The sequence below is a fragment of the Thalassotalea piscium genome (genome assembly GCF_030295935.1).
In the GTDB taxonomy this organism is placed as follows: Bacteria; Pseudomonadota; Gammaproteobacteria; order Enterobacterales; family Alteromonadaceae; genus Thalassotalea_B; species Thalassotalea_B piscium.
Genome location: NZ_AP027362.1, coordinates 865,071 through 922,741, shown reverse-complemented (window position 1 = coordinate 922,741; position 57,671 = coordinate 865,071). Strand labels below are relative to the sequence as shown.

The 57,671-nt window shown below is 37.5% G+C and carries 51 protein-coding genes (2 of these 51 cut by a window edge); 18 read left to right on the top strand and 33 right to left on the bottom strand.

Annotated features, from left to right (window positions below; translation table 11 throughout):
• Together QUD79_RS03865 and QUD79_RS03860 are read right to left on the bottom strand one after the other, a co-directional pair.
• Window positions 1-200, bottom strand: partial view of a protein YgfX gene (locus tag QUD79_RS03865; RefSeq protein ID WP_184423521.1) — the 5' portion only. The gene continues 220 nt to the left of window position 1, outside the view; 200 of the gene's 420 nt are visible here — the first part of the coding sequence; it begins with the start codon at window positions 198-200; its stop codon lies off the left edge, out of view.
• Window positions 201-252: 52 nt separating this feature from the next.
• A complete protein-coding gene (locus QUD79_RS03860; protein WP_184423522.1) occupies window positions 253-504 on the bottom strand; it encodes an FAD assembly factor SdhE in 252 nt (83 codons plus the stop codon).
• 222 nt (window positions 505-726) lie between these two features.
• Here QUD79_RS03860 and ygfZ point away from each other — a divergent pair, with 222 nt between their 5' ends.
• Window positions 727-1,674: a tRNA-modifying protein YgfZ gene (ygfZ, locus tag QUD79_RS03855; protein WP_184423523.1), complete on the top strand. Its 948-nt coding sequence runs from the start codon at window positions 727-729 to the stop codon at window positions 1,672-1,674.
• Window positions 1,675-1,689: 15 nt separating this feature from the next.
• On the top strand, window positions 1,690-2,178 hold the full coding sequence (locus QUD79_RS03850; protein ID WP_184423524.1) for an FKBP-type peptidyl-prolyl cis-trans isomerase: 489 nt from the start codon (window positions 1,690-1,692) through the stop codon (window positions 2,176-2,178).
• A gap of 80 nt (window positions 2,179-2,258) precedes the next feature.
• On the opposite strand, the gene QUD79_RS03845 is transcribed toward QUD79_RS03850, so the two are convergent.
• The 4 genes from QUD79_RS03845 to guaB all read right to left on the bottom strand — a co-directional run bounded on the left by QUD79_RS03845 (window position 2,259) and on the right by guaB (window position 8,405).
• Window positions 2,259-4,199, bottom strand: a complete 1,941-nt coding sequence (locus QUD79_RS03845; protein ID WP_184423525.1) for a RecQ family ATP-dependent DNA helicase — start codon at window positions 4,197-4,199, stop codon at window positions 2,259-2,261.
• A gap of 374 nt (window positions 4,200-4,573) precedes the next feature.
• Entirely contained in the window at window positions 4,574-4,924 is a 351-nt protein-coding gene (locus QUD79_RS03840) for a RidA family protein (protein WP_184423526.1), read from the bottom strand.
• Window positions 4,925-5,114: 190 nt separating this feature from the next.
• Entirely contained in the window at window positions 5,115-6,692 is a 1,578-nt protein-coding gene (guaA, locus tag QUD79_RS03835) for a glutamine-hydrolyzing GMP synthase (protein ID WP_184423527.1), read from the bottom strand.
• A gap of 240 nt (window positions 6,693-6,932) precedes the next feature.
• Window positions 6,933-8,405 (bottom strand): IMP dehydrogenase, encoded by a 1,473-nt coding sequence (gene guaB / locus QUD79_RS03830; protein ID WP_184423528.1) that lies wholly within the window; start codon window positions 8,403-8,405, stop codon window positions 6,933-6,935.
• 149 nt (window positions 8,406-8,554) lie between these two features.
• Between guaB and xseA the strand changes: the two genes are divergently transcribed.
• Complete coding sequence (gene xseA / locus QUD79_RS03825; RefSeq protein WP_184423529.1) at window positions 8,555-9,904, top strand: exodeoxyribonuclease VII large subunit; 1,350 nt, start codon at window positions 8,555-8,557, stop codon at window positions 9,902-9,904.
• Window positions 9,905-9,923: 19 nt separating this feature from the next.
• Here the strand turns inward: xseA and QUD79_RS03820 are convergent, their stop codons facing one another.
• From QUD79_RS03820 to QUD79_RS03765, 12 genes are all read right to left on the bottom strand, one after another.
• Complete coding sequence (locus QUD79_RS03820) at window positions 9,924-10,610, bottom strand: PilZ domain-containing protein (RefSeq protein ID WP_184423602.1); 687 nt, start codon at window positions 10,608-10,610, stop codon at window positions 9,924-9,926.
• Window positions 10,611-10,813: 203 nt separating this feature from the next.
• Window positions 10,814-12,277 (bottom strand): ribosome biogenesis GTPase Der, encoded by a 1,464-nt coding sequence (gene der / locus QUD79_RS03815; RefSeq protein ID WP_184423530.1) that lies wholly within the window; start codon window positions 12,275-12,277, stop codon window positions 10,814-10,816.
• A gap of 137 nt (window positions 12,278-12,414) precedes the next feature.
• Complete coding sequence (bamB, locus tag QUD79_RS03810; protein ID WP_286289935.1) at window positions 12,415-13,608, bottom strand: outer membrane protein assembly factor BamB; 1,194 nt, start codon at window positions 13,606-13,608, stop codon at window positions 12,415-12,417.
• Between the two features lie 35 nt (window positions 13,609-13,643).
• A complete protein-coding gene (locus QUD79_RS03805; RefSeq protein WP_184423531.1) occupies window positions 13,644-14,285 on the bottom strand; it encodes a YfgM family protein in 642 nt (213 codons plus the stop codon).
• 2 nt (window positions 14,286-14,287) lie between these two features.
• Entirely contained in the window at window positions 14,288-15,568 is a 1,281-nt protein-coding gene (hisS, locus tag QUD79_RS03800) for a histidine--tRNA ligase (protein WP_184423532.1), read from the bottom strand.
• Window positions 15,569-15,811: 243 nt separating this feature from the next.
• Window positions 15,812-16,927: a flavodoxin-dependent (E)-4-hydroxy-3-methylbut-2-enyl-diphosphate synthase gene (gene ispG / locus QUD79_RS03795; protein WP_184423533.1), complete on the bottom strand. Its 1,116-nt coding sequence runs from the start codon at window positions 16,925-16,927 to the stop codon at window positions 15,812-15,814.
• Between the two features lie 36 nt (window positions 16,928-16,963).
• Complete coding sequence (locus QUD79_RS03790) at window positions 16,964-17,926, bottom strand: RodZ domain-containing protein (RefSeq protein ID WP_184423534.1); 963 nt, start codon at window positions 17,924-17,926, stop codon at window positions 16,964-16,966.
• Between the two features lie 2 nt (window positions 17,927-17,928).
• Window positions 17,929-19,224 carry a type IV pilus biogenesis/stability protein PilW gene (gene pilW / locus QUD79_RS03785; protein WP_246454905.1) on the bottom strand — a complete coding sequence of 432 codons (1,296 nt, stop codon included), beginning with the start codon at window positions 19,222-19,224 and terminating at the stop codon, window positions 17,929-17,931.
• Window positions 19,225-19,264: 40 nt separating this feature from the next.
• Window positions 19,265-20,428, bottom strand: a complete 1,164-nt coding sequence (rlmN, locus tag QUD79_RS03780) for a dual-specificity RNA methyltransferase RlmN (protein WP_184423536.1) — start codon at window positions 20,426-20,428, stop codon at window positions 19,265-19,267.
• A gap of 242 nt (window positions 20,429-20,670) precedes the next feature.
• Entirely contained in the window at window positions 20,671-21,102 is a 432-nt protein-coding gene (gene ndk / locus QUD79_RS03775; protein WP_184423537.1) for a nucleoside-diphosphate kinase, read from the bottom strand.
• Between the two features lie 110 nt (window positions 21,103-21,212).
• The gene (locus tag QUD79_RS03770) at window positions 21,213-22,130 is read right to left on the bottom strand and encodes a hypothetical protein (protein ID WP_184423538.1); all 918 of its coding nucleotides are present in this window, start codon (window positions 22,128-22,130) and stop codon (window positions 21,213-21,215) included.
• 164 nt (window positions 22,131-22,294) lie between these two features.
• Window positions 22,295-24,478, bottom strand: a complete 2,184-nt coding sequence (locus QUD79_RS03765) for a TonB-dependent hemoglobin/transferrin/lactoferrin family receptor (protein ID WP_184423539.1) — start codon at window positions 24,476-24,478, stop codon at window positions 22,295-22,297.
• A gap of 271 nt (window positions 24,479-24,749) precedes the next feature.
• Between QUD79_RS03765 and QUD79_RS03760 the strand changes: the two genes are divergently transcribed.
• The 4 genes from QUD79_RS03760 to QUD79_RS03745 all read left to right on the top strand — a co-directional run bounded on the left by QUD79_RS03760 (window position 24,750) and on the right by QUD79_RS03745 (window position 30,265).
• On the top strand, window positions 24,750-25,289 hold the full coding sequence (locus QUD79_RS03760) for a MotA/TolQ/ExbB proton channel family protein (protein ID WP_184423540.1): 540 nt from the start codon (window positions 24,750-24,752) through the stop codon (window positions 25,287-25,289).
• Window positions 25,289-25,633 carry a DUF2149 domain-containing protein gene (locus tag QUD79_RS03755; RefSeq protein WP_184423541.1) on the top strand — a complete coding sequence of 115 codons (345 nt, stop codon included), beginning with the start codon at window positions 25,289-25,291 and terminating at the stop codon, window positions 25,631-25,633. The genes QUD79_RS03760 and QUD79_RS03755 overlap by 1 nt, the downstream gene beginning before the upstream one ends.
• Complete coding sequence (gene cobN / locus QUD79_RS03750; protein WP_184423542.1) at window positions 25,633-29,694, top strand: cobaltochelatase subunit CobN; 4,062 nt, start codon at window positions 25,633-25,635, stop codon at window positions 29,692-29,694. The genes QUD79_RS03755 and cobN overlap by 1 nt, the downstream gene beginning before the upstream one ends.
• Before the next feature lie 202 nt (window positions 29,695-29,896).
• Window positions 29,897-30,265: a PH domain-containing protein gene (locus QUD79_RS03745; RefSeq protein WP_184423543.1), complete on the top strand. Its 369-nt coding sequence runs from the start codon at window positions 29,897-29,899 to the stop codon at window positions 30,263-30,265.
• A gap of 86 nt (window positions 30,266-30,351) precedes the next feature.
• On the opposite strand, the gene QUD79_RS03740 is transcribed toward QUD79_RS03745, so the two are convergent.
• Window positions 30,352-32,043 carry an NAD-dependent malic enzyme gene (locus tag QUD79_RS03740; RefSeq protein ID WP_184423544.1) on the bottom strand — a complete coding sequence of 564 codons (1,692 nt, stop codon included), beginning with the start codon at window positions 32,041-32,043 and terminating at the stop codon, window positions 30,352-30,354.
• Window positions 32,044-32,482: 439 nt separating this feature from the next.
• On the opposite strand from QUD79_RS03740, the gene QUD79_RS03735 reads away from it, so the two are divergent.
• From QUD79_RS03735 to QUD79_RS03720, 4 genes are all read left to right on the top strand, one after another.
• Window positions 32,483-32,716 carry a DUF2164 domain-containing protein gene (locus QUD79_RS03735; RefSeq protein WP_221435150.1) on the top strand — a complete coding sequence of 78 codons (234 nt, stop codon included), beginning with the start codon at window positions 32,483-32,485 and terminating at the stop codon, window positions 32,714-32,716.
• Window positions 32,717-33,617: 901 nt separating this feature from the next.
• Complete coding sequence (locus tag QUD79_RS03730; protein ID WP_246454906.1) at window positions 33,618-34,838, top strand: NnrS family protein; 1,221 nt, start codon at window positions 33,618-33,620, stop codon at window positions 34,836-34,838.
• A gap of 24 nt (window positions 34,839-34,862) precedes the next feature.
• On the top strand, window positions 34,863-35,816 hold the full coding sequence (locus tag QUD79_RS03725) for a D-2-hydroxyacid dehydrogenase (RefSeq protein WP_184423545.1): 954 nt from the start codon (window positions 34,863-34,865) through the stop codon (window positions 35,814-35,816).
• A gap of 106 nt (window positions 35,817-35,922) precedes the next feature.
• Window positions 35,923-38,310 (top strand): Ig-like domain-containing protein, encoded by a 2,388-nt coding sequence (locus QUD79_RS03720; RefSeq protein ID WP_184423546.1) that lies wholly within the window; start codon window positions 35,923-35,925, stop codon window positions 38,308-38,310.
• 158 nt (window positions 38,311-38,468) lie between these two features.
• On the opposite strand, the gene QUD79_RS03715 is transcribed toward QUD79_RS03720, so the two are convergent.
• Window positions 38,469-39,830: an NAD(P)/FAD-dependent oxidoreductase gene (locus QUD79_RS03715; protein WP_184423547.1), complete on the bottom strand. Its 1,362-nt coding sequence runs from the start codon at window positions 39,828-39,830 to the stop codon at window positions 38,469-38,471.
• A 97-nt stretch (window positions 39,831-39,927) separates the two neighbouring features.
• On the opposite strand from QUD79_RS03715, the gene QUD79_RS03710 reads away from it, so the two are divergent.
• The gene (locus QUD79_RS03710) at window positions 39,928-40,527 is read left to right on the top strand and encodes a GNAT family N-acetyltransferase (RefSeq protein WP_246454907.1); all 600 of its coding nucleotides are present in this window, start codon (window positions 39,928-39,930) and stop codon (window positions 40,525-40,527) included.
• Window positions 40,528-40,864: 337 nt separating this feature from the next.
• Here QUD79_RS03710 and QUD79_RS03705 read toward each other — a convergent pair whose 3' ends face one another.
• The 5 genes from QUD79_RS03705 to ribH all read right to left on the bottom strand — a co-directional run bounded on the left by QUD79_RS03705 (window position 40,865) and on the right by ribH (window position 44,604).
• On the bottom strand, window positions 40,865-42,031 hold the full coding sequence (locus tag QUD79_RS03705; RefSeq protein WP_184423548.1) for a nucleotide sugar dehydrogenase: 1,167 nt from the start codon (window positions 42,029-42,031) through the stop codon (window positions 40,865-40,867).
• A gap of 18 nt (window positions 42,032-42,049) precedes the next feature.
• Window positions 42,050-42,559 carry a phosphatidylglycerophosphatase A family protein gene (locus QUD79_RS03700; protein ID WP_184423549.1) on the bottom strand — a complete coding sequence of 170 codons (510 nt, stop codon included), beginning with the start codon at window positions 42,557-42,559 and terminating at the stop codon, window positions 42,050-42,052.
• Window positions 42,552-43,520, bottom strand: a complete 969-nt coding sequence (gene thiL / locus QUD79_RS03695; RefSeq protein ID WP_184423550.1) for a thiamine-phosphate kinase — start codon at window positions 43,518-43,520, stop codon at window positions 42,552-42,554. Before thiL ends, QUD79_RS03700 begins: the two co-directional genes overlap by 8 nt.
• 178 nt (window positions 43,521-43,698) lie before the next feature.
• The gene (nusB, locus tag QUD79_RS03690; RefSeq protein WP_184423551.1) at window positions 43,699-44,115 is read right to left on the bottom strand and encodes a transcription antitermination factor NusB; all 417 of its coding nucleotides are present in this window, start codon (window positions 44,113-44,115) and stop codon (window positions 43,699-43,701) included.
• A 24-nt stretch (window positions 44,116-44,139) separates the two neighbouring features.
• On the bottom strand, window positions 44,140-44,604 hold the full coding sequence (gene ribH, locus QUD79_RS03685; RefSeq protein WP_184423552.1) for a 6,7-dimethyl-8-ribityllumazine synthase: 465 nt from the start codon (window positions 44,602-44,604) through the stop codon (window positions 44,140-44,142).
• Between the two features lie 185 nt (window positions 44,605-44,789).
• Between ribH and QUD79_RS03680 the strand changes: the two genes are divergently transcribed.
• Window positions 44,790-45,074 (top strand): DUF6170 family protein, encoded by a 285-nt coding sequence (locus QUD79_RS03680; RefSeq protein WP_184423553.1) that lies wholly within the window; start codon window positions 44,790-44,792, stop codon window positions 45,072-45,074.
• A gap of 74 nt (window positions 45,075-45,148) precedes the next feature.
• Here QUD79_RS03680 and QUD79_RS03675 read toward each other — a convergent pair whose 3' ends face one another.
• Window positions 45,149-46,066, bottom strand: a complete 918-nt coding sequence (locus QUD79_RS03675; RefSeq protein WP_184423554.1) for a glycerophosphodiester phosphodiesterase family protein — start codon at window positions 46,064-46,066, stop codon at window positions 45,149-45,151.
• A 232-nt stretch (window positions 46,067-46,298) separates the two neighbouring features.
• Between QUD79_RS03675 and QUD79_RS03670 the strand changes: the two genes are divergently transcribed.
• The 5 genes from QUD79_RS03670 to QUD79_RS03650 are packed head-to-tail and all read left to right on the top strand — an operon-like array spanning window position 46,299 to window position 50,903.
• A complete protein-coding gene (locus tag QUD79_RS03670) occupies window positions 46,299-46,688 on the top strand; it encodes an FAD synthase family protein (RefSeq protein ID WP_286289911.1) in 390 nt (129 codons plus the stop codon).
• Window positions 46,685-47,944 (top strand): oligosaccharide flippase family protein, encoded by a 1,260-nt coding sequence (locus QUD79_RS03665; RefSeq protein ID WP_184423555.1) that lies wholly within the window; start codon window positions 46,685-46,687, stop codon window positions 47,942-47,944. The genes QUD79_RS03670 and QUD79_RS03665 overlap by 4 nt, the downstream gene beginning before the upstream one ends.
• Entirely contained in the window at window positions 47,941-49,140 is a 1,200-nt protein-coding gene (locus QUD79_RS03660) for a CDP-glycerol glycerophosphotransferase family protein (RefSeq protein ID WP_184423556.1), read from the top strand. Before QUD79_RS03665 ends, QUD79_RS03660 begins: the two co-directional genes overlap by 4 nt.
• The gene (locus QUD79_RS03655) at window positions 49,140-50,030 is read left to right on the top strand and encodes a glycosyltransferase family 2 protein (protein ID WP_184423557.1); all 891 of its coding nucleotides are present in this window, start codon (window positions 49,140-49,142) and stop codon (window positions 50,028-50,030) included. The genes QUD79_RS03660 and QUD79_RS03655 overlap by 1 nt, the downstream gene beginning before the upstream one ends.
• A 51-nt stretch (window positions 50,031-50,081) precedes the next feature.
• A complete protein-coding gene (locus tag QUD79_RS03650; protein WP_184423558.1) occupies window positions 50,082-50,903 on the top strand; it encodes a glycosyltransferase family 2 protein in 822 nt (273 codons plus the stop codon).
• A 115-nt stretch (window positions 50,904-51,018) separates the two neighbouring features.
• Here QUD79_RS03650 and QUD79_RS03645 read toward each other — a convergent pair whose 3' ends face one another.
• The 7 genes from QUD79_RS03645 to QUD79_RS03615 all read right to left on the bottom strand — a co-directional run.
• Window positions 51,019-52,299, bottom strand: a complete 1,281-nt coding sequence (locus QUD79_RS03645; RefSeq protein WP_184423559.1) for a hypothetical protein — start codon at window positions 52,297-52,299, stop codon at window positions 51,019-51,021.
• A 6-nt stretch (window positions 52,300-52,305) separates the two neighbouring features.
• Window positions 52,306-53,220, bottom strand: coding sequence for a Wzz/FepE/Etk N-terminal domain-containing protein (locus QUD79_RS03640; RefSeq protein WP_184423560.1), 915 nt, complete (start codon window positions 53,218-53,220; stop codon window positions 52,306-52,308).
• A 168-nt stretch (window positions 53,221-53,388) separates the two neighbouring features.
• The gene (locus QUD79_RS03635) at window positions 53,389-54,159 is read right to left on the bottom strand and encodes a glycosyltransferase family 2 protein (protein ID WP_184423561.1); all 771 of its coding nucleotides are present in this window, start codon (window positions 54,157-54,159) and stop codon (window positions 53,389-53,391) included.
• Window positions 54,160-54,178: 19 nt separating this feature from the next.
• A complete protein-coding gene (locus QUD79_RS03630; protein ID WP_184423562.1) occupies window positions 54,179-55,051 on the bottom strand; it encodes a glycosyltransferase in 873 nt (290 codons plus the stop codon).
• 13 nt (window positions 55,052-55,064) lie between these two features.
• Window positions 55,065-56,168, bottom strand: coding sequence for a glycosyltransferase (locus QUD79_RS03625; protein WP_184423563.1), 1,104 nt, complete (start codon window positions 56,166-56,168; stop codon window positions 55,065-55,067).
• Window positions 56,169-56,446: 278 nt separating this feature from the next.
• Entirely contained in the window at window positions 56,447-57,238 is a 792-nt protein-coding gene (locus QUD79_RS03620; RefSeq protein WP_184423564.1) for a hypothetical protein, read from the bottom strand.
• A 356-nt stretch (window positions 57,239-57,594) separates the two neighbouring features.
• A protein-coding gene (locus QUD79_RS03615; RefSeq protein WP_184423565.1) for an MBL fold metallo-hydrolase RNA specificity domain-containing protein crosses the window boundary here: on the bottom strand, window positions 57,595-57,671 show its 3' end. It continues 1,351 nt past the right edge of the window; the window shows 77 of its 1,428 coding nt (coding positions 1,352-1,428); the start codon falls outside the window, past its right edge; it ends in the stop codon at window positions 57,595-57,597.

Here is a 57,671-nt window from a genome sequence, read left to right as displayed (position 1 = left end):
CCTACTTTATTTACCCACCGCCATTGCCCTTGTTCATCCAATTGGTATTGACATAAGGTTTGATGCTTCATGTGGTATTTAAATACCCATAAGCAAGCCAATGATGTGCCAATTATTACGGCAATAACCAATGCGCTGGTTGCATCAAATAGTGAATAAAAACCATTCAACAAGGCTAAAACAAGTAATACGTTAACCAAGGTAAATATTGACCAACAAAAAGCTTTTATTACTGATGCCTGAATTGTTAGTTTATACTTTAACTCGATCGAGTATATGCTTAACCATGGCGTTGAGTTCAATGTCTTCACAAGTTTCATGCCCCATAAACCAAGCAAATAATTCAGGATCTTGGCAAGTTAATAAACGTTCAAATATCAGTTTACCTTCCGGTGATAATTCATCATAGGCTTCATCTACAAAAGGTATGAACAACAAATCAAGTTCTAGCATGCCACGCCGACAAGCCCATTTCAGTCGTGCTTTTACTTTCCCGTCTAACATTACTTACCCTAAACAACTTATTTTTATATATTTTAGCAAAGCTCTCAAATTAAACCTACGCAAATTTGCTTGTTTTTGTTTATCATTAGGGCGTGTTGATCTTTGCTGTACATTTTTGCACTCGGTAGTTCAACACACACTAATTGTTTTATACATAAACTTGCAAATAGGCGATATCGCCCATACGTTAATTTTACCGTCATTAATAAGCTTATTAATACTATGCAACTTTTAAATATTCCCAGTAATTACCTAATCAAGCTCGACAACGTCTCTGCTATTTCATTAGTTGGCGAAGAACAAGTTAAATATTTACAAGGTCAAGTAACTTGCGATGTTAACAAACTTAACGATACCTCTTTAATACACGGCGCTCATTGCAGTGCTAAAGGCAAAGTGTTCAGTTGTTTTCGCTTAATTGAGAAAGATCAGCAGCTATTGTTAATTCAGCCTAAAGAAACTATTGAGGCTTCGTTGGTAGCATTGAAGAAATTTGGTGTATTTGCAAAGGTTGAGATCAGCAAAGTGGACCATTTAGACTTTTATGCCTTAGTAGCAAATAATGCCGCTGAAATACTATCAAAGCACTTCAAAGCAATCCCTGATAGCGATACCCCTGTTATACACCAAAACACAACAACTATAGTGTATTTAGCAGGAGAAACATCAAGATATTTATTAATAGATAAACAAGAAAATTTAGCACCTTTATTAACATCTCTTTCGTTGCCAACTGTTAACAACAATGTATGGACCTACCATGAAATTGCCGAAGGTTTCCCAAGTCTATCCAGTAAACATATTGATCAATACGTACCCCAAATGCTTAATATGCAAGCAATAAATGGTATTAGTTTTACTAAAGGCTGTTATTTAGGTCAGGAAACGGTTGCTCGTATGCAATATTTAGGCAAGAATAAACGTGCGATGTTCTCTTTAAAAGGAGAATCAACTCAGTCTCTTGTCGTAGGTGATATTATTGAAATGCAGTTAGGCGAAAACTGGCGAAAAGCAGGTGAAGTTATTGCTTTTTATCAGGAAGAAAATTCAGTTTGCATACAAGCTGTACTTGCAAGCGATATTGATCCTCAAACTAAATTTAGGGTTAAAGGCCAAGAGCAATCGTCTTTAACCTTAATGTCTTTACCTTACTCTTTAAACCCTGAATAAACGTTAGGAATTATTATGAAAATAGCCCCAAATAAAGTTGTCGTATTACATTATGCCGTATCTGACAGCGAAGGCACGTTAATCGACAGCTCTTATGATCATACTCCGTTAGCCATTATTTATGGCACAGGCTATTTGATCCCGGGGCTTGAAGATGCATTAGTCGACCATGTGGTGGGCGATAAATTTGAAGTTTCAGTAAGTGCCGAAAATGCGTATGGGGAGCGTCATGACGGTTTTGTTCAAACAGTGCCTAAAGCGATGTTTGAAAACATTGAAGATTTAGATGTAGGTACTCAGCTGCGTGCAACAACTGATGAAGGCGAACAAACAGTTATTGTTATTGATGTAACTGATGATGAAATAACCGTTGATGGTAATCATCCACTCGCAGGTATTGATTTACAATTTGATGTTGAAATCCTTGAAATACGAGATGCTACCGAAGACGAGCTTGCCCACGGCCATGTCCATGGTGAAGGTGGTTGTGGACATGAGCATTAACCCTTATATTTAAGCGCCTTAGTTTAACCACAATTTTAGGGCCATAAGGCCCTATAAGCTCCCCCCTACCAAGCACGTTATTAATAGCCCAGTTTAGCTATTTTTTCATAGACTTGTTGAAATGGCATTTTCTCACACAGCGCGAAACCAGATAGTTGTTGAACTTTATGCCTTGCAAACATAGGCGCAGTTATACCTGTTAAAAAGCGACAATAATTTACACTCGTAAGCTTGGCTTTTGTTTTTCCTGCTAATTGCTGTTTCAGCTGCTCAAGCGCATTAGTGATGACCTCATCACTTGGCCAAGAAGGTAATTCATCAACAGCTAACGATATTGGTCTACCATCACAAACAGAGCAATGCCCACACTGTTTTGGCGCACCTTCATCGCCAAAGTATTTCGCTAAGCCATAAGTTAAACAGGTAGAGCTTTGTAAGAAATTAATTAATTGATGAATACGTAATATTTCACTTTGCTCTTTATCTTTAAAGTAACTAAACAACTGCTGAGCAAGGTTGTTATTTGCTAAGGCTAATGCGTTCACCTCAAACACTTCGGTTGATTTTTTAGCCTCTAAAGTGATCAATCCTTGATCAGATAAATACTCTAATGCGATAACTACACGAGCACGATCACTTTGATAATACTGCATTAGTCGGTCAAAATCAGGCTCTGCCCACACCTTCTTTTTATTGCTAGTTGCAAAAACAGCCTTTAAAAAGGCTTGTCTTTCGCCTGTAAACCGCTCAATAACATCCTCTTCACTAACGTTAAATTTATATTTAAAATCCGCAAAATAGGTAAACTTAGGCTTAACTACATTAAGGAGCTCTAGTTGTACTAATAAGGTTTTTAACGGAAGTTGTCTAATGTTACTTTCAGTTGATAATGATAGCCCTTGTAACTGCCATTGTTGATTTTGCTGCTCGGCATTAATACTATGAAGCACATACTCAATTCCTGATAGCTCAGGTGTATCACCATAAATAAAATTTTCTAGGGTATTTAATCCCGCAGTAGAGGCCAACGTAATGCAGTGAGAAACTAGCCCGTCACGCCCTGCCCTACCTATTTCTTGACTATAGTTTTCAATCGATTTGGGCAAATCATAATGCACCACAGTGCGAACATTATTTTTATCTATTCCCATGCCAAATGCGATAGTTGCGACAATAATTGGCACTTGGCCAGTCATAAATTTATTTTGAATGTCAGTCCTAAGCTCGCCTTCTAAACCTGCGTGATAAGCCTGTGCTTTAAAGCCATATTTTATTAGCTCGTCAGCTACGTTTTGTGCTGTTTGTTGAAGCGTCACATAGACAATAGCTGAACCTGAGTATTGGGATAATATGTCAGCGAGCACCTGCGTTTTATTTGTTTGAGCTACAGCGCACATCGCAAGTGTTAAGTTAGCGCGATAAAAGCCTGTTTGCACAATATGTTTATCATTAATTGCAAACTTTCTTGCCATATCCTGCTTTACCTTTGGAGTAGCTGTCGCCGTTAACAATAACACTAAAGGTATATTTAATAATTGCTGATAATATGGAAGCTTTAGATAGTCTGGTCGAAAGTTATGGCCCCATTCTGAAATACAGTGCGCTTCATCAATAACTAACATTGATACTGAAATTGAAGCAATAAGCTGTCGAAAACGTTCATTTTTAAAACGCTCAACCGAAACCATTAATATCTTGATCGAACCCGATTTAACCGCTTTTACTACATCTTGATGCTCTTGTGCACTTAAACTAGAGTCGATACTTGCTGCTTTGACGCCTTTACTATGCAAAAACTCCAACTGGTCTTTCATTAACGCTAGCAAAGGCGAAACCACTAACGTTAAATGTGGTAAATGCAAAGCAGCTAGCTGATAACATAAAGACTTGCCAGAGCCGGTCGGAAAAATAGCCAAACTAGAGTCGCTATTTAATAGCTGATTAATAGTTTGCGCTTGCCCTTCTCTAAAGTCATTAAAACCAAAGGTATTTGCTAACGTTTGCTGTATTAAAGTATTCACATTTATCCCATTATACCAATTGAAATAACTATTTGATCAATTCAGAGCACCGTCAGGGAAGTTAGTACAAAGCAAATTGATGCAGGTGTAGTATTCTCCATCCAATCAATTTGTAACGTTATCACTTTTCTGACAAGCTCCCAAGGGCGAGTTTAAAAGGCTTATACGCAGCGTTACTGATTTTGATAAGATCCCCTCATGGCAGTGGATAGTAGGGTAGCGCAGGAGCAGTTACCGAAAATAGCCATTATTTGTGATCAGTGCCTTGCCTCTAAGCCTTTTAATTCTCGCTGAATGAACAAATATTTTTTCAATTGGTAGTAGATATTGTTCATAATAACGTAGGTATGTTGAGCTTTCGGATATAGCTTAAGTTATTTCTGAGCTGCAACTACCGATATTTCAACAAGCAAGGTATCACGAGCCATAGCCGCTTGTACACAAGCTCGCGCAGGTGCATAGCCCTCAGGTACCCAAGCATCCCAAACCTCATTCATTTGGGCAAAGTCTGCCATTGTTTTCAAGTAAATAGTGGCTGAAAGCATATGTTCTTTTGAGCTTCCAGCTTGTTCAAGTAAAGTTTCTACTTTATCAAGCATTGTTTGTGTTTGCTCAGTAATATCTTTGGCTGCATCAGCACAGACTTGTCCACATAAATATATCGTACCGTTATGTTTAACTATTCTGCTCATGCGTTGTTTGGTTTCTAATCTTTCTATTGTCATTAAATTTCCTTTAGTAATAAAAAACCTCAGAGTTTTCACTTTGAGGTTTTATTTATACATGCTTTAAGTGGTTTTTAAACGTAGAGATAATTGACTAATTCAAGGAAATCGCACGTAGCTGACGTTAGTCAGTGAGTAAGTTTTACGATGAAGTCGTTAATTACAGCAAGTTTAAATGCCACTTAATCAATTATTCCCACTCTATAGTTGCTGGCGGCTTACCTGATATGTCGTATACAACTCTTGAAATACCTTCAATCTCATTAATAATGCGATTAGACACCAACCCCAAAAAGTCGTAAGGCAAGTGTGCCCAATGTGCAGTCATAAAATCGATTGTTTCTACTGCGCGTAAGCTAACAACCCAGTCATATTTACGGCCATCGCCCATAACACCTACAGAACGAACAGGTAAGAATACGGTAAATGCTTGGCTCACTTTACTGTATAGGTCGTGTTTATGTAATTCTTCAATAAAAATATGATCGGCTCGGCGTAATAAGTCAGCATACTCTTTTTTAACTTCACCAAGAATACGAACACCTAAGCCTGGCCCAGGGAACGGATGACGATAAAGCATATCGTATGGCAAACCAAGCTCTAAACCAATTTTTCGTACTTCATCTTTAAAGAGTTCACGTAATGGCTCTACTAAGCCTAATTTCATATGTTCAGGTAAACCACCAACATTATGATGAGATTTAATTACATGTGCTTTACCGGTTGCTGATGCAGCTGACTCAATAACATCGGGGTAAATTGTACCTTGTGCTAACCATTTAGCGTTGGTGAGCTTACTCGCTTCTTCATCAAAAATTTCAACAAAAACATTGCCGATAATTTTACGCTTTTTCTCAGGATCATTTTCATCAGCTAGACGATCTAAGAAACGGTTTTCAGCATTAACATGAATAATGTTTAAACCGAAGTGATCGCCAAACATATCCATCACTTGTTTACCTTCGTTTAAACGTAGTAAACCGTTATCAACAAATACACAGGTAAGTTTATCACCGATCGCACGGTGTAAAAGCATAGCAACAACTGAAGAGTCGACGCCGCCAGATAACCCTAATACTACTTCGTCGTCACCGATTTGCGCTTTCATTTTTTCAATTGCATCTTCAATAATTGAAGATGGGGTCCAAAGTTTTTCACATTGACAAATATCAATAACAAAATGCTCTAAAATACGCATACCTTGTTTGGTGTGAGTAACTTCAGGGTGAAACTGTACACCGTAGAATTTTTTATCTTCATTTGCCATTGCCGCAAATGCACAACTAGGCGTTTGCGCTATGGTAATAAAGCCTTCAGGAATCGCGGAGACTTTATCTCCGTGGCTCATCCAAACATCTAATAATGCGTTACCGGTTGAGCCAACACGATCTTCAATAGCATTAAATAACGCTGATTTAGCAATCACTTCAACCGCAGCATAACCAAACTCTTTATGATCAGAGCCTTGTACCGCACCACCAAGCTGCTCTGCCATTGTTTGCATACCGTAACACACACCAAACACAGGAACGCCCGCATTAAAAACGTACTCAGGTGCACGAGGTGAATTGTGTTCAGTAACGCTTTCTGGTCCGCCAGCTAAAATAATACCGCTTGGGTTAAACGCTTTAATTTGCTCTTGTGTTACGTCCCATGCCCATAATTCACAATACACCCCTATTTCTCGCACTCTACGCGCAATAAGTTGAGTATATTGAGAGCCAAAATCTAATATTAAAATTCGCGAGTCATGAATATCTGTACTCATGTTTCTTTTCCTACTTTATTACCTAAAAAGTTTCACTTAAAGGTATAGTGATAAATAACAACACCCTGATTTTCTATGTTAATCAAGGTGTTTAAATTTTGTTTATTGACAGGTTTTTAAGAATGTTTTAGTTCAAAGTTAGTTTGCGTTAGAGCAAAGAAGAAGCACAAAGTGACGCTAGTCAATGAGCACTTCTAATGCAGCTATCTCGCTAACTAGCACAGAAATGAAATATTCGGTTTAACCCATACGATAATTAGGCGCTTCTTTAGTGATAGTTACATCATGAACATGAGATTCACCCATGCCTGCTGCGGTAATTTTCATAAACTCAGGCTTAGTACGCATAGTTTCAATGTCTTTACTTCCCGTTAATCCCATTGATGAGCGCAAACCACCCATTTGCTGATGAATAATGGCAGCAACAGGTCCTTTGTAGGCTACTCGGCCTTCAATGCCTTCTGGTACCAGTTTATCGGCTTCTCCATCAGACTTTTGAAAATATCGATCACTTGAACCTTCTTTTTGATCCATAGCACCTAATGACCCCATACCGCGATATGATTTATAATAACGGCCTTGATAGAGTTCAACTTCGCCAGGGGCTTCTTCTGTACCTGCAAGCATTGAACCCACCATTACACAATGAGCTCCTGCCACAAGTGCCTTAGCAATATCACCCGAAAAGCGAATGCCGCCATCAGCAATAACAGGAATACCAGTACCTTCTAGCGCATCAACTGCATTTGAAATTGCGGTTAATTGTGGCACACCAACACCAGTGACAATACGTGTTGTACAAATTGATCCTGGGCCAATCCCTACTTTAACCGCATCAACACCAACATCGGCTAATGCTTTTGCACCCGCACCGGTAGCAACATTACCTGCAATTATTTGTAAATCAGGATATTTAGCACGTGTTTCAGCAACACGATCAAGCACTCCTTGTGAATGCCCGTGTGAAGTATCAATTAATAACACGTCAACACCAGCCGCAACTAATGCATCAATACGCTCATCTGTGCCTGCGCCAACACCAACTGCAGCACCAACACGTAAGCGACCTAGTTCGTCTTTACACGCATTAGGCTTACTTTCTGCTTTTTGATAATCTTTTACTGTGATCAAACCTGTTAGTTTAAACGCATCGTCTACTACTAAGATTTTTTCAATGCGGTGGCCATGCATTAAACTTAATATCTCTTCGCGTTTAGCCCCTTCTTTCACAGTCACTAAATTTTCTTTAGTCGTCATCAACGCAGTTACAGGCTTAGTTAAGTCTGTTTCGAAGCGTAAGTCTCTGCCTGTAATAATACCTACTAGGTTATTTGAGCTATCAACTACCGGAAAACCCGAAAAGCCCAGTTCGTCTGCAAGTTTCATTACTGATTCAATACTTGCATCAGGGCTAACGGTTACTGCATTAGAAACAATACCACTTTCAAACTTTTTAACTTGAGATACATTTTTAGCTTGCTCAGCAATAGTCATATTTTTATGAATAAAACCTAAACCCCCCTCTTGCGCTAAAGTTATGGCAAGGCGAGCTTCTGTTACTGTGTCCATAGACGCAGAAACTATTGGTACATTTAAATTGATTTTACGGGTTAATTTAGTTTTTAAATCGGCCGTGTGGGGTAATACCTGTGAGTGAGCAGGTACCAAAAGAACATCATCAAACGTTAGTGCTTCTTGGGCAATTCGTAGCATTGCAACATCTCTCTACAAAAGTGAATTAGGGATGAAATATTGCGGCAGAATTTTAACCGTTTTTACATATTAGGTAAACTTAAATTTCACTATTTCGCATAAAAACTTATAATAGGGTGATTATTGCCGCCCTAACCGAGAATGTATTAATGACACAGCAGCACATATTACAAGTTAGTGAACTTACTAAAAAAGTAAAGTTTATGTTAGAAAGTGAGCTTAATACCGTTTGGTTGTCAGGGGAAATATCAAATTTTATTGCCGCAAGCTCTGGTCATTGGTACCTCTCGTTGAAAGACAGTCGTTCACAGGTACGCTGTGCGATGTTTAAACGCAGCAATCAACGAGTACGCTTGCCTTCGCAAAGAGTACCAAGTAACGGTCAACAAGTGTTGGTTAGAGCTAAGGTGTCGCTTTATGAACCCAGAGGCGACTTTCAATTAATCATTGAACAAATGGAAGATGCCGGTGAAGGTTTATTGCGCCAACAATATGAACAGCTTAAAGCAAAACTCAATGCACAAGGATTATTTGATCAAAGTAACAAAAAACCGATACCGCGACATGCTACTACTATAGGTGTTGTCACTTCGCCAACAGGGGCCGCCATTAAAGATATTTTAACAGTGCTAAAGCGAAGAAATCCAACAATCAAAGTAATAATATACCCGAGTTTAGTACAAGGCGATCAAGCAAGTGCTAATATTACTCAAGCGATCGATATTGCTAACCAACGACAAGAATGCGAGGTGTTAATTGTTGGCCGAGGTGGAGGTTCATTAGAGGATTTATGGTGTTTTAATAATGAAATGGTGGTTAATGCGATACATCGCAGTCAGCTGCCAGTGATAAGTGCTGTTGGACATGAAATTGATACCACACTATCTGATTATGTTGCCGACCTAAGAGCAGCAACCCCTTCAGCAGCAGCAGAACTTGTTTCGCAAGAGAACAGTGAATTAACGATTAAAGTGCAAGCGCTAGCTAACCGCCTAAGCCATATAATAATTAATCAGACGGCACATAAACAATTAAATTTCAAACAATTAAGCCAACGCCTAGCGCGTGTACACCCTATTGCACAGCTTCAATTACAACAACAAAAAGCTGATGAGTTACAAAATCGCTTACATACTGCATGGCAAAGAAAGTTACGAACAATAAAGCAAACACCTGAAAATTTAGCGATTAGACTAGCTAATGCATCACCACAGCTAGCAATTTCCCGCTTACAAGCACAAGAGCAACAACTAAATAAACGCTTATGCCAAACGATAAATAAGCTATTGCAACACAAGCAACAGTCATTTGCGCATGTAGTAGAACAACTAAATATTGTTAGCCCATTAGCCACCATTGCTCGTGGTTACAGTATAACCCGTAATAAAAAGCAGCAAATTATTAAGTCTGTTGACAACGTCAATAAAGATGATGAAATAACAATAGCGTTAAGTGATGGACACTTAACAGGCAAGGTAACAAGTAAACATCGGTATTAAATTCAACTGTATGTAGCGACTAAACACCCTCATTAATTATTATATGATTAATAAGTTTGATCACATTTTCTCGTATCTCAGGCTGAAATTTAACACCAAGTGATAAATTTTCATTGATGCTTTTTACAGAGCGCACAACGGAATCAAGCATTAAGTTTTCTTTCTCTTGAAAATCTTCAACAAGCATATGAAGACTGTCGTCTCTTGCAATTGTTAAACTATCACCATTTTGAATAATAATTTGACAGCCACTAATTGAAATATTAGTTATTTGAGCTTGCCAGTATTCTTGCTCAATTTTTACTTTCGCCGGTATTTCGGTATCAATACGAACAGCTGCTCTTAAGCTTTGAATACTAACAGTCTGAGGGAAGTCGAGTACCATAATACGTGAAGGTAATTGTAATGTTTGCTTAATAGTTGATATAAACGCAGCAACGGCTCCCTCATGCCCTTCAATTATACCCCGTACGGTTACTGCAGTACCCTGAACTATAAACCTTGAAAAGTTACCTAAACGATTACTATCAGGTATTTGAACAAGCACATACTTTTTAGGTAAATAACCAATAAAAGTGGTTCTAAATTTAACCTTTTGGCCTGCTGGCGTTGATATATCAATAGTAACAGTTGAACCCGCTTGCATTAAGCCTAAGTTCCGGCTCAGTCGTTCTATTGTTTCAATTTTTGTTGGTAAAGTCGGCATCAAAAGCAAGGTTCTTAAATTACGTGTTATTACATTAACATTAGCAAATTAAAATAATATTGCAATCAACTGATCTATAAATAATTTTTACCCCTTCTCTTTCTACGCTATTTCAATAGTTTTATAATAAAATGTTAACAACAGAACCAACTAAATCGTTGGTATTATTGTATCTAACAACTTATTAAATTGCTGACCCGCTATTAATCATCGGCTTTTTTATATCCTTGTGTTTTTCTATCTAATTTTTTTTGCTCTGAGTAACTTAAACGCTTTTTCCCAGCAAATGGATTACTCGTTTCTCTAAACTCTATTTTAATGGGTGTCCCCATCATTTTTAGTGACTTACGATAGTAATTCATTAAATAGCGTTTGTAAGATACTGGTAAATGTTTAGCTTGGTTACCGTGAATAACAATTATTGGTGGGTTATAACCGCCAGCATGGGCATATTTAAGTTTGATGCGGCGACCATTGTGCATTGGTGGTTGATGGTCAAAGGTTGCCATATCAAGTATTTTTGTCACCATAGAGGTTGAAATACGCTTCGTTGCTGAAACAAATGCTTCTTCAACCGACTCATATAAATGGCCAACACCAGTGCCATGTAACGCTGAAATAAAGTGCATTCGAGCAAAGTCGATAAAGCCTAAACGACGATCTATTTCTGTTTTTATACGATCTTTAGCATGTTCATCAAGGCCATCCCACTTATTTACTGCGATAACTAACGAGCGCCCTGCTTCAAGAATAAAGCCTAATAAGCTTAAGTCTTGATCTGATAATCCATCACGTGCATCAATAATTAATAAACACACATTTGCATCTTCTATTGCTCGTAAGGTTTTTATTACCGAAAATTTCTCAACAATATCTGTTACATTTTTACGGCGACGAATACCTGCTGTATCAATTAGCGTATATTTGCGGCCTTTATGTTCCATCGGAATATAAACACTATCGCGTGTTGTACCAGGCATGTCATATACAACAACGCGTTCTTCACCCAAAATGCGATTAGTAAGGGTAGATTTACCAACATTAGGCTTACCAATGATGGCAAGCTTGATCATATCGTCTTCTTCTGGCGACTGTTCAATTAGCTCTTCATCGTTTAACGTTGTGGTTTGAATAGCATCTTCGTCTGTTTCTTCTTCAGATAAAGCGGTTAATGCTTCAATATGTGGTGATAAAGCCAGTGTTAATAACTGCGTTACACCACGACCATGTGCAGCAGCTATTTGATGAACTTCGCCAAGTGCTAGTGAGTAAAACTCCGCAACCGCAGAATCAGCATCAATACCATCAACTTTATTTGCCACTAAAAATACTTTTTTATTCTGTTTTCTTAAGTGTTCAGCGATACTTTGATCAGCTGAACTTAAACCAGCTCTAGCATCAACCAGAAATAAAACAGCATCAGATTCTTCAATGGCCATCAACGATTGTTCAGCCATTAATGCATCAATGCCAGTTTCATCGCCATGAATACCACCGGTATCAATAACAATAAAAGGATGCTCTTCAACATGAGCTTGACCATATTGGCGATCACGCGTTAGCCCCGGATAATCCGCAACAAGGGCGTCTCGACTACGTGTTAATCGATTAAATAAAGTTGATTTACCAACATTTGGACGCCCGACTAGCGCAACGACAGGAAGCATGAAAACCTCAATTTTTTAAGTAGCAATACATTTCTAAACAAACAGATTGCTCATATTATATAAACACAACGGCTCCACTAGCACTATGCTGTGGAGCCGTTGCTAATTTTAGCACAATAACACAATATATTGGGTGACTAAGGCGTTTTTATTGCTTCTAAATCACCATCGCGTGACTGTACAATAACAAGATTATCAGCAACCGTTGGAGTAGCATGTAAACCGCTGCTATCAACATGATGCCTTGCAACTATGTCACCACTGTCTTGATCAATCCAATGCACATAACCCTCGAAATCTCCCACTACCACATAGTTACTGATTACTGCAGGTCCAGTTACACCACGATTTGAAAGAGCTAACTGACTCCATTTTTCAAGACCATTTAAGCGATCAACCGCATAAACATGGCCTTTAATATCAGTTAAGTATAAATTATTACCGTCAATTGCTACCGCACTGAATGAAGAATACTGACGCTTCCAAAGTAAACGACCTGAGCGTAAATCAACTGATGCTAAGTGCCCTCTAGCCGAAATAATATACACTTTTTCGTCATAAACAACAGGCGCAGCATCTACGTCAATAACGCGCTCTAATTCTGTAGAGCCTGTAGCTTCACCAATTTCAACAGTCCAACCTTGTTGGCCACTATCTAAGATATAAACGGTTAACAGACCATCTGCAGAACCTACTAGCACGCCGCCAGCTATTGCCGCTGGTGCGCTTATACCACGCAAACTTAACGCTGGTACGTCTTGTTCTACTTGCCAACCACTTTCGCCAGTGGTTGCATTAAAGCTTTTCATTACTCCTGACGCAGTATTAACTACCAATGTACCTTGATCAAAAGCGGGTGCGGCTATCACTTCACCTTTAACTTTTTCTTGCCAGATTATTTTACCACTATCGGCTTCTAGTGCGAAAACATCGCCATTTTCACTGCCTAAAAAAACTCTATTAATACCCGCAGTTGGCCCGCCACTTATTAAAGCTGACGTTCGACTGCTGAAAAAGCTACGCTTACTATCAATATTGCTTAAATCTTTATGCCAAACAGTTTTACCTGTTTTAAGATCAAATGCATAAGCGTCTCCTATACGACTGGCAGTAAAAACTTTATCGTAAGCTACTACAGGGCGTAATTGAGAAAAGTAATCTCCTACTCCCCCCACACTGCTATTCCAAACAACACTAGGCTCAAACTTAGCTTGAATTTCAACTAGTTCTGCTGGCTCGTTAGGATCAATCTCATCATCCGTAGAAGAACATGCTGCTAATCCAACTGACATTAATAAGATTACTAACAAATTTTTATTTAAACTAGGCACTAAACACTCCTAAAATGGACTTATTGAATATTAAATTAATTAACTAAACTAATATTTTCAGCCAAATCATCCAATTTCATTTGTAATGCCGGTGTAGCTGCATCACCACTTGCTGTAATAGCTGCCTGATATGCGTTACGCGCGAGTTCTTTTTTATCTTGTGCAAGATAAGCATCACCCTTTGTTTCTTCAGCTGACGCTTTAAATGCTTCAGATAAAGGCGTTGCCAGTGTTTCTAGCGCTAATGCTGCTTTATCTTGTTGTAATTGTATACGTGCTTTACGTAGCGTCGCTATACCTTTAAGCCCTTCATCACTAGACTTTTCAATAGCTGTGGACAAATAACTTTCAGCTTTGCTCCAGTCTTTATGTGTAACGGCGTCTTTTGCTAATGCTAAAGCCGTTAAAACAGCATAGTTTGAGTCTGCATGCTCGGTAATAAACTTATCACCTTGCTGGCGAAAAGCTTCAGTACTATCTTCAGCAATCAGTTCGACAACAGACTGATAAGCTTCTGACGTCGCTATTTCATTTTCATACTTATTATCTTGATAATAATTAAAGCCAATAAAGCCTGCAAAACCAATGGTTAGACCTGCAATAATTGAATTACCGTATTCGCCCCAAAGACGTTTTATTGTTTCTACTTGTTGTTCTTCTGTTTGATTGATATCCACAACTAACCCTTAATTAAACTTGCTAAAAAGTTTGGCACTTCGGTGAAAGCCATACTTTGTTGTTCATTTTGTCCACGTAAGTATTTTACGGTAACACTTTCTTGGCTCAGTTCATCTTCGCCTAAAATTATTGCAACTTGTGCGCCTGATTTATCTGCGCGTTTCATCTGTTTTTTCATATTGCCACCACCTACGTGGTTCTGAATACGTATTTCCGGTACTTGATCACGCCATTGTTCAGCTAATCCACTTGCAGCTATATCAATACCATCGCCTAAACTAATTAAATAAACATCAGCTTGAGGTCGCGTATTAGTGACTTTGTCTAAGCTAATAAGCATTAAGACAAGTCTTTCAATACCTAATGCGAATCCAAAACCCGGTGTTGATTTACCACCAAGCTGCTCTACTAAACCGTCGTAACGACCACCGGCACAGATAGTCCCTTGCGCTCCTAAACTATCAGTTACCCACTCAAAAACAGTGCGATTGTAATAATCTAAACCACGTACTAGTCGCTCGTTAATCACATAGTTAATGCCAGCAGCATCTAAACGCTGACAAACACCTTCAAAATGCTCAAGCGATTCTTTACCAAAATATTGAGATAATTTTGGTGCATCAACTAACGCAGCTTGTACATCTGGGTTTTTACTATCGAGTACTCGCAGCGGATTTGTATGCATTCTACGCTTGCTGTCTTCGTCAAGTAATGATTCTTTTTCAGTTAAAAACTCAACGAGTGCATCTCGGTAATTAGCACGCTCTTCGTTTGAACCTAACGAATTCAACTCTAGTGTGACAAATTCATTGATGCCAAGTTCCCGCCACAAGCGAGAAGTTAATAAAATAACTTCTGCATCGATATCTGGTGTTGCTATACCAAAGGCTTCTAAGCCAAATTGGTGAAATTGACGGTACCGACCTTTTTGAGGGCGCTCATGACGGAACATTGGCCCCATATACCACAACCGCTGTTCTTGGTTATACAGTAAACCATGTTGGTTGCCCGCGCGTACACAAGAGGCTGTACCTTCAGGACGAAGTGTTAAGCTATCGCCATTTCGATCTTCAAAAGTGTACATTTCTTTTTCTACAATATCGGTTACTTCACCAATAGATCGTTTAAACAGCGCAGTAGATTCAACAATAGGCATGCGTATTTCAGCAAACCCGTAATTGCTGGCAACACGACGTAACACTGACTCAACCATTTGCCAAACATTCGTTTCTGATGGCAAACAATCATTCATACCTCTGACTGCTTGAATAGCTTTACTCACGTAGTTTTTTCTCTCTTATTGCCCTACTAAATAGACAGTTTTATCTCTATTTAGTATCAGATTATTGTAGCGCAGCGCGCATTATAGGCAGATTCAGCCTAAACGTAAAATATAACTTTGCTTAGAGTCTGCTGTTCGTTCAGTTTATCTTTCTATTGCGCCAGCACAATCAATCAATATTTATTGCGATACCTTTTCCCTGTGTAGACACATTAATCTCAATTGATGGTATTTACATTGTTACTAGACTTCTTTTATATCAATTTTATTTTTTTGATCGAGTAACTTAGCTTTTGCACGGATACGCTGTTCTAGTTGGTCAACTAGATTATTATTATCGAAACGTTCTCTTTGTCTTATTCCATCCAAGTAAAAACCACTTTTCTTACTACTACCTGTTAGCCCAAGATCTGAAACAGTCGCCTCTCCCGGTCCATTTACAATACACCCAATAATCGAGACATCCATTGGTGTTAAAATATCTTCAACACGTTGCTCTAATTCATTAACCGTAGAGATAACATCAAACTCTTGGCGTGAACAACTGGGGCAAGCGATAAAGTTAATACCACGGCTTCTTAGCTTTAACGATTTTAAAATATCAAAACCAACTTTAATTTCTTCAACCGGATCAGCAGCCAATGAAACCCTCAAGGTATCACCAATGCCTTCAGCAAGTAATAACCCTAACCCAACTGATGACTTAACTGAACCTGAGCGTAAACCACCAGCTTCGGTAATGCCCAGATGAAGTGGGTTATCTATTTGTTTAGCAAGCAAACGATATGCGCCCACGGCAAGAAATACGTCTGAAGCTTTAACACTTACTTTAAAGTCGTGAAAATTTAAACGATCGAGAATTTCAACATGACGCATAGCTGATTCTAATAAGGCTTCTGCTGTTGGTTCAGTATATTTTTCTTGGATATCTTTTTCTAATGAGCCGCCATTGACCCCTATTCTGATTGGGATGTTTTTATCTCTAGCTGATGCAACAACTGCTTGCACTCGGTCTTCACGCCCAATATTTCCGGGATTTATCCGCAAACAATCAGCACCGTACTCTGCTACCTTTAAGGCAATTCGATAGTCAAAGTGAATATCGGCAACTAAAGGCGCATTAACTTGTTGTTTTATTAACTTAAACGCTTCTGCTGCATCCATAGTAGGAACACTGACTCTAACAATATCAGCACCCACTGCCTCTAATGCTTTTATTTGCTTTACAGTTGCTTCTACATCGGTAGTAAGGGTGTTTGTCATCGACTGAACGCTTATTGGCGCATTGCCGCCTACGGGGACATTGCCCACCATAATTTGGCGAGATATACGACGAACAATAGGAGATTCTTTAAACATAATTTCTCTTACATTAAACAATAGTCAAGGTTAGAATTATTCTAGTGGTAAGCTAAACTTAGCAATATTACCGCGATTAAATTGTGACATATCAACTGCAACACCATCATAAACAATGGTCACTAACTCTGGTTTACCTAAGGTAATAGAAAACGGCGCTTTACCACTAATATTCATTTCATAGCCTGCTTTTTTAATGCCCCAAGCAATTCGCTCTCCTGTGGCATCATAAATATTAACCCAGCAGTCACCAATAAAGTTAAAACTAACATCAACAGGGGAAGAAATTAACTCTGCAGCGTCTGTGTTATCAACTTCATTCAACGGCATTTCATCAAAAACCGCTTGTTCAGTTAACGTGTCAACATGGTCCTGTTCTTCAAGCGCCATTTCAGTTTCGTCTAACACTTGTTCGTCAGCTTTTTCTGGCAAAGTTTCAGTATCAATAAAATCTTCAGGAGTACCAGTTGCACCAAGTAATTCGCTCTGAGTTGGCTCACTCTCTGCCATCGTTAAGGTTTCTTCGTTTTTATGTGAGTTAGTATCGATAATGCTTAGTTCGCCATCTTGAAGCCACCACATTAGCGTTGAGCCAATCAAAATAGCTAAAATCAAATAACTCACCCACATTAAGCGGTTATTTTCAGCCTGCTTTTCTATTTGTTTTGAAAAGCTTTGCATGGCTGAACGCTGCATATCCACACCTTCAGTTTTTGCTGAAGATAATGCTTCGAAACTATCTAACACTTCCTGAACAGGAACGTTAACCAGCCTGGCATAATTTTTTAAGTAACCTCGATTAAAGGTGGCAGGCAAAGCAGTATTAAACTTATTTTCTTCTATTTCTTTCACCAAGGCTAAACGGAAGTTTAATTTATTAGCAACTTCCTGAAGTGATAAACCACATTTTTCACGCGCTTGACTAAGTAGTATTCCTGGCCCTAAAGGTTCAGGTTCAATTTCATCTGATGATTCAATAGTATTATCATTTTGGGTCATTATTAATTCTCTTGCGATTTCACCGCTTTGTTAGGGTTTGCGATATACAGCACCTGCCCTAAACTTAACACGCTCTTTCGGCTTATCTTATTCCAACGTTCAATAGCTTTCATATGAATATTATATTTTTTTGAGATAGAGAATAAGCTCTCTCCCTTTTGTACCACATGAATAGGTATTGTTAACATACGTTGATCATTGTTGTGCTTTTTTCTGTTTTCAACAGCATTGTCTGATGCTGTTATAGCAACTACCGCTGAAGAAACAACTTCTTTTTTCTGTTTGTCTAACTGGGTATTTTCTTCTACAGCTTTAGTTTCAGCCTGAGTTAACTGGATATTTGCTGCTGCTTTTTCAGTAACTTCACTATGACTAGCCGTCTTTTCTTTATCTACTAACGCAATACTAGTCTTCACCTTGTTTGGTTTCTTTGGTGAGAGCACCACAACACGTTTTTTGGGTTTATTATTTTCCGTAGAAGCTAGAAGGTACTCAGCCGCTAGTTGGTCGGCTTCAATAGTAGTGAGGCCATTAGTTAAGTATTGCTTAGCTTCATAAGATGCTGGAAACATTTTTACTAACATACTGGCGTAGTTTTTTGCGGTGCTGCGATTGTGTTGTTTTTCAAACACTTTAAACGCTAATGCTAGCGCATCAGGAGTAAAACGTCTGGTCGACTTTTCATAACGCTGAAAAAACGTTTGCGCGCTTTTATAATCTCCCTTTGCATACTGCAGTCGTACCATTTGCAATAACACTCTAGCGTTACTTGGACTGTGTAAGATTGCTTTTTCTAAATACGCTTCAGCTTGTTCAAATTGCTTTGCTTTTAATTGACAGATAGCCAAGTTTTGATAGCTTTGTGAAACTAATAAGTAACTTGGTACAGCAATAGCCTTTAAAAATTGTTTTTCAGATGCTTCATATTGCTCGTGCTTGCATAAAAATGCACCGTAGTTATTTAAAGTATCTGCATCATCACTTTGAATCGAAAGTGCCTTTTCATAAGACTCAATAGCAAGCTCTGGTTCTGAAACAGTATCGTAATAGTGAGCAAAAGCAGTATAAACTTGTACTAAATTTGGAGAAAAGCGTTTCGCTTTTTCTAGGTTCAACTTAGCTTGGGTTGTGTTACCCATTTTTAAATAACCTAAACCTAAAGAAATTCGCGTCATCGCTATTTCATTATTAGTCGACTCATTTTGCACCATAGGCTTACTGTCAGCGCCGTCAAAGCGTTGAGTTACACAGCCAGTAACAAAATTCAGGCACAGAAGACTTAATACAATTTTATTCAAATTTACCATGTTGCGCAGGCGTCACTTATTATAATTTTAGCTATCCTACTATTTTTACTGATATATTGTCAGCATTCACTTGTTTTTTTTCTGCAATACTTGCAGTACGCTTAGTACGATCAAGCACATCACCAGCTAATTGACCACATGCTGCATCAATATCATCGCCTCTTGTGCGACGAGTTATTACAGTAAGCCCATAACTTTGCAGCACTTTATCAAACCTATCAATACGAGAATTACTTGAACGTTTGTAAGGCGAGCCTGGATACGGATTAAACGGAATTAAATTGATTTTACTTGGTAAATCTTTTAACGCCAGCGCTAGCTCATGTGCTTGCTCAGTACTATCATTAACATGATCTAGCATAACATATTCAATTGTTGCTTGTTTATTCGCTTTTGAACCATCAATGTATCGACCGGCTGCCGCTAAAAACTCTTCCAAGGGGTACTTTTTATTAATCGGTACTAGTACGTCTCGTAGTTTATTATTAGGTGCGTGTATCGAAATAGCTAAAGCACAATCAATTTTTTCTTTTAACATATCTAACGCAGGTACAACACCTGAAGTGCTGACAGTAACACGTCGTTTAGAAAGGCCGTAGCCTAAGTCGTTCAACATAGTATCAAGGGCTGGGATCAAGTTTTTCATGTTTAAAAGTGGTTCACCCATCCCCATCATCACAATATTAGTGATTGGACGTTTGCCTGCAATACGGGTTGCGCCAATGTCATTTGCAACACGCCACACCTGACCAATTATTTCGCTCATTGATAAGTTACGATTAAACCCTTGTTGAGCAGTAGCACAGAAAGTACATTCCAGCGCACAGCCAACTTGTGAAGAAACACATAACGTTGCGCGATCATTTTCAGGGATCCATACTGTTTCAACTTCCTGTCCACCTTCAAGCTTTAATGCATACTTGATTGTGCCATCTTTCGATACTTGTTTTTCAGCAATTTCGGGCGCTTTAATTTCAGTATTACGCTGCAGCTTTTCACGCAACGCTTTATTAATATTTGTCATTTGCTCGAAGTCGTCATAACCAAAGTGATATATCCACTTCATTATTTGATCGGCACGAAACGGCTTTTCACCGATAGACGCAAAATATTCACGCATCATTTGATGGTCTAAGTTAAGTAGGTTAACTTTTTTAATCGTTTCAGGGGTTACCGTGGTTACAACGTCAGTCATGAAAAATTTCCAGTAGAGCAGATTCAAAGGGCCAAATTGTACACTTTTTGTTCACGTGTCACAATTTTGGCTAAATAAAGTTCTTCTAAATAATAAAGCGTAATATTCTCTTAACAACGAAAACATTATGCTTTGCTAAATAATGCGATAGAAATAACAAAAGGATTTTACTGTTAGCCAGCAAAATCCTTTCGATCTCATTTTAACAACAACCTTCAAATTTCGGTGAAGGTTGAACTTAATTAACGAGTGCGTGGGCAAATTTCGTCATCAGAGAAAAAATAAGCAATTTCACGAGCTGCAGACTCTAAAGCATCTGAACCGTGACAAGCGTTTTCATCAATTGAATCAGCGTAATCAGCACGTAATGTACCTGCTAAAGCATCGCTTGGGTTAGTTGCACCCATAATTTCACGGTTTTTAAGTACAGCGTTTTCACCTTCTAGTACTTGAACCATTACTGGGCCTGAAGTCATAAATTCAACTAAAGCACCAAAGAATGGGCGTTCGCTATGCTCAGCATAAAAGCCTTCTGCTTTCTCTTTTGATAAATGAACCATTTTTGAAGCAACAATTTTTAAGCCCGCTGTTTCAAAACGGTTATAAATTTGACCAATTACATTTTTTGCAACTGCGTCTGGTTTTACGATAGAAAAAGTACGTTCGATAGCCATGATAAGCCCTTTTAGATAATGAATTAATAATTCGGTAAAAATTTGGGCGCGATTATAGACTAATTAATGTTAAATGACTAATTTTATCATTTAACAAAAATGAATTGATGTTAATAACTGGTGTTAATAAATACCTGATTAAAAAGTCGCTTAAACAACGCTATATTGGAAGGTTGAACCCAGCCTATATGAGCATCAAAGTATGAGGGGTAGTTGTAAGCTTTTGACAGCGCTTTATTATACTCATTAATTATTTGCTGTCCTTGTTCTGTTTTACCACAAACAAGGTAACTGATTATGTATGGCTTCCCAACATTAATACCATAGCTGCTGACAGGTTCTGCAGACAGTGATTCTCCCGCATGATGAATAGATGTTGGATATTGAATAATTGCGTCTATCTTACTACTAAACAACATAGCAATTAATACAGTGCCTTTAGAGCTACCCTCAATTAAATATTTATTTTTATCAGGTATCAACTTTACTTCACGATCAATTTCACCACCAAATGAGCGCTGACCTTCTATTCCTAGAACAAATTCAGGGTGTTTTTTAAAAAACTGAACTAAGTCAATATCACTAGTATCCTCATTAATAGATTGAGTCGCATTAGGGCTTAAATACAGACGCGCACCTAAATACAATGTCTGAGGTTGACTATAGATAAGACGTTTTTCACGTTCAGGGCTTTTAATGATATTTCGAATACAGGTATTTGGATAATTATCCATATAATTTAAGGCATGATCAAAACTTGACGTTTTATAGGCAAAGTCAAAATTAGCTAAATGTTGTTTGACTAATTCAAAGGTTTTAGATTCAGTATTATTCTCTTTAACCTTAACATTTTGTACTTTAGAAAATCTTTCTATACTAAATATATTGACCAGTGGCTTATCTGCTGCAGAGACGGGTGATGCTATTGTTAAGAATAAAAACATGCTGAAAACGAGCTGAAAACCATTCGCTTTTAGTAGGCGACAAAGCCTAGTTAAATTTAGCCAGTAAAGTTGAATTTCAGACAAAAAAGTTCCTTAGACCTAACCTTGATTATAATATAATAGTACAATTTTAGCTTATCATACTAGAGTATATATCAAATTTTGTAATTCGTTCACGCTCTAAATAAAAAAACGACTTTCATCTACTGAAAGTCGTTATGCTAAAACACAATTAATTTGGGATTGGTTTAAAAGCTATAGTGTATATTAGCTGAAATAGTTCGGCCCGCTTCAGTGATATTATCTAAGCTTGCATTACTCGCATGACCTGCTCCATTAATATAACGAACAAACTTTTTATTGGTTAAATTATTGGCTGCTACATTGAATTTTAAATCATCATTTAGTTCATAACTCATTAAAAGATCTAGCGTGCCATAGCCTGCAACTTCAATATTGTTAACATTAACTTTGTCCATTCTTTTTGCCCAGTTAACAATAAGTTCAGCAGATAAATCCTCTTGCTCAAAGGCAACGCCAGCAACACCAGAGAGTGGTGTAATGCTTGTGATATATTCGTCAGTTTCATCATTTTTACCATCTTGATACGCTGCGTTGGCAAATATTGAGAAAATATCATTTAAATAATAACGACCCGCAACTTCAATCCCTTTTGTGGTTACTGAATCAATATTCTGATACTGATACACTAATACTTGCGCTTCTTCTCCTGAATAAGGGTTAGTGCTAGTTTCAATATCAATTAATGCTGTTGATAAAAACTTTTCGTATTCGTTGTAATAAATAGCCGCACTAAAGAAAAAGTTACTAACTTGCCCTCTCAGTCCAATTTCATAAGCATCGCTTTCTTCTGGCGACAAGTCATCGCTAGGTACAATTTTATAACCATAAATAGAATTATCATGGTCAATATAGGCTAAATCATAAGCGGGCACCTTAAAGCCTTGTCCGTATTGTGCAAAAAGTGCAACGCTATCATTTATTCTATATAACGCACCTAAGTTAAATGAGAGGTTATTCTGATCAAACTTTTTGTAAGCTTCACCATTTTCTTTAGTAGCGTTGTTCGGGTCCATATCGTAGGTATCAAAGCGCGCGCCAGGTGTAACAGTTAATTGCCCATTTAATAAGGTTATCTCGTCGTTAACATAAAAACCGGCACGAGATACTTCTGTTTTAGGAAATTTATCAGCAGTTTGTGGATAACCATTTTTAGGTGTACCTTCAACCGCATATAATTTAACTTCAGTTCGCTTTGATTCAGACTTTTCTATATCAAGTCCATAACCTAAGGTATGTGTAGTGTTAATGTTTAAGCTCGCATTAGAAAGAAAACCTTGCGTTTCTTGTTGGTAAACTGACGTTTTCCACATATCTCTTAGCTCAATTACGGGAAAACCAAAGTTTGCATTAATATCTAATTGGCCATATTCAACATTTTCCTGAGTGGTTTTATTCTGATATATCGATATGTTTAACTGGTCATAAAATGGGGTTGCACTTTCTGAATGATAACGTAGTTGAAACGATTTATTTTTTTTGTCACCTGTGCTCGATTCTTTAACAATATCGTATCCATCAAGCGTTCTGAAATAATCTAATAAGCCATAAGCAGTATTACCGACAACTTCCTGATCCCATATATCAGCAGAAAAGCTAAAGAAGTCGTTTGCATTAATAGTGTATTTCGCGTTATAAAAATAACTGGTTGAGTCAATATCAAGCTCAGGTTTTGTTTCATCAAAGTTTTGCGATTCTTCACCATCTCTCATGGCAATATTGACTAAATGCTCAATATCTCCAGTGGCTAACGCGAGTGTTGTGCCAATAGACTGTTGCTTACCTTGCTCGCTATAACCAAGCTTTATCTTACCTGCAAATTTTTCACCATCAACTAAATAATCTGATGCAGATTTAGTGGAAAAAACAACAATACCACCTAGAGCATCTGAGCCGTACAGCGATGATGCTGCCCCTTTTGCTACCTCTACTTGCTTTAATATGTCGGTTTCAATAAAGCCACGGCCAACAATATCATTTAAGCCATCTGCACCATAGCCCTCGTTCATTCTCATACCATCTTTGATCATTAAAATGCGATCACCCCCCATACCACGAACAACAAAGTTTTGTGCATCGCCAGTATTACCACTTATTTGAATACTAGGGTCATATTTAAATAATTGGTTCATGTCTGTGGTTACTTGCTTTTCAAGATCTTCCTGGGTGATCACAGAAATACTTCCAGCAACATCTCTTAACGGTTTTTCGGTTTTAGTACCACTAACAACTATCACTTCAAAGTCTGTATTAACCGTATTATCTTCAATATTATTAGCGAGTGATATTGTTGGCATTACCAACGCTGATAATATAGCACTTGCTAAAATAGTGCGTTTTTTCATCCACATTTTTATTTCCTAATCTAAAAGTAATGCCTACCGCTTACTAATGAAAACATACTGGGGGGAATGTTTAACCATTAATAACATCAGCGGCTTGGCATTGTTTGGGCTTTAATTTATTCCAATTATCATTGGCTTCTAATCAATCTATTTTTACTTTACATAAAAAAAAATAATATGTAAACACAAATGATAATAGTTATCATTAGTATTCCTTGTGTTATTGATTTTCAGAATGTAAACTTCTTTTCGCTGAAATTAATGAGGATACAAAAACGTGAATATACAATTTTTAGAAATAACCATGGCTCAAGCTTCTAAACTACTAATGGCTCCTGTCATTGTATTAATTTGTGCTTTAGTTATTTATGCGCTTTATGCTTTGGGGCAGTTCGCCTCGCAATGGCTTATAAGAAAAAAATCTCGAACCCTTTATACTCGAGCAATATCACAAGCTGACAAAACACCAGCTACGGTTCATGACGGCTATCCAATTCATAATTACTTTATTAAAAACCCACACGCTAGCGACGATGAATTAGAAGTTGTCGCCTTAAAGCAACTTGAAACACTCAGAATAGTTACAAGAATTGCACCAATGCTAGGTTTGATAGCAACAATGATCCCCATGGGACCTGCACTACAAGCGCTAGCCGATGGCAACATTCAAGGCATCAGTGAAAACTTAATTATTGCTTTTGCGGCAGTTATTTGGGGATTAGTTATCTCATCAATCACTTTTTGGCCAGCATCTGTTAAAAAACGTTGGTGCGCTAACGAACTCATCAACATTAGAAAGTTAAAAGGTCTGAAGTAATGCGATTTTTAGATGACGACGAAGAGCTAAACCCGATCGTAAGCGCTGTAAATTTAGTTGATGTTTTCTTAGTAATAATCGCTGCTTTATTAATTGCACTTGCTCAAAACCCCTTAAATGTGTTCTCGAGTGATGATGTCACCGTGGTAAAAAATGCAGGCAAGCCAAACATGGAAGTAATCATAAAAAAAGGCAAAGAAATCAAGCAATACAAATCAACTGGCGATATTGGCTCGGGTGAAGGAATGCGCGCTGGTGTTGCTTATAAGATGGCTGATGGCAGCTTTGTTTACGTACCTGAAGATGACAAAGAAGGTAGCTCAGCTACAACGAGTAACAAATAATGATAACAATAAAAAAACATTTCAAGATACTGCTAAACACAATAGCCTCAAATTTTACTATTAGCACTTTGCTCATTAGTATTTTCACTAGTAGTTTAGCTTTCAGTGCTAACCAAGCAACTGAGCCCGCAAATACAGCATCAGCAACCAAACCCAAAATATTATTGATGATGTCTTCACATGCATCAAAGCCTAAAGGTGATTTACTGCAAAAACTAGCAAAAGATCAACCATTCGAATTAGTGATCTACTCCACTAAAGGAAAATCTGAAGACGAAATTAACCTCGCTTGGTCACAAGCTAAACTCATGATGCTAGACGGTATTAACCCTGCACTTTCAAAATTTATGTTTAAAAAGTATCAAGATAAAATTAAACAGTTTCCTCAAGTTGCGGTTATTTCATTAGGCGACTTGTCAAATGAACACATGAACCATGGTTTACCCCGCGAGCAACACGAGGCTATTGGCAGTTATTATCAAAATGCAGGTGATCACAATTACCGTAATATGATGCTTTACCTAAGCAGCAACTTTTTAAAATTAACTGATGAAACAGTAAACCCGCCAGTTATTACACCTAACGTAGGCCTTTACCATTACGATTATAAGAACCAAGTAACTGATGACGAAGACAGTTTTTTTACTTTTTTAAACGCTACCAAAAACCAACCTATTATTGCGATAGGTATTCACCGTAGTGTAATTGACTATCAACAGCAGCAAATTGTTGATGCAATGATCAAAGGGCTTGAAGCTAAAGGCGCAAAAGCATTTGGATATTTTTTCGAAGGTGAAGATCAGGCATTAAACTATACCGACTTACTCATGACGGATAACGACAAAGTTGCTAAACCACGCGTTGACTTATTAATTAACTATCGGTCACTGCATTTTGTTGAGAAGCGACGAGCAGAATTTGAAAAAATTGGTGTTCCTGTCTTGCATGCATTAAATTATACCGAAGGAAGCCAAACAGAATTTGAACAAGACAATGCTGGAATTTCACCATCATTAACACCTTTCTTTTTAGTGATGCCTGAAGATACCGGCAGTGCCGATCCTACTATAATTGCTGCCAACCTTGATGGCGTTAAAAAGGTTATTCCCTATCAATTGAATGCGTTAGTTGAGCGCGCTTATAACTACGCAAACTTGGCCCACATTAACAATAAAGATAAGAAAGTGGCTACCTTTATCTGGAACTACCCCCCTGGTGAAAAAAATATTGGTGCCGCTTTTTTAGATGTGCCTGCCTCTATTGAAAATATTGTTAAAGCAATGAAAGAAAAAGGCTATCAAGTAAACCTAAAGTCAAATGAAGCCATAATTGAGTCTGCCGGCAAACTATTACGACCTTATTATCGAGGGGAAGATGCCGAAGCATTAATCGAACAAGACTTAGCTGAATATATGCCATTAAGTACATACTTAGCTTGGTTTAACAGCTTGCCTGAATCTGTTACCAACCCAATTACCGAACGCTGGGGCAAACCTGAAGATAGCGCTATGCTAAGAGACACAACTTTCCATGGTGAAGCAATAAAAGCCTTTGTTATTCCGCGCATGAATTTAGGCAATATGATCGTATTACCACAAGGTGTGCGCGGTGAAAATGCAAAAGAGCATGCGAACCTTTATCACAGTACTAAAACACCAATTAACCACAGTTACTTGGCTATCTATTTATTTGCCCGTGAAACCTTTAAAGCGGATGCATACATTCATTTAGGTACACATGGCAGTCAAGAATGGTTAACAGGAAAAGAACGTGGTTTATCGGTTTACGACGCACCTAGCTTGGCATTAGGAAATTTACCTGTATTTTATCCATACATTATCGATAATGTTGGTGAAGCGATGCAAGCCAAACGACGTGGAAGAGCGACTATGATCAGCCATTTAACGCCCGGTTTCGCTAAAGCAGGACTCTATACCGAAATTGCTGAATTAAATGAAAAAATAACCAACTATTTAATGCTAGCAGAAGGAAAAACTAAGACAAACACTCAAACAGAAATTATCAATGTTGCAGAAAGTCTTAGCATTCTTAAAGATCTCTCATTAGACAAAAATACACTTTCAAACGAGTTTGATCGTTATATTGATAAAATTCACGACCACTTAAATACGCTTGCGCAAATGAGCCAACCCCTTGGCATTCATACTTTTGGCGAGCTACCAAAAACAGAGCACCTCTATACAACCATTTTGCAAATGTTAGGCGACAACTTCACCGACCGAGCTGCTACGTACGAACAAACACATCAATTAACATTACCTGACGCTCAACATTTTGATCAACGTAATGTCCGTAATCTTGAAGCACTTGAAGGTTATCAACTGCTTAAAAGATATCTTAATGAACCTAAGTCATTAACCGATCTCGATGATTTACTAACTGCAGATTTAAGCCTAGCTAAACGCTATTGGGATAATTTTCACGGAATTGCTGAAACCAGTAATTTATTATCTGCATTAGAAGCAAATTATATTCCTGTGAGCTACGGCGGTGATCCTATCCGAAACCCTGACGCCGCACCTACAGGAAGAAACCTTATTGGTTTCAACCCAGCAAAAGTACCTTCAAAAGAAGCTTACGATGCTGGCGTTACCTTAATGGATCAAACTATTGCGGCATATGTTGAAAAACATGGAAAGTATCCTGAAAAATTAGCATTCTCTTTATGGTCACTTGAAACTATGCGCCATCAAGGTGCATTAGAAGCTCAGATATTACATGCCTTAGGATTAAAGCCTAAATGGAATAAACAAGGTAATGTTATCGATACAGAAGTGATCCCTTACAGCGAGTTAAAAAGGCCTCGTATAGACGTTGTCATCTCGGCAACCGGTTTATATCGTGATGCATTTCCAAACGTTATGTTATGGCTTGCTAAAGCGATTGATAAAGTGGCCAAAATGAAAGAAGACAATAACTTTGTTTATCGTAATGCCAGTGCATTAAAAAGTGAACTGCTCGCCCAAGGGAAAAGCGCTGAAGACGCTAACTATTTATCGTCTATTCGTATTTTTTCTAATGAGACTGGCAACTATGGAACAGGCTTAGCTGCGGGTTCATTAGCCTCTGATACTTGGGAAACTGACGATAAACTCGCTAACCTATACTTAGATAGAATGGGCTTTGCCTACGGTCATGATGAAAAGCGTTGGAGTGAAAACGTCAGTGAAACCTTCGGTGAAGAAGGTGGCGGTTTATACAGCAAAGTATTATCGGGTACTGATGGCGTTATTTTTTCACGCTCTACTAATTTATACGCCCTTATGACTAATGACGACCCTTTTCAGTACTTTGGCGGTATTGGTTTAGCTGTTCGGCATTTAGACGGTAAAACGCCTGAAATGTTTGTCTCTAACCTGCGAAAGAAAGATCAGCTGAAAGCGCAAACCTTAGATCAGTTTGTTAACCAAGAAATGCGCAGCCGTTATTTTCATCCGCGGTGGATTAAAGCAATGCAAGACTCTGGTTATGCTGGCGCCACTGCAATACTTGATCGAATGAATAACATGTGGGGCTGGGAAGTAATGACCCCAGACGCGATACGTGACGACCAATGGCAAGAATTTTTTGAAGTTTATGTAGAAGATAAATACGAAATGGACATGCGTGAATTTTTTGAAAAACATAATGCAGAAAGTTTAGCACAAATTATTGAACGTATGCTTGAAGCCGTTCGTAAAGGCTACTGGAAGGCGGATGAAAACACCATAAAAAAAATGGTAGAAACTTACACAGAAATCGCTTCAGAATTTGACGTTGTAACTGATAACGAAAAGTTTAATCAATACATGGACAGCACCGCTGCAGGATTTGGTTTAATGCCATTATCTCAAGCTTTGGCACAAGCCCTTGCCCAACCTGTAACACCGCCCACAACCCTCGCCAAGCAAACACAACAAGTACAAGGACAAAAACTTGAAGAACAAGCTAAAACGGAACAAACCGATACAGATTACACCCTGCTATATCTAATGTTCGGAATTTTTACTTTAGGGTTTATGAGTAATAGAGTGATTAAGCCTAGCATAACCATGCTGTAAACGGTAAATAGCCTACCCTTAGCCCAAGTACAACTTGAGTTAAGGGTTAACATAGCATTAAGGTTATCAAACCTCAGCCAGAGTATATGGGGTTTATAATTATGTGATTTTAATGATAAGTTTAACGACTATATAATACCAATCTCACTAACTAGGTGATCATTTCTACTGGTTAAGATAATGAAGTACAGCGGAGTAACTTATGATAGATTTTAACAACAAAGGTTTTTTTAAGCTCAAGCAAAACCTTGAATACGCAGACAAAGTAACAGAATTACTGCTAGAGAATGAACAAATAATTGATGCCTATAAATCAATGCGCGATGGTGTGGTATTTACCAATAAACGTATTATTGCTGTGAATGTACAAGGGCTTACCGGTAGTAAAAAAGACTTTACTTCTTTGCCGTATAAAAACATTGTAGCTTATTCCGTTGAAACTTCAGGTACATTTGATCTTGACTCAGAGCTAGAAATTTACTTTTCATCTTTAGGGCAAGTTAGGTTTGAATTTACAGGGCAAACAGCATTACTTGAAATATCTAAAATAATATCTGAGCATCTACTTTAACCTTCAAGGTTTGAATAACGCATCAATCTACAACGGTAGATTGGTGCGATAACAATAAACAGCAACATCGGCATCGATGAAGATATTTAAATACTAATTCGGCGATATTCTCTGTAAGCTGGGCTCCAAAAATTTTGCTCTATTTTCTCTAGTAGCATTTCATCACTAATTTCTAATGCTAAATTTTGTTCAAAGGCAACTTTAGCAATTGCAAAAGCAATTTGCTTACTTAAATTTGCAATTTCAGTTAATGGGGGTAATAAGTCACCTGTTCCGGTATTAGCTAGTGGCGAAGCTTTAGCAAGAGTTTCGCTGGCAACCATTAACATTTCATCGGTAATTCGATTGATGTTAGCGGATACAACACCTAAACCAATCCCCGGAAAGATATAACTATTATTACACTGAACTACATTATACATTTTGCCTTTATGTTCAATTGAATCAAACGGACTACCTGTAGCCACAATAACTTCGCCATCGGTCCAGTGTATCACTTGCTCAGGTGTTGCTTCTACTTGTCTTACCGGATTACTCAATGGAAAAATTATCGGCAATTCGCAGTGAGCTTTCATCGTTTTAATGACTTCCTCAGTAAATAAACCAGCTACACCAGAAACACCAATTAAAATATCTGGTTTAGCTTCTCTTACAACTTCTAAAAGTGTTGCATAATCGCCTGATATTTCCCAGTTGCCTAATGCACTCGCTTTTTGTACCAGAGCTTGCTGGAAGTCACGTAAGCCTACCATGCCCTCAGTTAATAGTCCGAAACGATCGATCATATACACTTGGCTACGCGCTTGTTCAGGCGTAGCCCCTTCTTTGATCATTTGAGCAATAATTTGCTCAGCAATACCGCAACCTGCCGACCCACTACCAACAAACACCACCTTTTGTTGAGATAATAATGCACCTTTACTACGACAAGCCGCTAATAAAGTACCAACACTGACAGAAGCTGTGCCTTGTATATCATCATTAAAACAACATATTTCATCACGATAACGCGCAAGCAAAGGCATGGCATTAGGTTGAGCAAAATCTTCAAATTGTAACATTACATGCGGCCAACGACGCTTAACCGCATTAATAAACATGTCCAAAAATTCATCATATTGTTCTTGCTCTATGCGTTTATGACGCCAACCCATATACATAGGATCGTTTAATAGTTTTTCGTTATTAGTACCAACATCAAGCATTACTGGCAGACTGTACGCAGGACTAATACCACCACAAGCGGTATAAAGTGACAACTTACCAATAGGAATACCCATACCTCCTATACCTTGATCACCCAGCCCTAAAATGCGCTCACCATCAGTAACAACAATAATTTTAACTTTATTTTTAGTTGCGTTTCGTAAAATATCATCAAGGTTATGGCGTTCAGCATAAGAGATAAATAAGCCGCGAGAACTACGATAAATATCAGAGAACTGTTCGCAGGCATCTCCCACCGTTGGGGTGTAAATGATAGGCATCATTTCAGTAATATGTGCTTGAATTAATTTAAAAAATAGGGTTTCGTTATTGTCTTGAATAGCACGTAAGTAAATATGCTTATTTAAATTAGTTTCAAAACTACTGTACTGCATATAAGCACGTTCAACTTGTTCCTCGATAGATTCATAACGAGGAGGTAGCAAGCCCATTAAATTAAAACTTTGCCTCTCTCTTGCCGTAAAGGCACTGCCTTTATTTAAAAGAGGTGTTTCTAGAAGTGTTGGACCAGCATAAGGAATATAAAGAGGGCGTTTAATGTCAGTAGTCATAAAGGTGTATTTACTTCGCTATCGATTCTATGAATGTTAAAAATTCATCAGGTGAATAATTTAGAACCAGTATAGACGAACTAGAGCCTGCAAAAAAGTAAATCTCTATCATTAATAGATATGACAGATTAAAGTGGTTTTTTACCCAAAAAAATTAATAAAATTTGCCTTTGCTAAAAAATCAGATGAAACCAAAGTGCATCAACTATGAACATTAGCACTAACCATAAGATTAATAGTCTAGCTCTTCGGCAAAATTGACAATCGGTGTGCCACAATTTTTCTAATGTTTTTTTCAAAGCTAGATGCCATTGAGTGAAAAAAGGTGAATAATAACGATAATTTATCATATTCATCTATGCCCAGACTACTTTAACAGAAATGAGAAGCCATATTCATATCAAAGTAGCATAGATATAAACGGAGCATTATTATTACTATGGATTTTTCACCAGAGAAAAAAGAAGAATTAATTACTAAACTACAGCATTACTTTTCTAGGGAGCTAGACCTCGAACTAGCACAATTTGACGCAGACTTTTTACTCGACTTTATTTGCAAAGAATTAGGTGGGCATTTTTATAACCAAGGCTTATATGATACCCAAGCACTATTATCACAACGCTTAGAAGTTATTACTGACGATTTATTTCAATTAGAAAAGCCAACATAACCCAAACTTATACCAGTTTCATTAATTAAGCGACCTACTTTATACGCAAGAAAAACAATCAAATACAAGACCAACCTATAAACATTACAAAACATACCAACACCCTTTAGGTCGGCCTTTAGGCCGTCAATTACAGCTGATGGGCTGAAGCCCAGCCTACAAAAAAAATAACAAATATAAGACCAACCTATAAACATTACAAAACATACCAACACCCTGTAGGTCAGCCTTTAGGCCGTCAATTACAGCTGATGGGCTGAAGCCCAACCTACAAAAAAATATGACAAATATACGACCAACCTACAAACATTACAAAACATACCAACACCCTGTAGGTCGGCCTTTAGGCCGTCAATAACAGCTGATGGGCTGAAGCCCAACCTACAAAAAAATATGACAAATATACGACCAACCCACAAACATTACAAAACATACCAACACCCTGTAGGTCGGCCTTTAGGCCGTCAATTACAGCTGATGGGCTGAAGCCCAACCTACAAAAAAATATGACAAATATACGACCAACCCACAAACATTACAAAACATACCAACACCCTGTAGGTCGGCCTTTAGGCCGTCAATAACAGCTGATGGGCTGAAGCCCAACCTACAAAAAAATATGACAAATATACGACCAACCCACAAACATTACAAAACATACCAACACCCTGTAGGTCGGCCTTTAGGCCTTCAATTACAGCTGGTGGGCTTATCGGTAATTGCTCCTACATTAACCTACTACCGCCATCCATGGCGACAAAGCCCAACCTACATAAAGGTGATACTTTTTCTTAATATCTAACCTATGAAACTAAGTTAAGGTTAGCTAATAACAGACAATGATCTTTGATCTAAATCGTACCAATTTATTATAATAAGTCTTATCATAAGCACAAATCTTTTGAGTCTAGTAGCCATGATGCAAATTACCGATCTTAAACAAGAACAAAAAACGCCCCCGTTGTTACGCTTAGGTTTCCGTCCTTTCTTTTTATTCGGCAGCATATTTGCCGTATTTTCAATACTGGTGTGGATACTATTTTTAGACGGTAGTGTTACCTTTTCGCCTTTTGGTGGTTCATTTTGGTGGCATATTCATGAAATGCTATTTGGTTTTTTTATTGCCATTATTGCCGGCTTTCTTTTAACCGCTGTGCAAAACTGGACTGGCATGCCCGGTGTCAAAGGGAAAACACTGTTATTGTTAGTTGTTATTTGGGCATTTGGGCGTTTGGTTATGTTCGTGCCAGAGTTATTAGGACAAACTATATCATCTATTATCGATATAAGCTTTTTACCACTAGTTGCTTTTATTTTAGCTAAACCTATTTGGGCAATAAAACAGTATCGCAATTTATTTTTTGTTCCCTTGCTCATCCTATTTTCACTTATAAACATACAAATGCATATAGTGGTATACTCTCCTGAGTTAGTGACACTCAAGTCTTCAGGCTATGCTGGTGTAATGATGATCACCTTCTTAATTTCGGTTATGGCTGGTCGAGTAACACCAATGTTTACCGCAAATGGTACTAAAACAGCAAAAGCGAGCCCTAGCCCTGTGTTAGACAAACTAGCCAACGGTTCAATTGCCGTCTTAGGTTTACTACTCATACTCACTCCTTTTTTCTCAGTAAATACAACAGTATTTGGTGTGATTGCTATATTTGCAGGTATAGCACAATTGTCACGTCAGTTTAAATGGCGCCCATGGATTACCTTTAACGTTGCCTTATTGTGGTCATTGCATAGTGGCATTTTACTATTAGGTATTGGTTTAATCGTACTAGGTGCAAGTTATATAGTTGGCGGTTTAGCGCTAAATCATGCGTGGCACTTACTCACTATTGGGGCAATGGCAACAACTGTGCTTGCTATGATTGCTCGCGTATCGTTAGGGCACACAGGGCGAGCATTAGTACCACCTAAATTAATGTCAGTTGCTTTTATTGGGCTTATTATTTCAGCGCTTGTTCGTACATTTGCACCATGGTTATGGCCCGAGCACTACACGCTAATGATTAATATTGCTGGCTACACTTGGATTGCTGCATTCATGATATTTGTGTTCTTTTATGGCCCCATGATGCTTACACCTAGAGTTGATGGCCGCCCAGGCTAACATAACACGTAAGGAGAGTTTGCCGTGCACGCAGTTTTTTTAGATCAACACACCTTCAGTGAGCAAGTGTCCTTTACTGTCATTGAAGCACAAGTTGATCAATTTACCGGCTACCCACTTACCAACACAGAGCAGGTGCTAGCCCATTGCCAAAATGCCGAGGTAGTAATTACTAATAAAGTGGTACTGACCAAAGAAATACTTTGCCAGCTGCCAAAACTATCACTTATTTGTATTGCTGCCACAGGCACTAATAATGTTGACTTACTTGCTGCCAAAGCCCAAGGCATAGCGGTTGCAAATGTTAGTGGTTACTCTACCCCCTCTGTTACCCAGTATGTTTTTTCTCAAATATTGGCCCACTTTAGTAACATTTCTCAGCATCATAACAATGTTGCACAAGGAAAGTGGCAGCAACATCATTCATTTTGCTATCACGGCATTGGCAGTACTGAAATTGCAGGTAAAACACTTGCCATTATTGGTTATGGTGCATTAGGAAAAAGTGTTGCCAAAGTCGCACAAGCTTTTGGTATGAAAGTCATTGTTGCCGAGCGACCTAAAGCAGCAAAAATTCGTGACAACAGAGTAAGCTTTACCTGTGCACTAAAACAAGCAGATATTGTTTCATTACACTGTCCTGAAAATGAAGACACTATCAACTTAATCAACAGTGAATCACTTGCGCTGATGAAGCCGACAGCTATGTTAGTAAACACGGCTAGAGGCGCTATTATCAATAATATGGCTTTAGTTAATGCGCTAAAAAACAAACAAATAGCCTATGCTGCTTTAGATGTATTAGATCAAGAGCCTCCGCGGCCAAATCACCCTTTATTACAACCAAATATACCCAATTTATCTATTACAGCTCATATTGCTTGGGCGAGCTTTGAATCACAGCAGCGCTTACTCGACTTAGTCGCTAGCAATATTGCCAATTACAAAGTAGGTAAAGCAGTTAATCGTATTATTTAAGGCGCGCTTTTCCTATTATCAAGTTTTCTATGATATTCATAGACTTTTAGCTATTAGCCTTTTATGATTTAAGACATTATTGAAATAAATTTTTAAGAGAAAATAGATGAAAAAGCTTTGTTTTATCTTCGTTTTTACTTGCATTGCACTAATTACAGGTTGTAATGGTAGTTCAGGCGAAAACACAACTGTAGACGGTGATAAAGCCGTTGTCGCTTACTTGCAACTATCCATTCTCAATGCAAACAATCAAGTTCAAAATAGCTTTGATCAACAAAGCACGATAACCCTTCAGGCAAAAGTGCTTGATGATAAGAATTTACCTATTAGTAATCGGCGGGTTAACTTTAGTGCTGACTTAGGCCTACTTTCCACATCTTCAGCCTTAACCAATAGTGAAGGTATTGCAGCAATCACTATAACCAACCCTGAGTCTATCTTAAGTGCAGGTACTGCATCTGCCAGCATAGAGGCACTTAACGACACTATCGACTATGAATTTATTGACAATAACCCCACGGCAGGCACACCCAACTTGTCGATAAAAATGACAGTAGATGGAAGTGCCAATAACCAATTTAACACCGATAACACAGCAACAATTAGCGTTACACTCACTGATAATAACAACCAACCTATTGCAGGTGAGTTAGTGACTTTTACCGCTGACATTGGCCAGTTAGAGGCAACCTCTGCACTTACAAATGATAATGGTTTGGCATCAGTAAGCTTATTAAGTGATGGTATAATAGGTGCAGGAGTAGTCATAGCCGCCCTACAAGAAAACAGTGACGTTAGCGCTCGAATGAATTACGCAATAATTGCTGCCGATACTACAACTGAAGGTAATATTCGTATTGGTTATCTTGATGATAATGGTGACTTTACTGAAGGAGAAGTAGCAACGTCAATTGCTAATAACACCATTAGCGCCGGCGGCACATTAGGTGTTCATGTAGATCTAGTTGATAGCAATAATCAACGTATTAACTCTCCAACCCCTGTTACCTTTACATCAAATTGTGTCAGTAACAGCAATGCAACAATTGATGAAACCGTTATAACCATCAGGGGGAAAGCAAGCGCTACATTTGAAGATATAAATTGTGCCGGTGTAAGTGGTACCGACGATGTAATTGTTGCTTCTATTAACAACAACACCAATATTGCTTCGCAAGTGATAAGTATTCAAGGCGAACAATTAGGCTCAATAGAGTTTGTCTCTTCAAGCCCTAACACTATTGTATTAAAAGGTAGCGGTGGCCAAGAAACGTCAACATTAACTTTTCTTGTAAAAAGTGAAATAGGGAATGTCATACCTCAACAAAATGTGAAGTTTAGTTTAGACACTAGTGTTGGTGGCATAAGTTTAAGTCGCACTGAAGGCTTAACCAATAGCCAAGGTCTCATTACTACACAAGTAGTTGCTGGTACTACACCAACGGTTGTAAGAGTTACAGCTACCGCAACAATGACAAATAGCAATACCACCATTCAAACACAATCGAGCGAATTATCAATAAATACCGGTTTACCAGAGCAAAGTAGCTTTACTATTGCAGCCAGTATCCTCAACCCTGAAGCAAGTACGATTGGTGAAAAGTCAGTGATTACCGCATGGTTAGCTGATAGTTTTAATAACCCAGTTGCAGACGGAACAGATATTAACTTTACCACCGAAGGCGGCAGTATAGAGGCTACTTGTCAAACATTAGGCGGAAGTTGCTCAGTAGAGTGGACCTCAACGGGTGCATTATTTGATGATCATCGAAGCACAATTTTAGCGACGGCCTCAGGCCACGAAACCTTTTTTGACACTAATGGCAATAACACTTTTGATGAAAATGATGGCGCTGCCATAACCAATGATGCAGTTTCCTCAGGCTTTGGTCGTCAATCGCCGTTGGCCTCTGGCTTTGTTGATATGTCAGAAGCATGGCGAGATGATAATGAAAATCAAATCAAAGACGCCAATGAAGTTATTTTTATTGATGATAATGGCGATGGTAGCTTTAACGCACCAGACGGTAAATTTAATGGTCCACAATGCAGTGGAAGCTTGTGTAATGCTAGCGCTAAAAAATCAACGCTACGTAAGGCTTTAGTATTAATTATGTCGAGTGCGCACAACCCTAGTTATATTTTATCAAGTGCAGATGAAGCAACCACCTATCAAAGCTCTGCAGGTGTTAACAGTAATTTACCGCAAGTAGCAGACGGTACCACATTAACGTTAAAGTTTCGATTTGCTGATAGCGCCTTACAAACATTACCATTAGGCACAACAATTTCAGTATCACTTGAGGGTGGCACATTAAAAGGCACAACGAGCTATACTGTTGGCAACACCAATGCCAGTGGTTATCAAGCGATGTTATTTGCTATTGAAAATGAAGCCGGCAATGCCCCTCAAACAGGGCAGTTACTCATTTCAATTGAAACACCAAACACCGCAGCAAACATAGTGGTTAATAAAGCAGTACCTTTACCTTAAGTTTCCAATTAATACATAAAAATTAAAAGGCCAAGTTAATCAATTAACTTGGCCTTTAAGTTTTTCGCCATGAAATTATGCCGCAGCAAATAAAGTGTAGTTATACCAAACAAATCGCTGTAAAAATGCACTGCAAAGATCAACAGCCCTAATACAGGTTAAAACCACTGGTCTTTAATTTTACCATAATGAAAAAATCCCCACTGCCCCACACGCCTTAAAGGCGCAAATGGAAAGGTAGGTAAGGCTTTATTATAAAGCGGTAAATCAGGCACTGTTTTACCTGCTACTTTTTCTGCTAACCTTTTACCTGCTTGCACAGAGAAAGATACACCACTTCCGCAATACCCCATCGAATAAAACACATTGTTTTGTTGATTTTGATATATATGAGGTAAGTCATCCAATGCCATGCAAATCCAACCTGACCACGCATACGCGATATTAACTGCCTGTAAAGCGGGGAAACTAGTTTTTAATACTGACAACAAACGGTTTGCATAATAAGGATCTTCAGCCGATTTTCCGGTAATTGCGCCTCGTCCACCAAATAATATCCTATTATCAGGTAACTTACGGTAGTAGTACTTTAACTCTCGTGTATCCATTACCACATTATTAGTTAAAAAATTGCTCGCGGCAATTTGCTCATCAGACAATGGTTCGGTCACAATAATTTGTGATAATACAGGGAGAGTTTTATTAGTAATTAATGGGTGAAATCCCTTGGGAGTATAACCATTTGTTGCAATAACAACTTTATCGGCAGTAACAATACCATTAGGGGTAACTAATCTATGCTGAGCTGAGGGTCTAGTTTTGTTTGAGCCACTTTGTGTTAACCAGTGTTCAACGGGGGAACCTGTATGTATTTGTACGCCGGCATTTCTAGCAAAGGTTTGATATCCCCAAGCGAGCTTTAAAGGGTTTAAGCCAAAACCATCTTGATAACGGATAGCACCAAAAGCATTTTTATCCGCCATGTACTCTTGATGTAATTGTTCTCGCGATAATATTTGAACATCATAGTTAAACATTTTTTGTTGAAGCTTAGCTAAAGTAACTAAGTCATTAAACTTATTAGCTTTATGCGCAACCTTTATATAACCTAAAGCTTGAGGATCACAATCTATCCCTTCAGCAATTAGCGAATTAACCGTCGAAACACCTGAAGCCATTTCATTGTAAATACCGCGCATTACCTCTTCACCCCATTGCTTTTGCATGGTGGTAAAAGATTTACGTCCAGACGATTTTAAAATAAAGCCTGCATTTCGACCACTACAACCCCAAGCGGTTTGATTAGCTTCAAGTACATGCGCTTTAATACCATGCTCTCTTGCAAGATGCAGTGCACATGAAAGCCCTGTGTAGCCGGCACCAATAATAGCAACATCAACCGTTATATCTTGAGTAATAGGTCCATCGTCTGAGGGTGCAGTGCCTGATGTTTCAGCCCAATAACTATTTGGGTAAGGTTGAAAACAACCTGGAGATTTATCATGGAGCGGATCGTACATAAAATACCAAAATAATAACTAAACAAATATTTACATGGTGCTACATTATCTTAGTAAAGATTGATAAGCTATCACTCTGATTAAATTTAGATATAAGATGATTACTATCACTATGCTTGTTACCACCGAAAATCATGAACACAACATTAATTACCGAGTAATGTCTCCTGACGACTTTTATGCGGTAATTACGCTTGCTACTGATGTTCATGGCGAAGGGTATATTGATCCACAAAGCATAACTAAATGGTTTAATAGAGGCCTCCTTAACAACATTAATGCAAGCTTTGTTGCCTATCATAACGAAGTACTCGTGGGGTTTCGTTTAACATTTGCATGTGACACATGGTTAATCGATCAATGGTGTACTCCAGATCTATGGGAAATACCCACAGATAAAGTATGCTACTTTAAGTGCAATACCGTTGATGAAAATTTTCGTGGGTATGGAATTGGTTCACAGCTGCTAAAACTCTCAATCAATGCTGCTAAACAGCAAGGTGCCTTGGCAGGTATTAGTCACTTATGGCGAGAAAGCCCTGAAAATAGTGCGGTTAATTATTTTAGTAAATGCGGTGGAGAATTAATTAAAGATCACCCTGATCGTTGGAACGAACTAAGTCAACAGGGTTATTGTTGTCCTATTTGTGAAGATGATTGCCACTGCACCGCTGCAGAGATGATCATAAGATTTTAAGCGCTGGGTTCTTATACCAAGCATTGATGGGATCTGGAACTCGGGATAATGGATGTACGTTTAATGCAGATACGCATAAAAATCGTTACTTTGGTGTACTTAGCTTAGCCCGAATTCAGGTTATACCAGTTTCATTAATTAAGTGATCTATTTTATACGCAGTGAAAACAGTCAAATACAAGGCGTTTATTTTCATAACTAGTTGTTCAGGGCAATTATGCTCCTGCATTGCTCACATAAGCTACATCCTTGTAGCGATAATTATAAAATAAATAACGCAGTAGTTGACTGTTTTAGCCAGTAGAAATGATCACATAGTTAGTGAGATTGGTATTATTTAATCGCTACCAAATAAATCTCGCGTATACACCTTATCGGCTACATCGTTGAGCACATCAGACATACGATTTGACACTATCACATCGGCAATATCTTTAAATTCTACTAGGCAGTTAACTACCCTTGCCTCTTTATAACTGTCAACAGCTAGCTCAGGCTCATAAATTATCACTTCAACCCCTTTCGCTTGAAGCCGTCTCATCACCCCTTGAATAGACGAAGCTCGAAAGTTGTCGGATCCCGCTTTCATTATCAAACGATAAATACCCACCACTTTCGGTTGTTTTTTAATAATAGAGTCTGCAATAAAGTCTTTCCGAGTATTGTTAGCTTCTACAATCGCGGTGATCATACTGTTAGGAACATCGCGATAGTTAGCAAGCAGCTGCTTGGTATCTTTAGGTAAACAATAACCACCATAACCAAACGACGGATTATTGTAATGCGTACCAATACGAGGGTCTAACCCTACACCTTCAATAATTTGTCGACTGTCTAATCCATGAGATTCTGCATAACTGTCTAACTCATTAAAATAGGCAACACGCATCGCTAAGTAAGTATTCGCAAATAATTTAGTTGCCTCCGCTTCGGTCGAACGTGCGAACAAAACTGAAATATTTTTCTTTATCGCCCCCTGCTGTAACAAGGCTGCAAACTGTTTTGCTTTTTCGCAATTACCACCAACGATAATACGAGAAGGGTATAAATTATCGTAAAGTGCTTGGCCTTCACGTAGAAATTCAGGCGAGAAAATAATGCGCTCTGTTTGATATTTATCTTTCATACTGCGAGTAAAGCCAACTGGTACAGTTGATTTAATTATCATTACCGCATTCGAATTAATTGATAAAACATCTTCAATAACAGCCTCAACAGACGAAGTATCAAAGAAATCTGTTTTAGGGTCATAGTCAGTCGGTGTTGCAATAACAATAAATTCTGCGTCCTTATAAGCTAACTCTTTATCTAACGTAGCTTTAAGGTGAATAGTCGGATCAGCTAAGTAATTCTCTATTTCAGTATCATGTAGCGGGGAAATACGTTGATTAATTTTATCTACGCGCTCTGCAACAATATCTAATGCAATAACATCGTTATGTTGCGCTAACAAAAGTGCATTTGAAATCCCAACATAGCCAACACCAACAACAGTAATTTTCATTCAAAACTCTTTATAAACTTATGCAAAATAGATTAAATGCATACACACAAGTGATGCAATACCAGCAGCAATATCGTCAATCATAATGCCAAAACCACCATGACAATGCTTATCTAAATAAGAAATGGGCCAAGGTTTAAAAATATCGAATATGCGAAATAAAATAAACCCAACTAACACAGAGTGCCATGACCACGGGATCATAAACATAGTAATTAAATAACCGACTATTTCATCCCAAACAATCGCGGGGTGATCATGCACCCCCATGTGTTTTGCGCCTTTGCCACAAATATAAATACCTATTACTGCCAGAAATAACACTATCGCGGCATAAGTAATTACAGACAAATCAGACATCAAATAAAATAAAGGAATAGCCGCTAAGGTACCAAATGTACCTGGTGCTTTGGGAGCTAAACCACTACCAAAGCCTAAGGCTAAAAACTGAACAGGATCAGATAAAGTAAAGATCGCTTTGCTCTGCTCTTTCGCTTTTAATTGTGCGTTTTTTTGCGGCTTAGTCATTTTTTGAAAAATGCTCGAAACCTTTAACCTTAATGGCGGCAGGCTTACTATTTAACGTTGTCGTGATTTTTTCACTCGGGTTAAGTTGACCAATACAAGTAAACTTAACTCCCGTATCAGCTAACGCAATTTCTAAACCCACTTTTTTATCTTCTGAAACAGCAAAAAGTAGCTCGTAATCGTCACCACCTGCTAATGCCATTTCAATCGCTTTTTCTTGACCTAGCGCAGCCACAAGAGACTCAGATAAAGGCAAGTTTTCAAGCACAAGGTTAGCACCCACTTTTGAAGAGCGGCACATGTGAGTAAGATCAGCCATTAATCCGTCAGATATATCAATCGCTGAAGACGCATAACTTCTTAGTGCCTGGCCAGCTAAAACACGTGGTGTTGGAAAGTCTAAGCGCTGCCTCACTTTATCAAATATCGTTTTATCTAGTTCTTTTTTACCCAAAATATGAGCCAAGGCTAAAGCAGCATCACCTAACTCACCAGTTACATAAACCCAATCACCTGATCTAGCACCAGTTCTTAGTAACTCTTGACCTACAGGGATTAAACCTTGAGCCGTTACCGTAATACTTAACGGTCCTTGGGTTGTATCACCGCCAATAACCTGAACATTATAATATTCACAAAGATCAAATAAGCCGGTACAAAATTCATCAACCCAATGCTCATCAATTTGAGGCAAAGTAATGGCGACTGACACCCAACTTGGCTCTGCGCCAATCGCTGCCAAATCAGACAAATTAACTGCGATTGCTTTGTGGCCAATAGCACGAGGAGAAGTATTTACAGGAAAATGTACACCTGCTACTAACGTATCAGTAGCAACAGCAATATTTTGTTTTTCTGAAGGAATTACAACAGCGCAGTCATCACCTACACCCAATAAAACATCTTTGCGTTTCACCGCTTGTTCAGTAAAGTAGTTCTTTATTAATTCAAATTCTTTCATAATTTTTCTATTGTTAACCACTACCACTTATCAATAAATAGCAATAATAGCTTCATCCTTAAAATGCAAAAGGCGTACTCAAAGGTTACGCCTTATTTATCCATCTACTATAAAAACACTTGATTACTCTAACGCTGAAAAAGCAGTTTAAAGCAGAATATTAAATAACCAATTGCGCTTATTCTTCTGGACGAATACGTTTTACCGTTTTATCCAACACACCATTAACAAATTTATGACTGTCATCAGCCGCAAATAATTTAGCTAATTCAATCGCTTCATTGATCACTACACGGTAAGGCACATCAAGGCAGTCTTTTAATTCAAAAACACCTACACGTAAAATGGCTTTCTCAATATGGTCGATTTCAGCAATTGGGCGATCTACAAACGGTGAAATTTCAGCGTCCATTTCGCTAACACGTGAAGTAACACCACGAAATAGTTGCTGAAAGTACTCAATATCAAAACGGCGCTTAGCATTTTCAGTCAAAAAATGTACTTCAACATCGGTAACAGAGTTATTACTCATTTGCCATGAATAAACCGCTTGAACGGCTAATTCACGAGCTTTTCTTCTTGGGGTTGGTTTCACAAGCTGCTCCAAATAAATTTGCTATTATAATTGTGCTAGCACATTAACCATTTCTAATGCACTAAGGGCAGCTTCACCACCTTTATTACCTACTTTAAGGCCAGCACGATCAATGGCTTGTTCAATACTATCGGTAGTAATAACGCCAAATGACACAGGAATCTCTGAGTCTAAACACACTTGCGCTAGCCCTTTATTACACTCACCAGCAACAAAATCAAAATGCGGAGTACCACCACGAATTACCGCACCAATAGCAATAATTGCATCGAATTTACCACTATTAGCCGCTTTTTTTGCAACAAGTGGCAACTCATATGCGCCTGGCACTTTAATTACAGTAATGTCATCATCTGCAACATTGCCATGACGAATAAGGGTATCTACTGCGCCTTCAAGTAAACGATCAACAACAAAACTGTTAAAACGAGAAACAACAATGGCAAACTTTTTGCCCTTAGCGTCGAAGTTAGCTTCAATAACATTCATCTATAAATACCTACGATTCTAAAATTGCCGCGATTCTAACAAAAAAAGCGCGATTTAGGTACTGGTTTGTGACGTTAACTGATGAAAATAAAATGGGCTAGAATGAAATAGTTCCAGTGTATACTGTTCAATATGTCTAATTACGGTAGAATTACCCATAGTATAAAAAGGCCATGAGATTATTAATGAAAATATATTTGTCTTCCAACCAATTACCTGAATTAGCCAATCACCTTCCAAGAGAAAGACATGAAATTCTTATAAGAGCAGAGCAAAAGCTAACCGTGCCTGAAAAGCTCATATTAAATTTATTAAAATTATTAATGTTAGTGCCACCCTTTTTATATTTAGCAAGACAAGAATGGCTAATGTTAACAATTGCACTAGTAGCTACTTTATTTATTAAGTTAACAATATTCACTCCCATTAAATTAGCTTTTTGTAGAAAACACATCGTCAACATGAAGTAAATAAATGCCAATTTGAGTTATTTAAATAACCGGCTTGCTGATTGAATATCAGACAGCATCCGTGCTTTGGCCGCTTAATTATTAGTAATAAATGCCTTTACTTTGGTAAATAAACTGGTGGTTTTATTGGCTATGCTGCTGGCTTTTAACTTAGCTTCTACGGTAATACTGTCATAAACGTTATCAATATCGGCTAACACTAGTTCAAAGTTATTATTATCTAAGGTAAATACATTACTGGCTAAACCCAAAGTAGTAGTTTGGGCAAGGTAGCTATTAATATCTTTAGCCCCTATACGATAGTCAAACTCAACCATGTGATAACCGCACTGATAGAGCTGTTCAACATCAACAGACTTATTCGGGAAATAAATACGACTCAATTTAACAAAGGGCTGAATAGCTAAAAATTCAGCTTCAGCAAGTACATCTCTCACATTCGACAAAGTCTCGTAACCATCAGCATGGCGAATCACCGTAAAACGAGTGCTATTAAAGTAACTATACTCTCCTGTACTACTTTGTTGCTGCTTTAGCAAAGTAAGTAAATGTCGCACACTTGCTTCACTGGTTATGTCATCTTTGAGTTCAATATATAAGATTTGATCAGCCTGTTTCAGTATTGGGTTAGCAACAACCTCAGCAAAAAGAGTGCCTGAGGTTGTTATGTCGTGACTAATTATGGGTTGTTCAGCATTTGAAATAACCACGTCAAGCTCAATAATGTCTGCACCACTTTTAATGGCAGTGTCGATAACTGCGAGCGTTTCATCGCTACTATTTTCAACATAGCAATTATGACAACTTATTCCTACAGGGTTATTGGAATAATTAAAAGCAGAAAAAGGTTGTGCAAGCCCGGAGAAAAACACATTGCCTTGTTCAACCGCTGGCACAGCATCAATGCATGAAAGCTCTTTATGTTCTTGATTACACGCCTGTAAACTAAATACCGCAACAACACCTAATATAATACGACTGGTTTTAATCATTCACTTATTCATTTCTAATTTACGTTCACTTTCTAGTATTATTTACATAATTTTGCCTGTTGGGCAATCAATACCGCGGTTAAGTATGCTATTTACTATGAAAACAGTATAATTTCGTTTCTTCCTATATTAAAATTACCTGTTTATTAGTTCGCTGTTAGTAATATAGCAATTAAAGCATATTTACTAATTATCAACTTTAAATTTCACCCTAACAAATAAGGAAATATGCGTGCGAGTAATCACTTTTGGAACGTTTGATGTTTTTCATGTCGGGCATGTAAAAATACTTGAACGCGCTGCAGCACTAGGAACAGAACTTATAGTCGGCGTATCAACCGATGCACTTAACTACTCCAAAAAGCAGCGCTATCCAATTTATGAGCAATCTCAACGCGCCTATATTATTAACAGCTTAAAATTTGTAACTGAAGTTTTCTTTGAAGAGTCACTTGAACTTAAACGAGAGTACATAAAGCAACATAAAGCGGATATTTTAGTGATGGGTGACGACTGGCTTGGAAAATTTGATGAGTTTAATGACATTTGTAAAGTGGTTTACTTAGAACGAACACCTTCAATTTCTACTACCGAAATTATAGAAATCGTTAAAGCAATATGAATGCAAACGGCTTAAAAGCGAATATATCTTGGTTGGCGATTATTAAGGTCGTTAACATACTTCTCCCGTTAGTTACCTTGCCCCATTTAACCTCAACTCTAGGTGTTGAGTTATTTGGGGTTATTGCTATTGGGTTTGCGATTCAGCAGGTTGTTATTGCTATTTGTGATTACGGTTTTTCAATATTAGCCCCTAAATTAGTAGCGGAGAATCAAAAAAAATACGGCTACTTAGGCAAACTCCTCGCCGCAATAACCTTAATTAAATTATTATTTTTTATCGTTATTGGTCTAATAACTTTACTTATTTTAAACACTGTCGCCACAACCAATAATTACTTTACTATTTGGGGCTTAATGTTAGTGCCTGCACTGTTACAATGCTTGATCCCGCTTTGGTTCTTTTTAGGTGTTGAAAAGATGGTTAATATAACCATCATTAATATCATTGAACGTTCATTGTATACCCTACTTATTTTTACATTAATTAGTACCAGCTCAGATGCTAGTCTAGTACCCAAAATAATGATATTTTCCCAGGGGCTAGCACTAATATGCTCTATTTATTTAATATTTAGGTTTCCAATAATAGTTTCTTTGCCTTCAGTTATTTACCTTAAACAGCTTATTGTACAGGGTTGGGGGTATTTTTATTCTCGGTTAACCATGCTGTTATTTTCAAAGTTTAACGTAATTATTGTGGGTGCTTCGCTTGGAGAGGTAGAAGCTGGATTATTTTCATTAGCTGAACGAATATATAACGCCGGTCGCTCAATGGTGTCGCCATTAACTGATGCTCTGTACCCTTATATGGTTAAAACCCATAATTGGGGACTCGCGACTAAAATTGTTAAATACGCCACGTTATTTGGCATAGTTAGTATTTTCATTTCATTTATTATCTCTGATTGGTTCTTTGTGAGCCTATTCGGTTCAGAGGTATATTTACAGTCAGCGCAGCTTTTCAATATTTTAATATTTGCATTCGCATTTAGTCTTATTTCAATGCTTATTGGTTACCCCGTATTAGGCGCTGCTGGCCAGGCGCATTATGTGAATAGAAGTGTTTTATTGGGTGCTACATTACATATTCTTGTGATAAGCATTTTATTTCTAAGTAATACCTTATCTAGCCTGTTACTTGCCTCATCTTTAGTAATGACTGAATTTTTAATTTTAGCATTCCGACTCTATTATTTACGTAATGCAAACCTACTTGGCACAGCAAGTAGTAAAAGCAAAGAGTTATCAAAATGAAATCTGCATTTTTACTATTGTTAAAGTGGCTTATTTATCCTGTTGGTAAAGTATTTATCCGAGACAAAAATCTATGGGTGTTTGGCAGTAGACAAGGCCAGTTTGTTGATAACCCCAAGTATTACTTCTTACATATTGCTGAAGAAGAAAAAGCGATAACCCCTGTATGGATAAGTGAAGACCAAAACACAGTAACCTACCTTAATGAATGTGGTTATAAAGCCTATTATAGATGGAGCTTGAAAGGCGTTATTACTTCATTAAAAGCAGGTGTTTTTGTGTACGCGTTTGACGCTAACGACATTAACTTTTTTTGCTCTGCAGGCGCTAAACTAGTTAACCTTTATCATGGTATTCCATTGAAGAAAATTGAGTTCGACACTACTGTTGGCAACTCGCGCCGGGTATATCACCCGCACACACTTTATGAAAAAATATTAACTAAAATCAGATCTATGCCTAAATGGAAGCCTATTGATCTATTTCAACTCCCATCACCCGCCCTAAAAACAATACACGACGGCGCTTTTAACCAGCTTATAAAAAATTATCAATATGGGATTAACCCAAGGCTCGCACCGTTAGTAGATGCTTCAAATTTAAACAAACTAATAACCAACGATGCTTTAAAAGCAAAGTCGTGGGTAGAAGGTTACGACAAAGTTTGGATTTATATGCCTACATGGCGTGTTGGAAACCCAGATATTATTGAACAAGCTTTTCCAGATTTAGAAAAGTTAAACCAAGTATTGCGCCGTAAAAACATTTTACTTATTTTTAAAATGCATTTGTACAGCGATGACGTAATTAACAACTGCAGCCATATTAAGCTATTTCCGGCGAATATCGACGTTTATCCATTTTTAACAACAGTAGACGTTTTAATTACAGACTACTCGTCAATTGCCTTTGATGTATCGCTAATAAATACCCCTATTATTTTTTATGCTTATGATTTAACTGAATACATAGCAACATCAAGCGAAGGATTTTATTTTAACTACGACGACTTTACCAATCATGCTGCAATTTCAAACTTTAACCAACTCATTGATATTATAGAAACTCAACACTTACAAAATAAATGTGTGGGTAACGATATAAAACATGCAATTTGGTCACAAACCGAAAAGCTATCTGTGTTTGAAAGCAATACTAGACTGACAAAAGCAATTCAAAATTTATGGAACGTATAATGCCCAAAATATCCGTTATTTTACCTGTTTATAATGCCGAAAAATATATTGAAGAAGCGGTAAAAAGCATACTAAATCAAAGCTTTCACGATTTTGAATTTATTATTATTAACGATGGTTCAACAGACAATTCATTACTTTTATTACAGCAGCTTGCCAAAGAAGATCGTCGTATTATGCTAATCACGCGAGAAAATAAAGGGCTGATCGCAACATTAAATGAAGCAATTAGCCTCGCTAAAGCCGAGTATATTGCTAGAATGGACGCCGACGATATAGCACTGCCTTTGCGCTTAGAAAAACAATTTAACTATCTAACGCAACACCCAGATGTTGCGGTTTTGGGTACAGGCTATCGTTTTATGAGTGAAGCGGGTGAAGTTGGCCAGAAGCGCCGAACACTAACCTCATACGAAGATCTTAAAGCAAGCTTGTTTTTCGGTAACCCTATTGCTCACCCTTCAGTAATGATAAATTACAAACTGCTAGGTAGTAAATTAAAATATTTAGACGAATATAAAACGATAGAAGACTTTGAGCTTTGGTGCCGTATTGCTAAAGAACATAAAATTGAAAACTTAAAAGAAGTATTGCTACATTACCGACTACTGCCCTCTAGTATTTCAGGACAAAACATAGAAAAACAAATACTGTCTGCGGCGAAGGTATTAACACAACAACCGTTGTTGGAAGGCAAGAAAAACACAATTAAATTACTTCAAACCACATATTGCTATTCAATTAACTCAGCAAACTATATACAATTACTGCTCGCTTGTTTTAAATTAAACTGGATAAACTTATTCAACCCAAAAATAAATAAGCTAAATTTATTTAAGCGCAGTTTGTTTGCATTGCTGGCAGCCAGCAAAAAAAACTTACGGACCTAAGTAAATCGAAATAACAGTAACTTTTAGGCTTTTAAATGAGAATGCAATTACATGACCAGTAAAACTCTTACCCTTGCATTTGCCTGTATTGGAGAGCGTTTGCCGTCGCTACTTGAAAGCCTAACTTCAATAGAATCTCATGCACGCTTACACATTATTATTTTAGTGCAAAAGCCCTTAACAGACACCCTTAACATAGTAAGCGCCGCGACCGAAAACATTATAATTTTAGATAACATTGGTTTAAGTAAAAGTCGTAATGCTGCAATAACCAATGCCAACAGCGACTATATTTGGTTTTTAGATGACGACGTACAAATAACCAATCAAGATATTACCGCTGCATTAGCAATAATTGATAAAGGCAATGCCGATTTTTATCGCGTAAAGATTGGCTGTATTGAATGGCACGATAAAACCTTCAAAAAATATGAACCTATAAATAAACCAAATAAATTACACTTATTAAAAATTAGCTCTATAGAAATTATTGCCAATTTAAATTTCATCAAATCAAAAAGAATAAAGTTCAATGAGAGCATTGGTTTAGGAACTAAATATCAATGTAATGAGGAAAACAATTTTCTTATTGATGCTTGGGAACAAGGCGCAAGGTTTAAGTTTATTGATAAAGTTCTTATACGCCATACTTGTATTTTTGAAGGTAGGGTTTTAGCGACAGATAAAATATTTGAAATACGAGGCGCGACCGCCTCTCGTTACCATGTGTTTGGCATATTACTAATGCTAAGGTGGAGTGTTCGTTATCTTCTTAAAGAAAAGAAGCTCTCGTATATTCGCGCCCTTTTTAAAGGTTACTTCAAAGGCTATAATAACTATAGAGAAAATCCTAATAATACAACTGTAAAGTAAACTTATATTTTTCGTTAACAGTACTCGTTAGGATCTTTATAGTGATTTATCAATTAATTAAAAATACCTAATAAAATAATTCATATAGTGGTCTCTCGGTAGCAGTTAATTTAGCTTAACTGCTTTTTTGCTTTAACGAAAGCAAGGTACAACTAACAAAAATAAAATAAATCAGTTTCATATACGACACATTAAACATAATAAGCTCGCCCTTATAATGATACACGAACGATAAACCGATTATTGCCAGTATTAACACACCAATATTTTTCACATAAGGGCGGTTAATCACATAGTAATTAAACATCACCCATAAAAAACCAAAATAAATAACTAAACTGGGAAAAATACCAAAAATTAATGTAAAGCGCATAAAACCAGGGTCGGTATGCAAATAATAAGATCCGTCTGAGCCTGTATACTTACCATCACCCCAAAGAATTTGTAGTTCTGTTAGTGGAAAGTACATCTTATCTAGGGTATCTAATGACGAACGCCCAACATAACCAGCATAAAAGTACTTATGTAAAAATTGAAAGGCGTATTTATAATAACTAGTTACCACTTCAGTTAACGCTGGCACCGACATAATATAAATAATTAATGGGGTGATCAGCACTAAGCAGTAAAAACCCACTCTCATTGCGCCTGTAAAATAATGGCGAAAGCCTAAAGTAAAATAGTAAAAACCCAAACCAAATACAAAGCCTGCAATACTTGCCCTACCTGCCGATATGCCCGCAATGATTGTAACAAAGAAAATAATGACCTTAAGTATTAACGATTTATCCTGCCGATATTGGGCAAAATAAAAGTTCATGTAAAGACCAAGCGCCCCCATTATGGTACTAAAACTAAAGGCAGCAAAGCTAGTAAAACCAACCCCTCTAGCTCCGCCATACTCCTCCATTCTAGCCATTGTTGCTGCATCTTTAGTTAACCCTTGAATTAAATCACGTAAAGGAGCAATAGCCATCATTAGCCAAACAAATACAGCTTGTGTAATTAATACAACAAACACGATTTTAAAAATATTTTTATAACGGGCGTCTGCACTAACAACAATACACGCAAGCACAGACATACCGATATAAGCAAAGAGGTTATTTACCCAAGTTTTCACCATACTAATATCGTAAGTTTGATGAAAAATAGGGATCAAAAATGCTGATAACGCAGCAAGTAGTAAAATAATAATTGGGGAGTAAAAAACTTTTTGCTTTACTAATAACTTAACATTCGAAAACGAATTATTAACTAATAACAAAGACCCTAAAATTAACGCCAAACTCCAATAAGAAGAGTTGCCAATACCAGGAAGCCTAAATGCAAATAAGCTTGAAAACAATAAAAAGCCACACCATAAAATGGTAAGTGAGTTTTTTGAGATTCTCATAAAATATTAAAGTGTACGATTAAAAAAACGTATTAAAATCCAGCATACTGATAAAAAACCACCAATAATTCCGCCAGCTAAAACAATTAAAATACGATTTGGCTTAGATTTTTTTTCTGGGACAATAGCAGGTGAAATAGTTTTAAAAATATATTCTTTACGTGAGTTAGCCAACATAAGTATATTCGTTTGATCTTCAATCAATTGATAAAAAGACGCCTGAATACTGGTATTATTAACTTTTGACAGTGTTTCGTTTAAATAATTAATGCTCGCTTGTGCTTCAGAAATGTCGTCTTGCCTCATTTCTTCATTAATATCTTCAAGAATTAAACCAACCCACTCTACAGCAATATCAGGTGAATAAAACTCGATAGATAAATCGACAAAGCCATCTTTAGGATCAAAGTTCACTTCAAAAACCTCTAAAAATCTATCGTAAATTTCTCGTGGTGTTGGCTCTACTGTTTTCGGTGGTTTAACTTCTCGCACCCACTTTTTAGTTACCGTATTATAAATGTCTTCGTCGTAAATTAATTCAAAAGTATTAGGTGTACTAGCCTTGGCAGCCATTAATGGAACCACTAAATTATGTTTTTCAACAAATTGATTTATAAAGCGTTGAGATTTTAATATCTCTATAGCAATTAGCGTTTTATCTGGCCCTCTAGACTTACCTAGTTTTATACCGGCCATGCCGGCAATGCCACCTAAACTACTTGCAAGCCCACCTAACGCCCCTTGATCATCAGTTTTAGGCACAGTTAACACCTTTGCGGTGTACATATTAGGTAAACTTAACGCAATAGCGACCGCCACAGCAGCACAAACAAAGCCTGATACAATTATTAATATCTTACGGCGGAACAATTCAGCCCAAACTTGAGCTAAAGAAATTTCATCAGAAGTTGTGGTTAACATTTAGCTTACCTAATTTGTAGTTTTAAATATTATACCAACCTCACTAACTATGTGATAATTTCTACTAGCGAAAACACTTAATTAATGAAATAGGTATTACTGAAATCATTATACAATTTCATAGTGAAAATACGTATTTTTATCAAGAACATGATGAGTAAGTTAATATTAACTTTTAGTATCACATTCATTTATTTTTAATAGCGCCCTTAGCGCATAGTGACAAAAAACATAACTTGCCTTAAGCAAGTTAAGTTGCTCAATTTCTCGATACACCTGCCATATTTTTAACGCTTTTTTATATTTATTTCTAGAAAGTGAATTAGAAACAATACGATACTGACTTAACGGCTTATTATATATAACGGCATTTTTTCCTGTTTTTAATAGTTTTAACCATAATGCATAGTCTTGACCTGCACGAATTAAAGGCATTGTAATATCAGTAAAGGCATTCTTTCTAACAATGACAGTGCAACACCCCATTGTAGCTTTCTTTAAGAGCATGTCGTTATAGGAAAACGCACCTTTAAGTTTTGAATCAACAACCGTATTTAAAGTATTACCTAGCTCATCTATTAAGTAGTATGAAGTAAAAGACAGATCAGCATAATTTTTTTGCATAAAAGCTATATGTAATTCAAGTTTTTGGGGGAGCCAAATATCATCGCTGTCAAGAAACGCTATAAACTCGCCTTCAGACCTTATTATTGAGTTATTACGCGATACAGCAGCACCGCTATTAACCGCGTTTTGTAGAGGTTTAATGCGATTATCTTGTTGTGCAAATTCTTGTATTAATTGCCAAGACTCATCTGTTGAGCAGTCGTCTGTGATTAACCATTCCCAGTTTAAATATGTTTGGGCGATGATACTCTCGTAAGTAGCTCGAATATGCGAAGACGAGTTATACGACGGTGTAATGATAGAAACTAACATAAATACCTAATTCGCTGTGTTATTTTGTTCTTACTCGGTAAAAAATATTCTTTAGCCAAAATAAATTTGTATTGATAAAATAGGCTAACGATGAAAACACATTGCCCCTGTGCGTAAGCTTTATAAAGCTTAATAAACTGTACGGACTGTTAGTAAGTCTTAACTCTAAAAGCTTCATCGAGTCTAAATGGCGTTTATTCATTTTATTATGATGCTTATCCATAAAAATTTTATATCCGGCAATTCGTTTTGTATTATTTTCACTAATACGCTCACCGCCATGGTTAGAGTATAAAATATAGCTACAGTTTTTTAGCTTAAAACCATTACCAAACTTATCGACAAGCCTTACCCATGTATCATAATCTTGAAATGCTGGCATTGTTTCATCAAAGCCACCTATTGCTTTTAAATAGCTTGTACGTGTTAAAACTTGATTTCCAAGCACATCGTAATGTAATAAATTATCTAAGCTCACTTCGCCAGCATCGAAGTTACGGCTAATATCGCCTGCTGGTGTTCTTTCACAAATAGAAGCTGTTACACAAGAGTAACCCGAGCCAGTAAAATGTGTTACCAACTCTTCTATACGTGTAGGTAAAAACTCATCATCATCGTCTAATCCCGTTATATATTCTCCTTCGGCTATATTTATAGCTAAATTACGAACCGAACAAGCGCCTTTTGGCGTTTTGTTTTTAACATAACGAATGCGATTACTGTCAATGTAGGGCTTTATTTCGTTAAAGGTATTGTCTGTTGAGCCATCATCACCCACAATTATTTCAATGTTTTTATAACTTTGATTAAATACGGAATTAAGCGCCCGCAGCAATAACTGTGAACGGTTGTGTGTTGAAATATAAACACTAACTAAAGGTGTATTATCCATTTTTAAATGTTTGCTAATGTAATTCTAAATTAGCGTTTAACATATTAACCATAATATCCATCGTTAAATGCTCTGAGTAATTTGATAAGGCAAATTGGCGAGCATTAGCGCCCATAGTTCTGGCTAATTCTTGCTGTTCAATCATGTTTAACAGTGCTTTAGAGAATGCTTTGGGTGATTCACTTTCTACGATAAATCCGGTTTTTTTATCAACAACTACTTCAGGTAAACCGCCTATATTTGAAACTATACAAGCTCGTTCACAAGCTGCTGCCTCAACAACCGACACACCAAAACTTTCAATTCTGCTGCTAACAACAAATAAGTCTATTTGGTTAATATAATGATTAACTTGAGCATGGGGAACTGCACCGGTAATTTGGCAAACTTCTGAAAGGTTTAACCTAACAACTTGCTCTTTTAACTGGTTAGTCAACGCACCGTCACCGACAATAAGTAAACGTAGCTTTTCAGCGTAATCACTTTGTTGTTCGATAAGCGTTTGTCTTGTTAAGTTGAAGGCATTTATTAGTACGTCTAAGCCATATTTTTCTTCCATGCGTTTTACTACGCCAATGGTAATATGCTCTTGTGTAAATACTTTATGGATAGGAGAAAATTGCTCTAAATTAACACCAAATGGAGTAATGGCGATATCGCTAGCATCAGGAAAAATTTTACGTACTTGCTCTGCCATTGCATGACTAGTTGAAGCTAATTTAGCCGCACTTTTTAAGTTAGCTTTAATTAGCCATTTATGAAACCAACTCTTGTAAGGAAATTCGTATACATCGCTTCCCCAAATAGATAATACATAGCTAGGAATTTGAGCTAAATTTGCCAAAGTTCCATAACCACTAGCGTAATGAACATTGATAATGTCGGGGGAAATACTTTTGATCAAACGATTAAGGTGCAAGGCATTAAGTACATAACCTTTACCCCCCTTAAAAGGAAGCTGATGAACAATAACGCTTTCGCTTATAGGTTCTTGTAATTTATGCTGAGTAATTAAATGTACTTCAAAACCATAATTAATAAGCCCATTTACCCATTTAACTGTATGTACAACAGAAGCTGGTGCAATAAAGGCTAATTTTAAAAGTTTTGATGACACTATCTGTTATTCTCTACGGTTAACGTAATTTCACTCATTACAATACTATATAAATTACTTATTTTTAATATGAATTTCTACAAACGTCTCTTAACTAGGCGTTACGTAAATGATCATCAAACTTACTGAATATATTCGTAAACAAAACGGGATTTTATCTTATAGAAAGGCAAACAACCAGATAAAACCAGAAATATCCAAGAAATTAGTCAGCTTGCCAACGAATGTAGCATGAAAAGTATTCAGCTCACGGTTTTGAGATATTTGAGTAAGGTTAACTACTCCTTTTTTTGCTCAGTTCTTATCAAGTTATTAATTGAGAATATAATTTGGTCTTCTAGTTTACGCTCAGTGTTGAAGGTTTTATCGTGATATAACCCAAACTCTTGCACATTTTCGCGCCACTGTGTGGCTGATTTTGTTTGGTAATGGGCTCGAGATACTTCTTTATCATTAACAAATAAGGCCATGCCACCCGTGTTAAATGTTGTGCCTTCTGTTAACTCAATGCGTAAACGGTAAGTTACGCCCACTTGGATGAGTAATTCACCATTGTTAACTTGCTTCGTTCTACTTGGATCTGTGCCCCACTGAAAAGCGGAATCTTTATGACGAAGATATAACTTGTTTCCATACGACTTAACTTCAACCGTACTTATTGGCCGATTACCACTACGATTATTAGGATCAATTCTTATCCAGTCTTGAAAAAGTACCCACCAGTCTGGCGAATTGCTATAGTTGTATTGTTCTATTAAAAAGTCGAACGAATAGGTTACTATTTTACCTTCAACTGGCTTTGTATAATTTTTGTAACTCACCAGCGCCTTATTGCACCGCACTTGATCAGGAAAGCAAAAGGGATTAGTGCGGCTTTCAAAGCGGTAACTATTTTCTGATACTTTAGTTACCGTTCCACCGTAAGTAATGTCGTTAGAATAACTTTTAAGCAACCAAACACTATCGTCATTTTTAGCAAAACTTAAATAGGCAAAAACTAAACTAATAAACCCGACAAACAAAACGCTGCGCTCGCCTGCAAATAACCGAGGGTTGTATAAATTATTCAAGCTTACCTCTAATCTAATTCTGATTTTTTAATTGTAGGTCGGCATTTACGCCGTCAGTTAATTATACTTATCAATCATCATTAACTTATCTTAATCTTTGATGGGCTTATCGGTAATTGCTCCTGCATTCCCCTACTACCGCCATCCCTGGCGGCAAAGCCCAACCTACAATACCAAAAAACTTAACCTGTAGGTCGGCGTTTACGCCCTCAAAACAAACCATACTTATCAATCAACTTTAACTTATCGTAATACTTGATGGGCTGAAGCCCAACCTACAAATCAAATTCAACCTTGTAGGTCGGCGTTTACGCCGTCAAAATGCTGATTAGCTAAAACCCTACCTCTTGGTTAAGCTACACAGCGATAGTTACATTTATACTTGGAAATAAACGTTTATATTGATATTTAAGCGCAGCTTTCGCTTGCTCAT

What these genes read in the sequence shown, in the direction of transcription:
- QUD79_RS03850 (WP_184423524.1), top strand. Translation starts at nt 1,690, where the DNA reads ATGAAAATAGCCCCAAATAAAGTTGTCGTATTACATTATGCCGTATCT.
- QUD79_RS03680 (WP_184423553.1), top strand. Translation starts at nt 44,790, where the DNA reads ATGAAAATATATTTGTCTTCCAACCAATTACCTGAATTAGCCAATCAC.
- QUD79_RS03655 (WP_184423557.1), top strand. Translation starts at nt 49,140, where the DNA reads ATGCCCAAAATATCCGTTATTTTACCTGTTTATAATGCCGAAAAATAT.
- ispG (WP_184423533.1), bottom strand. Translation starts at nt 16,927, where the DNA reads ATGTTTAAAGAATCTCCTATTGTTCGTCGTATATCTCGCCAAATTATG.
- thiL (WP_184423550.1), bottom strand. Translation starts at nt 43,520, where the DNA reads ATGAAAGAATTTGAATTAATAAAGAACTACTTTACTGAACAAGCGGTG.
- QUD79_RS03640 (WP_184423560.1), bottom strand. Translation starts at nt 53,220, where the DNA reads ATGTTAACCACAACTTCTGATGAAATTTCTTTAGCTCAAGTTTGGGCT.
- QUD79_RS03710 (WP_246454907.1), top strand. Translation starts at nt 39,928, where the DNA reads ATGATTACTATCACTATGCTTGTTACCACCGAAAATCATGAACACAAC.
- guaB (WP_184423528.1), bottom strand. Translation starts at nt 8,405, where the DNA reads ATGCTACGAATTGCCCAAGAAGCACTAACGTTTGATGATGTTCTTTTG.
- der (WP_184423530.1), bottom strand. Translation starts at nt 12,277, where the DNA reads ATGCTTCCTGTCGTTGCGCTAGTCGGGCGTCCAAATGTTGGTAAATCA.
- QUD79_RS03665 (WP_184423555.1), top strand. Translation starts at nt 46,685, where the DNA reads ATGAATGCAAACGGCTTAAAAGCGAATATATCTTGGTTGGCGATTATT.
- QUD79_RS03660 (WP_184423556.1), top strand. Translation starts at nt 47,941, where the DNA reads ATGAAATCTGCATTTTTACTATTGTTAAAGTGGCTTATTTATCCTGTT.
- xseA (WP_184423529.1), top strand. Translation starts at nt 8,555, where the DNA reads ATGACACAGCAGCACATATTACAAGTTAGTGAACTTACTAAAAAAGTA.
- QUD79_RS03675 (WP_184423554.1), bottom strand. Translation starts at nt 46,066, where the DNA reads ATGATTAAAACCAGTCGTATTATATTAGGTGTTGTTGCGGTATTTAGT.
- QUD79_RS03650 (WP_184423558.1), top strand. Translation starts at nt 50,082, where the DNA reads ATGACCAGTAAAACTCTTACCCTTGCATTTGCCTGTATTGGAGAGCGT.
- QUD79_RS03630 (WP_184423562.1), bottom strand. Translation starts at nt 55,051, where the DNA reads ATGGATAATACACCTTTAGTTAGTGTTTATATTTCAACACACAACCGT.
- QUD79_RS03700 (WP_184423549.1), bottom strand. Translation starts at nt 42,559, where the DNA reads ATGACTAAGCCGCAAAAAAACGCACAATTAAAAGCGAAAGAGCAGAGC.
- QUD79_RS03755 (WP_184423541.1), top strand. Translation starts at nt 25,289, where the DNA reads ATGCGATTTTTAGATGACGACGAAGAGCTAAACCCGATCGTAAGCGCT.
- QUD79_RS03840 (WP_184423526.1), bottom strand. Translation starts at nt 4,924, where the DNA reads ATGACAATAGAAAGATTAGAAACCAAACAACGCATGAGCAGAATAGTT.
- QUD79_RS03705 (WP_184423548.1), bottom strand. Translation starts at nt 42,031, where the DNA reads ATGAAAATTACTGTTGTTGGTGTTGGCTATGTTGGGATTTCAAATGCA.
- QUD79_RS03745 (WP_184423543.1), top strand. Translation starts at nt 29,897, where the DNA reads ATGATAGATTTTAACAACAAAGGTTTTTTTAAGCTCAAGCAAAACCTT.
- ribH (WP_184423552.1), bottom strand. Translation starts at nt 44,604, where the DNA reads ATGAATGTTATTGAAGCTAACTTCGACGCTAAGGGCAAAAAGTTTGCC.
- QUD79_RS03790 (WP_184423534.1), bottom strand. Translation starts at nt 17,926, where the DNA reads ATGACCCAAAATGATAATACTATTGAATCATCAGATGAAATTGAACCT.
- QUD79_RS03635 (WP_184423561.1), bottom strand. Translation starts at nt 54,159, where the DNA reads ATGTTAGTTTCTATCATTACACCGTCGTATAACTCGTCTTCGCATATT.
- rlmN (WP_184423536.1), bottom strand. Translation starts at nt 20,428, where the DNA reads ATGACTGACGTTGTAACCACGGTAACCCCTGAAACGATTAAAAAAGTT.
- ygfZ (WP_184423523.1), top strand. Translation starts at nt 727, where the DNA reads ATGCAACTTTTAAATATTCCCAGTAATTACCTAATCAAGCTCGACAAC.
- guaA (WP_184423527.1), bottom strand. Translation starts at nt 6,692, where the DNA reads ATGAGTACAGATATTCATGACTCGCGAATTTTAATATTAGATTTTGGC.
- cobN (WP_184423542.1), top strand. Translation starts at nt 25,633, where the DNA reads ATGATAACAATAAAAAAACATTTCAAGATACTGCTAAACACAATAGCC.
- QUD79_RS03720 (WP_184423546.1), top strand. Translation starts at nt 35,923, where the DNA reads ATGAAAAAGCTTTGTTTTATCTTCGTTTTTACTTGCATTGCACTAATT.
- ndk (WP_184423537.1), bottom strand. Translation starts at nt 21,102, where the DNA reads ATGGCTATCGAACGTACTTTTTCTATCGTAAAACCAGACGCAGTTGCA.
- QUD79_RS03645 (WP_184423559.1), bottom strand. Translation starts at nt 52,299, where the DNA reads ATGAGAATCTCAAAAAACTCACTTACCATTTTATGGTGTGGCTTTTTA.
- QUD79_RS03735 (WP_221435150.1), top strand. Translation starts at nt 32,483, where the DNA reads ATGGATTTTTCACCAGAGAAAAAAGAAGAATTAATTACTAAACTACAG.
- QUD79_RS03820 (WP_184423602.1), bottom strand. Translation starts at nt 10,610, where the DNA reads ATGCCGACTTTACCAACAAAAATTGAAACAATAGAACGACTGAGCCGG.
- QUD79_RS03740 (WP_184423544.1), bottom strand. Translation starts at nt 32,043, where the DNA reads ATGACTACTGACATTAAACGCCCTCTTTATATTCCTTATGCTGGTCCA.
- QUD79_RS03715 (WP_184423547.1), bottom strand. Translation starts at nt 39,830, where the DNA reads ATGTACGATCCGCTCCATGATAAATCTCCAGGTTGTTTTCAACCTTAC.
- QUD79_RS03860 (WP_184423522.1), bottom strand. Translation starts at nt 504, where the DNA reads ATGTTAGACGGGAAAGTAAAAGCACGACTGAAATGGGCTTGTCGGCGT.
- QUD79_RS03765 (WP_184423539.1), bottom strand. Translation starts at nt 24,478, where the DNA reads ATGTGGATGAAAAAACGCACTATTTTAGCAAGTGCTATATTATCAGCG.